This window comes from Streptomyces sp. NPDC026301 (genome assembly GCF_055567935.1).
In genome coordinates, this window is the sequence record NZ_JBVHPN010000007.1 from 336,343 (window position 1) to 394,013 (window position 57,671).

Genomic DNA, 57,671 nt, shown 5'->3' on the forward strand with positions numbered 1-57,671 from the left:
CCGAGGCCGGGCAAGGGGGGAGGCGAAGCTCTGAGGGAGGAGTTCGGCGGGGACCGTCAGGCCAGTTCGGCGGTCAGCTCGTCCGCTTCCCGGTCGGTCCGCTCGGCCAGCGTGTCGTTGACCTGGACCACGGCCTTGAGCAGCGGCATGTCCAGGCTCAGCGACGCGGCGAGGCCGAGGAATCCCTGAGTGTCCTTGGGCAGGCACACCCCGCCGTACGGCGCTCCCCCGCGGATGCCGTAGAGCGGGTTGTACGAGCCCTCGGCGGACCGGGCCACGGTCTGCGCGATGGGATCGAGGTCCAGCCCGAGGGTCTGGCTCACCAGCCACATCTCGTTCCAGAAGCTGATCTTCGTGGCGTTGTAGATGTTGTGGGCGCACTTGACCAGCTCGGCCGCCGCCGGGTTGGAGAAGGTGCGCAGCTCCCCGCCGAACGGCGCCAGCAGCGCGGTCAGCCGCTCCACCGTCCGGTTGCTGCGGGAGGCGATCACCGTCATCCACGGGTGCCGGAAGTCCTCCAACGCCGTGGCGGCGCGCAGGAATTCGGGGTTGCCGGCCAGCGAGAAGCCCTCGCCGACCGACTTGCCCGAGTGCTTCTCCAGCAGGGTCTGGACGAGACCCTCGGTGGTGCCCGGCGGCACGGTGGAGCGGACGACCACGACGTGGTGGCCGGTGGCTTCGGCCAGGGCCGCGCCCACCGACGCGGTACCGTCCTCGAAGGCGGTCAGGTCGTAGCGGTGCCCGACGTTGGGCGTGGGCAGCGTGAGGAAAATGAAGGCGTCCGGTTCATTTCGCAGATCGAGCACGTCACGCGCGTCCAGATCCTGCGAGCGCAGGTATTCGAGCCGCTGGTGCGAGATGTCGATGAAGGTCACCTCGTGGCCGGCGTGTAAAAAGCCCTTACCGGTGGCCGTCCCGACGACGCCGGAACCCACGATGAAAATACGTGCCATGGTGCTGTCCTCCTGGTGGATGTGCGTCCTGGACGCGACGCGAAAGTGGTAGCGAAAAGGGTGCGGCCCGGAGGGAACCGATCCGATGTCACGGCCGTCGGAGCAATGGCGCGCGGGGCGGGCCCGCGCGTTCCGGTGAGCTCGGACGGGACAGTGCTGCCGGGTGCGTCAGGCCCCCCTGCCTGATCAGCATGTATGCATCCTCCGCCGGACGGCGCCTGTACGACTGCGTGACGATGTGAGCGCTGAGTCGCACTCTGCACTCATCGGGACGGACAGTACAGAAGCCGACTTACTGATAGGGCAGGAAATTGCCGTGAATCCTGAATTCCGTATGCCCGGCTCCGGTACGGGCCGGAAGGCATCGATATCCTGCAGAAAAGCGCTGATCGGAGCGGGAAACCGGCAGGCCGGAACTCCGGCCGGTGAGCCGGGCGTACGCCGTGGCCTCGATGCGGGCACCGGGGCATGACAAGCGTTTTCGTGGACTGCGTGCCCAAGCCATCGAATTCAGCAGGTTGTCCGAATCGTCGAGAGCGGCGGGACCGGTAATCAGACGCGCGGAAATGCGTATTCCGCGACGCAGTTCGGAGCGCCCGTCACGCCCGTCCCTGCCGCCCCCTCGGCAGCGCGCGACGGAGCAGGGCCGCGCCGCGCTGACCTGGGCGGCGGGGCCGCGCGGCGGGTCCAGCGCGGTGCGTGGCGGCGCGTTGCACTCCGCTGGCCGGAACCGTCACGGCGGGCCGTCCTTCAGAACGCCGCCTGGGCCGCGGCCTTCTCGCGCGCCGCCGCGGCCCGCGCCGGATCGCCGAGCTGCTCCTCCAGCCGGGCCTGCGCCGACCAGTTGTACGGGCAGACGGGGCGCAGCTGAATGCGCTCGCTCAGCAGCGTGCGCGCCAGCTCCGTACGGCCCGCGCGCAGCGCCGCCTCGACCAGCGTGCGCTGCACGGCGTCGCGCTGCGCGTGACTGCCGCCGAAGCGGTGCAGCCGGTGCCGCACCGGCAGCAGCAGGTCGGCGGCGCGGCCGTACTCCTGCCGCCCGTACGCGATCAGCGCCCGGCACACCGGCAGCCCGATGTCGGCGGTCATCGCGCGGTTGGCGACGGCCGGCGCGGCCCCGGCCAGCCACCGCTGCCGGTCCGCCACCAGCCGCTCGGCCAGGCCGATGCGGCCGGCACCCACGTACGCCATGACCGCGTGCGCGTCGTTGAAGGCGTAGTGCGCGCCGTCGTCGCGGCGCTCCCACGCGTCGGCGAGCCGCGCCCACCGCGCGCTCTGCTCCTCGCCCGCCAGGTACAGCCGCCACAACAGGGCGGCGGCGTCCAGCAGTTCCATGGCGACGCCCGCCGACTCCTCGTGGTGCAGCGCCGCGTCGTAGATCTCCAGTACCCGTGCCGCGTCGCCCAACTCCAGTGCGTACAGGGCGTAGTGCCACCAGTTGTGCACGGTGAGCAGGGTGCCGTCCGCCCAGTGGTCGGTGCGGGCGTCGAGGAAGCGCATCCCGTCCGTGCTGCGGCCCCGCATCTCGTAGCTGTGCACGACGCCGTGGATCGCCCACACGTCGCCCGGATGGCGCGCGAGCGCTTCGAGGCCCGCCTCCTCCGCGCGCTCGTAGTGGCCCGACTCCTCCAGGCCGAACGCGTACATGCCCAGCAGCGGGCCGCGGTGCGGGTCGTCCGCCTCCCAGGCGCCCAGCGCCCCGCCGACGCGGTCGCGCAGGCGCTGGGCGTCCCCGGTGAGGAAGTCGTGCTGGTGCCCGGCGAAGAGCGCCAGCACATCGCGTGGATGGGCGACGGTGAGGTCACCGAGCAGGCGGCCGGCGCGGTGCAGGTCCCCGTCCAGCCAGGCGCCGGCGGCGGCGAGATGCATCCGCTCCCGGGGCGTGAGGGGGTCCTCGTCCAGACCGGAGCGGAAGCGGAGGAAGGTCTCCCGGGCCGCGGCCGCGTCCTTCTCCTCCGTACCCAGCACGCCGAGGTACGCGGCCAGCACCTGCGCCATCACCGACCGCGGTGCCGCCGCCAGCGCTGACCGGGTCGCCCCGACCACCTCGGGCCGGAAGAACACCAGGTGGTCCAGGGCCCGTTCGTAGTGGACGAGCGCATCGGCGCCGGTGTGGCTCATCCGGTGCCCGTGCCGGTCCGCTGTCATAGGTCCCTCCTGCGTAGCCGGTCCGCCTGCCCTCAGCGATGGTGGACGACCGGCGGCCGCCGGGAGCGGAATCCGGTCCCCGGGGGCCACCACCCGTACCAGGCCAACGACCACCGCCCCTGCTCGGACACGATCCGGACACCGGCCGTCCGCCGCCGGTCCGCGCGCGGACGCCGCGGCCGCGCCGCCACCAGCACGCGCACGGCTGCCGCGGCCGCCCGCCGGCCGGGCCGTTCCCGGGCCGGTCCGAGGCGATTCGGTCAGCGGGGCCGGGGCCGGAAAGCGGGGGCCCGGCCCGCCGCGCGGCACCTGCCTGTGCCCACGCGGCCCAACCGCCGCGGCAGTCACCGGACATCCCGGGAGGTGCATGGGCCCGCATCGCCGCGGAAGCGGCCGGAACCGGGCACCGGGGCCCGCCGGTCCCGTCACCCCGAGCGCGGGCGGAACCCGTGCGGGCGGTGCCGCCCGGCCACCTCTTTGCCGGACCGGCAAGAAAGCTCGCACCCGCCGCGCGGCCGTCCGATGATCACGGAGAGCGGGAACCGCTGATCACGGAAAGCGGGACCGCGCCCGCCACCGCCTCAGGAGGAGACATGCCGCAGCCCACTCCCGTACCGACACCGCAGCACCGCCTGGTCCGCACGCCCGGCGGCCGTATCCATCTCGTGGAGCAGGGCACCGGCCCCCTGGTCCTCTTCGTCCACGGCTTCCCGGAGTCCTGGTACTCCTGGCGCCACCAGCTCCCGGCGCTCGCCGCGGCCGGCTTCCGCGCGGTGGCCGTCGACGTCCGCGGATACGGCCGCTCCTCCGCGCCCGCCGCGGTCGACGCGTACCGGATGCTGGACCACGTCGAGGACACCGCCGCCGTCATCGAGGCCCTCGGCGCCGGGAGCGCGGTCGTCGTGGGCCACGACTGGGGCTCGCCCATCGCCGCCCACACCGCGCTGCTCCGGCCGGACCTCGTCACGGCCGTCGGGCTGCTGAGCGTGCCGTACGCGCCTCGGGGCGGGCCCCGGCCGACCGAGGCGTTCGCGGCGCTCGGCGGCGACGAGGAGTTCTACGTCGGCTACTTCCAGGAGCCCGGCCGGGCGGAGGCCGAGATCGAACCGGACGTCCGCGGCTGGCTGGCCGGGTTCTACGCCGGGCTCTCGGCCGACACGATGCCGCGGGGCGGCGAGGGCAGCCTCTTCTTCGTGCCCCAAGGCGGCCGGCTCCGCGACCGTTTCCCCGTCGGCGTCCTGCCGTCCTGGCTCACCGAGGCCGATCTCGATGTGTACGCGGGGGAGTTCGAGCGGACCGGCATGACCGGCGCGCTCAACCGCTATCGCAACGTCGACCGGGACTGGGCGGACCTCGCCTCCTGGGACGGCGCTCCGGTCACCCAGCCCTCGCTCTTCCTCGGCGGCACCCTCGACGCCTCCACCACGTGGATGCGCGAGGCCATCGAGGCGTACCCCACCACCCTTCCCGGCCTGGTCTCCTGCCATCTCCTGGAGGGCTGCGGCCACTGGATCCAGCAGGAGCGCGCCGACGAGGTGAACCGACTCCTCATCGACTGGCTCCGTTCCACCGAAGTCGGAGTCGGCTAAATCACACACCCGTGTGCGGCCGCGGACCGAGGGATTCAGCAACGGGACGCGCCCGCCGTCCCTCGCGGCACTCGCGACGGCGGGCGGTGGGGCGCACTCCGGTGTTGACAGCGGAGGGCGCGCGCGGGCGCGTGCTCATTCAGTGCGCGCCCGCCCCTCCGGGACGTGGCGTGTGAGGCCGCTCGGTTCCGTTGTTCTCTCCTGCTACCTGCACAAACACCTGTGGGTGAACCGCTTCACGCCGAGTTCGGCCACCGGATGGTTCCCGGGTCCGGGCGTGCTTAACCTGCTGTCACCACCTATGCGCGTCTCGAGGGGGAGCCGTGCTCATGACGTCGATGCAGGGTTACGACAGGCTGGTTGGTAGGGGGGAAGTGTCCGGGTCGGGGGGCCCGGGCGCTCACGGGGAACGGGGGGAATTCCAGGATCACTCGCCGTACGACAGGCCGGCTCCGGCCGTGCGCGCCGCGGGGGCGTGCACGGTGACCGTGCTGCCGCGCCGTGTCTCGTCGCGCCGGGTGACCGCTTTCGCGCCCTTCGGGCGGGCCGCGGAGAGCCGCCGCACGCGCCGGTTCGACCCGGCGCGCAGCAGACGACTCACGATGTGCGGATACCTTGACCGGGCCGCCCTGAAGGCCGGCTTCACCGGCCGGGCCGTCGACCCGGACACAGCGCAGGGCCTGGACACCGTGCCGGGCCGCGGTCACCGCACCGAGGATCCCCGCCCCACAGAGGATCCGGGCCACGCCGAGGACGACGGCGAGAGCGATCAGCACGACCGCACCGGAACCCGAGCAGCGCACGCCTTCGCGGCGGGCGCCGGTCGTCCGCCCCTTCTCTCCGTGCCTCGCGGCCATTTCCTCTCCTGTCCGGGGAGCCGGCCGCCGAGGGCGTCGATGATTCCGCCGTACTGGCGGCAGAGCTGTCCGGGCCCAGCGCCCCGCCCCGATTCCGGCTCGCCGCGTACGGATTCGCACCAGTCCCCCCACCGCACAGGCGAATGCATTGAATTCGCGCACCGCTGACGACATTGACTTACAAGGAGCTCACGTGGTGGGAAAACCTGTCGAGATTTCGACAGCGGATCTGGTTGAATCTTCAACAATTAATCATGGGAATACCGCGCCGGAGGCGACCGGCACCGAGCGCATCCTCGCCGAGGTGCTGGCCGGCCTGGTGAGCGCCGAGCGGGTGCCGGTCGACAGCCACTTCTTCGACGACCTCGGCGCGAACTCCCTGGTCATGGCGCAGTTCTGCGCGCGGGTCAGGAAGCGCGGCGACCTGCCGTCGGTCTCCATGAAGGACATCTACCGCCACCCGACCATCCGCAGCCTGGCCACGGCCCTGCCGGCCGTCCCGCCCACCGCCACCGAAGAGCGGGCGCCGGCGGTCCCCGAGGACCCGGCCCCGGCCGGCAGCACGCCGCGGTACGTACTGTGCGGCACGCTCCAGCTGCTGATCTTCCTCGGCTACTCCTACCTCGCCGGACTGGTCACCGTCCGCGGCTACACCTGGGTCTCCGCCGGCTCGGGACTGGCCGACATCTACTTGCGGTCGGCCCTTTTCGGCAGCGCCGGATTCCTCGGCCTGTGCCTTTTCCCGGTGGCGGCCAAATGGATTCTCGTCGGCCGCTGGAAGACCTGCGAATTCCCCGTCTGGAGCCTGGGCTATCTGCGTTTCTGGACCGTCAAAGTACTGCTGCACGCCAACCCGATGAGCCTCTTCGTGGGCAACCCGCTGTTCGTGCTGTACCTGCGGGCCCTCGGCGCGCGCATCGGGAAGAACGTCACGATCCTCTCGCACTCCGTGCCCGTCTGCACCGACCTGCTGACCATCGGCGCCGGCACGGTGATCCGCAAGGAGGCGTTCTTCCTCTGCTACCGCGCGCACGCCGGACGCATCCAGACCGGCCCCGTCACCCTCGGCCGCGACGTGTACATCGGCGAGCGGACCGTCCTGGACATCAAGACCTCGATGGGCGACGGTGCCCAGCTCGGCCATGCCTCCGCGCTGCAGAGCGGCGAGGCGGTGCCGGCCGGGCAGCACTGGCACGGCTCGCCCGCGCAGCGGACCGAGCTGGACTACGTACGGGTCGCGCCGGCGGACTGCGGCACGCTGCGCCGCTTCGGTTACGGCTTCCTCACCCTGGTCCAGGTCTGCTTGATCTACACGCCGCTGGCCGTCGGCGCCATGTACATGCTGCTGACGGAGGTCCCCGCGCTGGGCAAGTGGCTGGGGCCGGGCACGGAGGGCCTCACCTCGGCGGAGCTGTACCTCGACGCGCTGGTCATCTCCGTCGTGGTGTTCTTCGGCTTCACCTTCCTGGGCATGATCTGGCTCTTCACCGTCCCGCGCCTGCTGAGCCTGCTGGTCCGGCCGGACCGGACCTATCCGCTGTACGGCTTCCACTACTCGGTGCACCGGGCCGTCGCCCGGATGACCAACGTCAAGTTCTTCAAGTGGCTCTTCGGAGACAGCTCCTACATCGTCCCCTACCTGCGCTGCCTCGGATACGACCTGTCCCGCGTCGAGCAGACCGGGTCGAACTTCGGCGCCGGCATCGCGCACGAGACACCGTTCCTGGCGAAGGTCGGCAGCGGCACCATGGTCGCGGACGGGCTGTCGGTCATCAACGCCGACTTCTCCAGCACGTCCTTCCGCGTCTCCCGGGCGGAGATCGGCGCCCACAACTTCCTCGGCAACTTCATCGCCTACCCCTCCGGCGGCAGGACCGGAGAGAACTGCCTGCTGGCGACGAAGGTGATGGTCCCGCTCGACGGCGAGATCCGCGAAGGGGTGGGCCTGCTCGGCTCGCCGAGCTTCGAGATCCCGCGCACCGTCGAGCGCGACACCCGCTTCGACCACTTCCGTACCGGCGACGAGTTCCGCCGGCGCCTCGGGATGAAGAACCGGCACAACATCACCACGATGGGCATCTTCCTGCTGCTGCGCTGGGTGCACGTCTTCGTCCTCACCGTGTTCGCCGTCGCGGCCGTCGAACTGTACGGCGTGGCCGAGCAGTTGCTGATCGCGGCGTACATGGCGCTCAGCATCGCTTTCACCACCGTCTACTTCGGCCTGCTGGAGCGGGCCATCCTGCGCTTCCGCCCGCTGCTGCCGCAGCTGTGCTCCATCTACGAGCCGTACTTCTGGTGGCACGAGCGCCTGTGGAAGGTGCCCGACACCCACTTCAACGTGTTCAACGGCACCCCGTTCAAGAACCTGCTCTGGCGGCTGATGGGCGTGCGGCTGGGCCGGCGGGTCTTCGACGACGGCTGCTACATAACGGAACGCACCCTCACCAGCATCGGCGACGACGCCACGCTCAACACGGGGAGCAAGATCCAGTGCCACTCGCAGGAGGACGGCACCTTCAAATCCGACCACATCACGATCGGCGCCGGCTGCACGCTGGGCATCGGCGCACTGGTCCACTACGGCGTGACGATGGGCGACGGCGCGGTGCTGGCCGCCGACTCCTTCCTGATGAAGGGCGAGGAGATCCCGCAGCACGCACGATGGGCGGGAAACCCGGCCGCCGAGACGCACCGGGCGCCCCACCGGACCGCATGAGGCAGCGACCACCGCACCCGCCGGACGACGCGCACCGCGGTGCGCCGACGCGGGCTGGCGAGGAATCGACGACAACGACCGCACCGCTTCGGACAGCGGCGCGCCGCACCGCGACAACGGTGCGTGGAGGGGGAAGATCCCATGGCAATGCCGGCTGAGAGCGGTCGGGAATTCTGGCGGGGTGTACTCGTGGGAGGCGGCGTCACCGCGCTCCCGCGGTGGACCCGGCATCCGGTGCCGGGCGTCGCCGAGCAGGTGGCGAGCGTCCCGGCCGAGGTGGTCACGGCGGTACGCCGGCTGGCGGAGGAGCTGGCGGTGCCGTTCGACTCCCTCCTGCTGGCCGCGCACGCCAAGGTGCTCGCGGCGCTGGCGGGCGAGCGGGACGTGGTGACCGGGCATGTCGCCGTACGGGACGGCCGGCCGCTGCCCTGCCCGCTGACGACCGGTGCCGGCACCTGGCGGGCGCTGGTGCACGACGTGGACCGCGCCGTCTCCGAGCTGCTGACGCACCGTGAGTTCCCGGTCGACGCCCTCCGGCGCGAACTGGGCGTGACCGGGCCCGAGTACGAGACGGTGTGGGACCCGACCGGCGGTGCGGGCGAGCCGACCGGGGACACCGTGTTGTGGGTGGGCGTCACGGCACGCGGCGGCGAGGAACTGGTACTGCGGCTGCGGTACCGCACCGAGGCGCTGGACGCGGCGTGCGTGGACCGGATCGCCGGCTACCACCGCCGCGCGCTGGCGCTGCTGGCCGCCGGGCCCGACGCCGACCACACGCGGCAGAGCCTGCTGTCCGCCGGTGAACTCCGGTACCAGCTCGATGAGTTGGCCGGGCCGCGGCGCGAGCTGCCCGACGCCCGCTTCCACGAGCTGTTCGAGCGTCGGGTACGCGCCCACCCGGACGCCGTCGCCGCCGTACAGGGCACGCGGCAGTGGACGTACCGGGAGCTCAACGCCCGCGCCAACCGGCTGGGGCGTGCCCTGCTGGCCAGGGGCCTGCGCCGGGAAGGCGTCGTCGCCGTGGTGACCGAACGCAACCTGGACTGGATGGCCGCCGTGCTGGCGGTCTTCAAGGCCGGCGGCGTCTACCTGCCCGTCGAGCCGCACTTCCCGGCCGACCGCATCGCCACCACGCTCTCTCGCGCGCAGTGCGGCCTCGTGCTGACCGAACCCGGCAGCACCGCCACCCTGGACGAGGCGCTGACCGCCGTGCCCGGTGCCCGCAAGCTCCTCATCGGCACCGCGTACGAGGAAGGGCACACCGAGGACGACCTCGGGATTCTCATCGAGCCCGACCAGCTCGCGTACATCTACTTCACCTCCGGCTCCACCGGCGAGCCCAAGGGCGCGATGTGCGAGCACGCCGGGATGCTCAACCACCTCTACGCCAAGATCGAGGACCTGGGCATCGCCGAGGGGCAGGTGGTCGCCCAGACCGCGCCCCAGTGCTTCGACATCTCGCTGTGGCAGCTGGTCTCCGCCCTGCTGGTCGGCGGCCGGACGCTGCTGGTCGGACAGGACGAGGTGCTGGACGTCCAGCGGTTCGTCGACACGGTCGCCGCGGGCCGGGCCGGCGTGGTCCAGGTCGTCCCGTCCTACCTCGAAGTCGTCCTGTCCGCGCTGGAGGCCGCCCCGCGCGAACTGTCCGACCTGCACTGCGTGTCCGTCACCGGCGAGGCCCTGAAGATGGAGCTGGCCCAGCGGTTCTTCACGGTCCTGCCGGGCCTGAAGCTGGTCAATGCCTACGGCCTCACCGAGACCTCGGACGACACCAACCACGAGGTGATGGTCCGCGCGCCCGAGGGCGACCGGGTGCCGCTCGGCCCCGCCGTGCGCAATGTGCGCGTCCACGTCGTCGACGACCACCTCGCCCCGGTACCGCTCGGCGCCCCCGGCGAGATCGTCTTCTCCGGTGTCTGCGTCGGTCGCGGCTACGTCAACGACCCGGAGCGGACCCGGCAGGCGTTCCTGCCCGACCCGCACCACCCCGGCGCCCGGCTGTACCGCAGCGGCGACCGGGGCCGGTGGCAGGCGGCGGGCAAGCTGGAGTTCCTCGGCCGCCGGGACACCCAGGTCAAGATCCGCGGCTTCCGCATCGAGATCGGCGAGATCGAGAACGCGCTGCTGCGGATGGCCGGCGTACGGGACGGCGCCGTGGTGGTCGCCGAGCGCGCCGACCGCAGCAAGCACCTGATCGCCTTCTACTCCGGGCGCGAACTGGAGGTCACGGCGCTGCGCAAGGGGCTGGGGGAGTCGCTGCCCGGCTACATGGTGCCCGCCGCCTTCCACCATCTGGACAGCCTGCCGCTGACCGCCAACAGCAAGATCGACCGCAAGGCGCTGACCACGCTGGCCGGCCGGCTGGGGATGGCCGAGGAGGACTACCACGCGCCGCGCACCGCCACCGAACGGCGGCTGGCCGCCGCCTGGTCCACCGTGCTCGGCATCCCGCAGGAACGCATCGGCCGGCGCGACCACTTCTTCGACCGCGGCGGCACCTCCCTGTCGGCGGTGAAGCTCGCCGTCACCCTGAAGCGCGCCGTCTCCCTCAAGGACGTCACCCGCCACCCGGTCCTCGCCGACCTGGCCGACGTGGTCGACGGCCGCTCCGTACGCCGCGAAGGACTGCTGCACGCCCTCGCGGAGCCGAGCGGCGGCACCGCCGGGGCGCTGGTGTGCTTCCCGTACGCAGGCGGCAACGCGGTCAACTTCCAGCCGCTGGCCCGCGCCCTGCGCGGGACCGGGCGCGCGGTCTACGCCGTGGAGCTGCCCGGGCACGACCTCGCGGCGCACAGCGAGCCGTTCGCGCCCCTGGAGGAGGTGGCCGAGCAGGCCGTCACCGAGATCGTCCGGCGCGGCCTGGACAACGTACTGCTGTGGGGCCACTCCTCGGGCACCGCCTTCGCGGCCGAGACGGCCCGGCGCCTGGAACGGCGCGGTGTGACCGTCCAGCGCCTCTTCCTCGCCGCGCAGCTGCCCGGCGACGCCGCCGCCCGGCGCGCCGCCATGACCGTGCTCGCCGGCCGCGACAACGCGCGGATCGCCGCGCAGCTCTCGGCGGAGGGCGGCTACACCGAACTGGAGGAGCTGGACGCCCAGCGCGCCGAGCACGTCGGCGCGGCCTACCGCCACGACTGCCTCGCCGCCCACCGATACTTCGCCGGCCTGCTGCAGGACCCGCCGGCGGAGAAGCTGTCCGCACCGGTCACCGTGGTCGTCGCCGCCGACGACCCGGCCACGGCCGACGCCGGCCTCCGACACCACGACTGGCAGCTGCTCGCCGAGGACGTGGAACTGCACGAACTGGCCGACGGCGGCCACTACTTCCTGCGCACCCGCCCGGACCGGGCGGCACAGGCCGTACAGGCCGCCGCTTTGTTGGCTTCTTCTTGATAACAACGAAAGGAAGAACAGAAATGTCGTCATACCCGGCGTCCCTGCTCGACGTGGAACGCCAGCCAGGCAGGCCCCCGATGCTGCGGGCCGAGACCAGCGGTGACGCGCCGCGCTGGGTCGCCGAGCACCGGGACGCCCTGCGCGCCGCCGTTGCCGAACACGGCGCACTGCTCGTCCGCGGCCTGGGCTTACGGGACCCGGCCGGTACCGGGGCCGTCTTCCGGCGGCTGGCCACCGGCCTGCTGAGCGAGCAGGAGGCGTTCGCGCCCCGGCGGACCTATCCCGAGGAGGGGGTCTACTCCTCCACCAAATGGCCGCCGAACCAGCAGATGTGCATGCACCACGAGCTGAGTTACACCCTCACCTTCCCCGGCCTGATGATGTTCGCCTGCCTGACCGCGCCGGCCGAGGGCGGGGCCACCGCGGTGGCCGACGCGCCCACCGTGCTCGACGCGCTGCCCACCGAACTGGTGCGGCGCTTCGAGCGGGAGGGCTGGCTGCTCACCCGCAGTTACAACGACGAGATCGGCGCGTCCTGGGAGGAGGCGTTCGGCACCGAGGACCGCGGCGCGGTCGAACGGTACTGCCGCGCGAACGCGATCGCCTTCGCATGGCAGGACGGCGGCGGCCTGCGCACCAGCCAGCGCCGCAGCGCCGTGGTACGCCACCCGGTCACCGGCCGGCGCTGCTGGTTCAACCAGATCGCCTTCCTGAACGAATGGACCATGGCGCCCGAGGTGCGCGAGTACCTGGTCGACGAATACGGCGCCGACGGGCTGCCGTTCAACACGCGCTTCGGCGGCGGTGAGGCAATCGGAGAGGACATCGTGCAATTGCTCAACAAGGTCTACGAGGAGCACACGGCCCGCGAGCCCTGGCAGGCCGGCGATCTGCTCCTGGTGGACAACGTCCGTACCGCGCACAGCAGGGAGCCCTTCGAGGGACCGCGCGAAGTGCTGGTGGCGATGGCCGACGGGGTGCGGCTGGCCGACTGCGCGCCCACGATCGAGGTGACGTCCCGGTGACGACCATCCACCCCACCGCCGACGAAGCCACCGGCCGGGAGCCGACGAGGGTGCCGCCGTTCGCGGTGGTCTCCGGCTCCCAGGTCCAGCGCGCCCTGCACGGCCGCGAGCGGGAGCTCGTCGACCTGGTCGAGGACACCTACCGGCTGCACGGCGCCGGCGACACGGTCAACCCGCCCTCGTACTTCCTGCGGTTCCCCGACCGCCCGTCCTCCCGGATCATCGCGCTGCCCGCGTCGGTGGGCGGCCGGGAGCCGGTCGACGGCCTGAAATGGATATCCAGCTTTCCCGAGAACGTCGCGGCCGGCATTCCCCGGGCGTCGGCGGTCCTGATCCTCAACGACCACGACACCGGCTACCCGTTCGCGTGCCTGGAGAGCTCGATCATCTCCGCCACCCGCACGGCCGCCTCGGCGGCGTCGGCGGCCGACTGGCTCAGCCGCGGCCGGCCCAGGCCCGTGCGGGTCGGCTTCTTCGGTACGGGCCTCATCGCCCGCTACATCCACACGTTCCTGGCCGCCACCGGCTGGGCGTTCGAGGAGATCGGCGTGCACGACGTGTCCGCCGACAGCGCCGCGGGCTTCCGCACGTACCTCGAACAGTCCGGTACCAGCGCCCGGATCACCGTCCACGACAGCGCCGAGCAGCTGATCCGCCTGAGCGACCTGGTGATCTTCGCCACCGTCGCGGGCCGGCCGCACGTCAGCGACGTGTCGTGGTTCGCACACCATCCGCTGGTGCTGCACGTCTCGCTGCGCGACCTCGCGCCGCAGATCGTGCTCGCCTCTGCCAACATCGTGGACGACATCGAGCACTGCCTGAAAGCTGACACCTCACCCCACCTGGCCGAACAGCTCTCCGGCAGCAGGGACTTCCTGCACGGGACGCTGGCCGAGGTCATGGCGGGGAAGGCGCGGCCGCCGGCGGACCGCCCGGTGGTCTTCTCGCCGTTCGGGCTTGGGGTCCTGGACCTGGCGGTCGGCAAATACGTCTACGACGAAGTGGTCCGCTCGGGGGAGTTGCACGTCATCGACGGCTTCTTCCACGAGTTGCGCCGGTACGGATGAGCGGCCGGATCCTACGGCCGCACATGGGGGGTCATCAAATGAGGGGGTCATCGTGCCAGTCATATCCGTTCCCCTGGACTTCAATGAGGAAGAGCTCTACGTCGACCTGCGCTCGATCTTCGGGCAGCCACTTTTCCTGAAGTGCGAGGGCTTCAACTTCGCCGGGTCGATCAAGCTGAAGGCGGCGGCGGAGATGGTCGAGGCCGCGGAGCGCGAGGGTGCACTGATGCCGGGGTCGGTCCTGGTGGAGTCCTCGTCCGGGAATCTGGGCGTGGCACTCAGCATGATCGCGGCGAGCAAGGGTTACGGGTTCCTGTGCGTGACCGACCCGCGCTGCAATCTGTCGTCCCGGCGGATGATGGAGGCCCTGGGCAGCCAGGTGCACCTCATCGCCGAACCGGACGCCAACGGCGGCTGGCTGGGCGCGCGAATCGATTACGTGCGCGCCCTGTGCGCCTCCGACGACCGGTACGTCTGGCTGAACCAGTACACCAACCCGGGCAACTGGAAGGCGCACTACCGGACCACCGCACCGGCCATCGCCCGCCAGTTCCCCGACCTGGACGTGCTGTTCGTCGGCGCCGGCACCACCGGCACGCTGATGGGCTGCGCGCGCTACTTCTGGGAGTGGCACCGCAGGGTCCGGGTCATCGCCGTCGACAGCGTCGGATCGGTCACCTTCGGCGGCCCGCCCGGCCGCCGGATGATCCCGGGCCTGGGCACCAGCGTCCGCCCGGCGCTGCTGGACGAGTCCTACGTGGACGAGGTGATCCGGGTGGAGGAGGCGGACACCGTCCGCGCCTGCCACCGCCTGGCCCGCAGCGGATTCCTGTTCGGCGGTTCCACCGGCACGGTGGTCAGCGGCGCGACCGACTGGCTGGCGCGTCATGAGGACCGCGACCTGACAGCGGTGGCCATCGCCCCTGACCTCGGCGAGCGCTACCTCGACACCATCTACCAGTCCAACTGGCTGCAGGACCTCTACGGAGAGGAGATCCTCGACTCCGACGAGCTGACGGCCGGCTCCCGCTCGGCCTGACGCGCACGCCTTCAGGCGCTGCCGCCGCGCCCACCGGTCCCGCTGTGAACAGGGGCCGGTGGGCGCGGCGTTCGCTTGCCTCCGGGGGCGCCCTGCCCGACCGGGCGGCCGTCGCCTTCGGCGCCGTCTCAGTCCAGTACGGGCAGCTGCGCGAGGAAGTCGAGCAGCGCCGCGTTCACCTCGTCGGGGCGCTCCTGCTGGGTCCAGTGGCCGCAGCCGGGCAGCGTGACATTGGCGTGCAATCGCGGCAGCAGCTGGTCCAGGACGGGCAGCAGCCGGTCCATGCCGGGGAAGCCGCGGACCAGATCGCGGTCCCCGGCGACGTACAGCGCGGGTATGTCGATGCCCCGGTCGTGGAAGGGCGCGAGCAGCTCCCAGTTGCGGTCGATGTTGCGGTACCAGTTGAGGCCCCCGGTGAACGCCCGGTCGCCGTGCTCGGCGTAGTCGCGCGCGAAGGCGTCGATGTCGTCGTCGGTGAGCCAGCCGGGCAGCTCCTTCGGCTCCGGCATCGTGTCCAGCACCGAAGCGCCCTCGGGGATCACCCACGGCACCGGCGGGTCCGTGAACGGGCTGTCCCCGGAACCGCCGTACAGCAGCCGACGGAACGTCGACCGCACGTCCCGGGCCAGCTCGGCGTCCGCGACGCCGGGCTCCTGGAAGTACTGCTGATAGAACCCCTCGCCGAGCTGGGCGCGCAGAGCCGGCAGCGGCGCGGCCGTGCCGCGTGGCACCGGCGGCACGCTCAGCCCGGCGACGCCGCGCACCACATCCGGGCGGAGCATGGCGGTCGTCCAGGCGACCGGCGCGCCCCAGTCGTGCCCGACCACGACCGCCTGCTCCTCACCGAGGGCCCGTATCAGCCCGATCACGTCTCCGGTGAGGTGCAGCATGCTGTACGCGGAGATGTCCGCAGGCTGCTCGCTGCGGGCGTAGCCGCGCTGGTCGGGGGCGACGACCCGGTACCCGGCCGCGGCCAGCGGCCCGAACTGGTGCCGCCAGGAGTACCAGGACTCCGGGAAGCCGTGCAGCAGCAGGACCAGTGGTCCCTGCCCCTGCTCGGCGATGTGCAGCCGGACGCCGTTGACTTCGACGAACCGGTGCTCGACGGAAGGGGACTCGACGGAAGGGGGCACCTGTCCTCCTGCGCTCGTGCGTATGTGACCTGCGATCACTCCTGATGAACGGTTCGGGAGACGGTCTTGTTCCGCGTTCCGCCTTTTCGGAGGGGGAAGTTGAGGCGCCGTCATGGGGCCTCGCGCCCTACGGGGAGCGACCGGCCTTACGGTGCGACCGTCAGCCCGCGTCGCGCTCCCGCCCGGCGAGCTCGCCGGCGCCGCGCCAGGGGCGGGCCAGGACGAGCAGACAGCCGCCGGCCGCCACGAGTGAGCCGAGCATGATCAGCGCCATCGGCGCGGAGCTGTCCTCCCCGAACAGACCGACCAGCGGTGACGCGATCGCGCCGAACAGGAACTGGAGGCCGCCCAGCAGCGCGGAGGCCGCACCGGGCGCCGACCGGCCCAGCGTCTGCCCGAGGCTCATGGTGGCGGGGAAGACCAGCCCGATGCCGCACGTGGTCACGAACAGGGACAGCCACGTCCCGGCGAACGTCTCGCCCGCGACCGCGAGCACGACGACCTGCGCCAGCGCGCCGACCAGGGCCAGCGCCACCCCGGCGACCAGCAGGACGTTCAGCCGCACCCGGCGGGCCAGCCGCCCGAAGACCGCTCCGGCGGCCAGCATGCCGATGGCATTGACGGCGAAGATCAGCGAGTACGTCGTGGGGGAGACGCCGTGCAGGTTCTCGAAGACGAAGCTGGAGCCGGCGATGTACGAGAACAGCGCCGCCGCCGTGCAGCCGAGCACGAGCACGTACCCCATGAAGGCCCGCGAGCCCAGCAGCCGGCCCATCGCCCGGAACGTGCCGCGCACCCCGCCGGCGTGCCGCCGCTCCGGAGGCAGCGACTCCGGCACCTTGGCCACCACCGCCAACAGGAGCAGCACGCCGATGACGGTGAGCACGACGAAGACGGCCCGCCACGTGGACACCGACAGGACCGCGCCGCCGAGCACGGGCGCGGCCACCGGCGCGACGCCGAGGATCTGGGAGAGCACGGCGAAGTAGCGCGGGATGTCGGCCCCGTGGAAGCGGTCGGTGAGCACCGCGCGGGCCAGCACCATGCCGGCTGCGCCGGTCGCCCCCTGAAGGAAGCGGGCGGCGGTCAGTACCTCCACACCCGGCGCGACCGTGCACACCAAGGAGAACAGGGCGAAGCCCGCCGCCCCCGCGAGGAGCAGCCGCCGGCGCCCGAGGCTGTCGCTCAGCGGCCCGATGACGAGCTGGCCGACGACGAGCCCGGCCAGGAAGGCGGTCATGGTGAGCTGAATCGCGGAGCTGCCGGCGTGCAACGAGGCACCCATGGCGGGGAAGCCCGGCACGTACATGTCGGTGGCGAGCGGGGCGACGGCGGTGAGCGCACCGAGCACGGCGATCAGCGCGCCGGCACGCTTCGGGGGCGCGGCCGGGGCGGTGCCGGGTGTGTCGGGCGTGGCGGGGGCGCCGGGCGGGGCGTGCGCGGGGTCCGCGGCGGCGGGAGAGCGAGATATCATGGCAAAAAGATAACCGATGGTTCACCAGTTAACGAAACGGTCGACGACCGGCCGACCTGATCTGATCGACGAGCCGCATTCACCATTCACCATTGACCATGCACCGAGACCGAAAGGCGCTGCCGATGCTGCCTCCCCCCTCCCGCGTCCGTGAGCAGTGGGCCGCGCACCATCCCGGTCTGGACACCTCGCCTATGGAGGTGGTGGCGTTGCTCAAGCAGATCACCGCCCTGGTCGACCGCGCGGTCGAACCGCTCTACGAGGGGGCGCCGCTCACCGCGCCCGAGGTCGACCTGCTCATCCCGCTCCGGCACGCGGACGAGCCGGTGATCGCCCGCCGCCTCGCCGAGCGCATGAGCATCTCCCGGGCCGGCGCCAGCAAGGCGCTGGCCAAGCTGGAGAAGCGCGGCTTCATCGCCCGCACGCCGAACCCGGCCGACCGCCGGGCCGCCCTCGTCACCGTCACCCAGGCCGGCAAGGACGCCGTCGACGCCCTCTTTCCCCGCCAGCTCGCCATCGAGGCCGAGCTGCTGGAGGGACTGGGCGAGGACCGGGAGCACGTACTGAACGCCCTCGCCCGCCTCGCCGAAGTACTGCAGCAGGCCTCGGCGTCCTGAGCGGCGCGGGCCGTCCTGAGCGGACCGACCGGACCGTCCTGAGCGGACCGGGAGACGGCCACGTCCGGGCCGTGCGCGCGCTCAGCCCGCCCCGGAGAAGGTCTCCAGGAGGCGGCCCGGCGCGGCCTGCCGCCAGGAGTCCACGACGATGTCCCGCAGCTCGTCCAGGTCCTCCAGCGCGGCCAGCCGCACCCGCACCCAGGCGGAGCTCGCCTCATGCGGCGGCACCCAGAACTTCTCCGGCTCCGCCGCTATCAGCTCCCCCCGCTCCAGAATGGGGCACCGCACGGCGAAGGAGGTCTCGTCGTCGGGGAGCGTGAGGTACATCTTCCCGGCGACCCGGAAGGTGGGCATGCTCCAGGCTTCCTTCTCCACCGTCTCCGGCAGGGAGAGGGCGATCCGGCGTACGTCATCGGAGTCGGGCATGGGATCACCGTAAACCGCACCACTGACATCGGCCCGCCGGACCGACGGGCGGACCGCCCGCCCGGCCGTGACAGCCCTTGCTCAGGCAGCCGTCAGCATCCGTTGAGCACCGACGACAGCGCACTCTTCTCGGCGGAGTCGACGCTCAGCCCGTAGTAGTACTTCACCTGCACCCAGGCCCGCGCGTAGGTGCACTTGTAGGTGGCGCGGGAAGGCCACCAGGTGGCGGGGTCCTGGTCGCCCTTGGACTGGTTGACGTTGTCGGTGACGGCGAGCAGCTGCGGCCGGGTGAGGTCGTTCGCCAGGTTCTGCCGCTTGGCGGTGGTCCACGCGTACGCGCCGGAGTCCCACGCCTCGGCGAGCGGCACGAGGTGGTCGATGTCGACATCCGAGGCGGCCGACCACGTGGCGCCGTCATACGGCGAGTACCAACTGCCGCTGGTAGCGGCGCAGGCGGAGTCGGTGACGACGTTCGTGCCGTCGCGCTTGAGCACCGTCTCACGGGTGTTGCACGCCCCGCTGATGGTGATCCAGTGCGGGAACAGATCCCGGCTGTACCCGTCCCGCGAATGCTCGGCACCGACGCTGAGCGAGGTCAGATACGAACGGGCGGTGGCGGCACTGACCGGAGTGGGCAACTCGGCCTGCGCGGGGACCGTACCGAAGAGGCTCATGGCGGCAGTGGCGGCGGCCACCAGACTCGTGACGATGGCCCCACGGCGAACAGATATGTGCATGACAATCTCCTGGTTCCGAGACGGACGACGGTGTTCCGAGCAGAACAACTGCGGGGGAGTGGCGCGCTCATGGTCCCGCGCCGCCGTCTATGCGGGTAGACGTCGGAGGTGAAATCTGCGTGACTGCACGGCGGCAGCCCGACACAACGCCTTCGCCCCGCTCCTCAACCGCCCACCGAGACCGCCAAATGGAGCTCATCCGCGCCCGGTGACGCCCGCCTGATCAGCTCTTCGACTGCTCGGCAGCGTTGCTGCTGCGGCTCGACTCCAGGCCGCGCCGGAGCTGGTGCAGGCCGCGCCGGGCGTGGCTCTTGACCGTGCCCAGGGGCCAGCCGGTGCGTTCCGCGATCTGCGCCTGGGTGAGGTCGTCGTAGAAGGCCATGCGCAGCACCTGTTGTTGCGGCTCAGGCAGCCGGGCGAGCTCGTGGCTGAGCAGGACCCGGTCGAGTACCTCGTCGGCCCTGCCGGTCACCTCGGGGGCGAGCGGCAGGGCCGAGCCCGCCGCAGCGATCAGCCGAGCCCGGCGCGTGCGCGCCGCCAAGGTATCCGCGATCTTGTGCCGGGCGATTCCGATCAGCCACCCGGTGACCGGCCCGCGGCTCGCCCGGTACCGGTGCCGGTTCCGCCACACGGCGAGGAAGACCAGTTGGGTGACGTCTTCGGCCTCCTGCGAGTCGCCCAGTGCCTTCCGGGCCAGGGCGAGTACCAGCGGCTGCCAGCGGTGGTACGCGATGGCCAGGCACGCCTCACTGCCCGCGGCGAGCCGGCGCACGAGTTCCTCGTCCGTGAGCGATTCCCGCGTCGGGACGCCCGTGGGACGCGGATCGGGCGGGGGCGGCGATGCCGGTCGGAGCGCGGCGGTACGGTCTGCGGACATGGCGGCTGCTCCTCCTGACAGGGCCGGCAGGGCCTGACGGGGCGGAATGGCGGGGTGGAACGGCGGGGCGGAACGGCGGCACCATCCTGAAAATCCTTTGTCCGACTCGGCAACTCGCGTCGTTTGTGCGTCGTATGCTCGGCTCGTGGAGCGCGGACATACAGGGCACGCACACACAGAGCAAGCGCACACGGGGCCAGCGCACACCGGGCACGCGCACCGGCAGCCGGGCGGTGATCCCGGTTCCGCCGATACCGCGATGACGACGGGCGCTCTCGCCCGGCGCCTCGGAGTCGCGCCCACCACCCTGCGGTCCTGGGACCGGCGTTACGGTCTCGGTCCCGCCGTGCGCCCCGAGGGGCAGCACCGGCGCTGGACGCCGCAGGACGTCGCCGTACTGGAGGAGATGTGCCGCCTCACGTCGGCCGGCGTGCCCCCGGCCGAGGCGGCCCGCACCGCCAAGAAGTCGACCGCCGCGACGAGTCGACGAGAAGAGCGCGGTCAGCAACAGCCCGCGCCCGCGCTCCCGGCCTCCTCACGCAGCGCGCTGCGCCCCGGAGACGCGCGTCTGGAGTGCCGGGGCCTCATCCGCGCCGCCACCCGGCTCGACGCCCCGGCGATGGCGCACCGGTTGACGTCCCTCGTCGACGCGCACGGCCTGGTCACCGCCTGGGACGAGGTGATGGTGCCGACCCTGCACGCTGTCGGACGCAAATGGGAAACCACGTCCAGCGACCGCTACGTAGAGGCGGAACACCTGCTGTCCTGGCACGTCTCCAGCGCGCTCCGCCGTGTCACCGCGCCACCGCCGACGGCCGGCACGCCGCTGCTCCTGGCCTGCGTACCGGAAGAGCAGCACACGCTGCCCCTCGAAGCCCTCAACGCCGTGCTCTCCGAACGCGGCCTGGCCACCCGGATGTTCGGTGCGGCAGTACCGATCGACGCGCTCGCCGCGGCCGTACGGCGCACCGGCCCCCCGGCGATCGTCCTCTGGTCCCAGGTACGCGGCACCGCCAGCCCGTCCCTCGCCCGGCAGGTGGCCGCCACCCGGTGGGGCATGAGGGGCGCGCGCCGGCAACCCGCCGTACTGCTCTGCGGCCCCGGCTGGTCAACGGCGGGGCCGCAGCAACCAGGAATGCGCTACCCCCTCACGCTGCGCGACGCCCTCACGCTCCTGACGCAACTGCGCGAGACCGCCGGCGTCCCGTCAGCGAACTAGCGGAGACGGCTCCTCGGCGGGCCTTCGAGACCGTGCCGCCCCCGTCCCGGCCCCCGTCCCCGTCCGCCAATACCAGGAGGGGGGACGGGGACGGCGATGGCCAACGTCAGGTGCCGGCCTTGCGCCCGTAGACGTACACCTCGTCGCCGGTCTTCAGCAGTTTCCAGTAGCTCTTCGCGTCCGCGGGCCGCATGTTGACGCAGCCGTGCGAGCCCGGTGCCGACCACACGCTGCCGTCGATGGCATGGAACGCCTCGCCGCCGTCGAAGAACTGGCTGTACGGCATCGGCACGTCATACAGCGTGGAGACGTGATCCTTGTGGCGCCAGAAGACTTGGTGCAGTCCGGTGCGCGTCTCGTACTTGTTCCGTCCCGTGCGTACCGGCACAGGGCCCTTGACGAGCTTGTGGCCGTCCTGGATCCAGCTGATCTGCCGGGTCAGGTCCACGCACGCGATGCGGCCCTTGTTCACGGGGCAGTTGCCCGCCCGATTGGGGTTCTTCCCCGCGGCTCGCTGCTTCTTCACGACCTTCATCACGTTCCAGGTGACCGGCCCCGCGTATCCGTACTGCGGATAGATGCCGTGCGCACGCTGGAAATCCCGGATCGCGCGGCAGTCGCCGACCGACTGTCTGCCGTCGGCCTGCCGCCCGAGGAATCGTTCGGCCTCTTTCTGGTACGGGCCCTGCAGGCCGCCGCACGAGGAGCCGGAGGCGGCGTGCGCGGGCGCCGCCTGCAGCCCGACCACTAACAGCGGCGACAACAGCCCGGCCGCCGCCGCGTGAACAGCCCCGCGTCTCCCGCGAGATATGCGCGTACTCGTCATGGACCACCGCTTCCGTCTCGACGCCGTCCAGGCGTCCGCCAATGGGTGATTGCGCCGGATGAGGCCATGAACGCCTCATGAGTCCCTCGCGTCATCAGATTAGACGCCTATCAGCCGCCAAAACCGACGATTACCGAACAAGCGGCACCCGGTAGTGGCCCACGCCGGCGGCGCGGTTCGGCCCAGCGACACCGATGGCCTCTCGGAACTAACTTGCTCCGCAGCATACTTGTACAGCAAGATACTCAACGTGGCAGTCAACGAAGGGCTTCGGCAGCAGTGGTTGCGGGGTGTGCTGGACCTGTGCCTGCTCGCCGTGATCGCGCAGCGTCCGACCTACGGCTATGAGATGACGGTACGTCTGGCCGAGCAGGGCCTGGAGGTCGCCAGCGGCTCGATCTACCCGGCCCTGGCCCGGTTGCGCTCGCGGGGCCTGGTGGACGTGACGCGGCGTCCGGGGGCGGGCGGTCCGGTGCGTACCTACTACCACCTCACCGACGTCGGGCAGCGCGAGCTCGCGGAATGGACCGCGCAGTGGGGCGACTTCGCCGCCGGAGTGGCACGCGTACTGCCGTCGTGACGCACAGAGGACCAGGACCGGGACCACAGGATCAGGATCAAGATGAGGGCGAGGGTGGGGACGATGGCGCTTGACACGGTGGGGCAGGCAAGACGGGTGTGGAGACGGCTGGGCGTACTGGAGCAGGCCACGCAGGAGATGGCCGAGGAGCTGAGTGCCGACCTCGCGGCGGCCGCCGCCGATGGGCGTACGGCCGAGGACTACGTCGGCGGTGACGTCGCCGCCCTGGCGCGTACCTGGGCCGCCGAGCGCGGCCTGATCCGCCCTCGCAGGCGGGTCGGGCGCGTCGTCGCCGCCACCGTTCTGGGCGCGCTTCCGGGCGCCTTCATGGCCCTGTTCTTCGTCTTCGCGCCGTCATCGCGCTTCGCCGAGTTCGCCTTCGCGCCCGCCTCTCCCCTGGACAACTGGGCCGTACGGGCCGTCTCCGTCGGCCCGACGGGATCGCAGGTCTGGCTGGGCATGTCCGTGCCCGTCATCCTCGCCCTGTACGTCGTGAGCGCGCTGGCCGCCTACGCCGGCTCCCTGGCCGCGGTCTCCGCCGTCCTGCGCCACGGCGCCGATCCGCACCGCCGCCGGACCGTCAAGGCCATCGCCGTGGCCATCCCGCTCATCGGCATCATCGCCACCCCCGTAGGCATCGCCCTGGCCGCGGCCCTGAACTTCAAGGTGGTCGCCTTCCGCCCCGTCTGCCTGCTGGTCCTGTGCCTGCTCGTACTGGGCGTCGCGCTGGTACGCCTACGCGTGGTCACCCGCACCCCGGACACCACAGCAGCCGCCGCAAGCGCCTGAACGCACCGGCTCGCCTCAGCCGCGTTACAGAACAACCGCGACCGCTCCCACGAGGACGTGTTTACCGCCCACGCGGTCGGGCAGGCAGAAAAACACGTGCTTCGGACTTGTAGGCACGCCCCGTGGGAGAAGTGGCTTCCTGGCGGGCGCGTCTGGCTGGTCGCTGCTCCGCCCACGGACCCGGCAAGAAGAGCGTCGAGGACCAGGGAGAGCCAGGACCATGCTCAGCACGCCCCCCACGACCACCGAGAACGAGCCCCAGGGCGACATTCAGACCGAGATCCAGACCGAGATACAGGCCGAGACACAGAGCGGAATTCAGGGCGAAATTCCGAACGAGGACACGCGGCCCGCGCAGGAGCCGGCGGCGGCCGAGTCCACCGTGGCGCGGCGCGCCACCGCCCGTCGCCGCGGTGACACGGCCCGTACTCGCCCGCCGGGCAAGCCCGTCCGCCGGACCCGCCGGCAGCGCGATACCGCCCCCGCCACACGCCGGCGTGGCCGGCACTCGCACCATGACGCCCCGGACACTGAAGCCGACTTCCGCCGCCTGGCCACCCTGCCCGACGGTCCCGAGCGCGAAGCCCTCTCCCAGCGTCTGGTCTGCGCGTGGATGCCGATGGCCGAGCGCCTCGCGCTGCGCTTCCGCAACCGCGGCGAAACGGTCGAAGACCTGCAGCAGATCGCGGCCCTGGGCCTGGTGAAGGCCGTCAACGGTTACGACCCCGCCCACGGAACCGCCTTCGAGAGCTACGCCATCCCCACCGTCACCGGCGAGATCAAGCGGCATTTCCGCGACAACCTGTGGGGAGTGCACGTACCGCGCCGCGTACAGGAGCTGCGTAACCGTGTGCGCACCGCCCGGCAGGAGCTCACCCGCGGGGTGGACGACCACGGGCCCTCCCACCAGGAGATCGCCGAGCACACCGGGATGACCGAGGAAGAGGTCCGGCTCGGCAGCCAGGCCCTGGAGAGCTTCACCACGCTTTCCCTGGACGCCGAACTGACCGGCGCCGAGGACGGTTACTCCCTCCAGGACACGCTCGGGGAGACGGAGTCCGGCTTCGACCTGGTCATCGACCGCCAGACGGTCAAGCCGGAGCTGGAGGCCCTGCCGGAGCGCGAGCGGCAGATCCTGTACATGCGGTTCTTCCGCGACATGACCCAGAGCCGCATAGCCGAACAGTTCGGCATGTCCCAGATGCACGTCTCCCGCCTCATCACCCGCGCCTGCCGCCGCCTCGCCACACGAGTCGCCGACCCCGCCCCTCAGTGAGAAAGGCGGTGCGGCCCACCGGCCTCCGCTCCCGTCCCGGGCGGAGGCGTTCGGCTCGGCTGTCCGGGCGTTGTCAGTGGTCGCCGCTAGCGTGTTTCCCATGCGCTCCGGAATCGGCGGATGTTCGGTCGTTTCGGCGTCGGCCCGGTCGGCCGGCGATGGTGCGCAGGCGGTCTGCCATCCGGAGGCCCGCCATCGAAGGTGGAGCTGCGAGGAGCCAGGGAAATGCGCATCGTACTGAGTGACTTCATGAGCCTGGACGGCGTCGTTCAGGCCCCCGGCGGGGAGAAGGAGGACACCGAGGGCGGTTTCGCGCACGGCGGGTGGTCCATGCCGTACTTCGACCCGGAGAGCATGGGCCCCGCGATCGGCGAGGCCCTGTCGGCCACGGAGGCGCTGCTGTTCGGGCGGCGTACTTGGCAGGGCATGGCCGCCGCCTGGCCCGATCGGGCGGGGGACCCGTTCGCCGACCGCATGAACGAGATCACCAAGTACGTCGTCTCGGGGACCCTGTCACCGTCGGACCTGTCGTGGCACCACTCGAATCTGGTGCGGCCCGGTGACCTTCTCGATACCGTCGCGAGGCTGCGTGCCGAGCAAGGCGGCGACGTACAGGTCATGGGCAGCCCGACCCTCGCCCGCGCCCTGATCGAGAACGACCTGGTGGACGAGTACCGGCTGATGATCGAGCCGGTGCTGCTCGGCGGCGGCAAGCGGCTCTTCCCGGAGGACGGGCAGGCCCGCCCGCTGGAACTGGTCTCCTGCACAACCGCTGCGACCGGCGTACAAATCTGCGTCTTCCGCCCTGTGGGCCGCCGCTCGGCATAAGACGCAGCTCCGCCTGCCACCCGGCACCGATTGGTCCAGATCCGCCAGTCCATCGACCGCAGGTCTGGACCAATCTGTCTCGGTCCGCAATCATCCCGGTCATGACAAAAAGAGAACACGGCGTGACCGGCAAGGGCTTACGTCTACTTGGAGCCGCCCTGACACTGGCCGGCGTCGCGCAGCTGCCGCTCGCTCCGCCCTCCACCGCCGCCGAGGCGCCCGGCGTGCCCGCGGCGCACACCGCCCCGCAGGCCGATACCGGCACCGACACCTGCGCCGTCAAGTCCAAGCCCGCCGGCAAGGTGCTCCAGGGCTACTGGGAGAACTGGGACGGTGCGGCGAACGGCGTGCACCCCGGACTGGGCTGGATCCCCCTCACCGACTCCCGCATCGGAGCCCACGGTTACAACGTGCTCAACGCGGCGTTCCCCGTCATCCGCTCGGACGGCACCGTCCTGTGGGAGGACGGGATGGACTCGACGGTGAAGGTCGCCACGCCGGCCGAGATGTGCCAGGCCAAGGCGAACGGCGCCACGCTGCTGATGTCCATCGGCGGCGCTGCGGCCGGCATCGACCTCAACTCCACCGCCGTAGCGGACCGGTTCATCGAGACCGTGGTGCCGATCCTGAAGAAGTACAACTTCGACGGCATCGACATCGACATAGAGACGGGCCTCACCGGCAGCGGCAACATCAACCAGCTGTCGGCCTCGCAGGCCAACCTCATCCGCATCATCGATGGCGTGCTCGCCCGTATGCCCTCGAACTTCGGCCTGACCATGGCCCCCGAGACGGCCTATGTCACCGGCGGCAGTGTGACGTACGGCTCGATCTGGGGCGCGTACCTGCCCGTCATCAAGAAGTACGCGGACAACGGCCGCCTGTGGTGGCTGAACATGCAGTACTACAACGGCAGCATGTACGGCTGTGCAGGCGACTCCTACTCGGCCGGCACGGTCGAGGGCTTCACAGCCCAGACGGACTGCCTGAACAAGGGGCTCGTCGTCCAGGGAACCACGATCAGGGTCCCCTACGACAAGCAGGTACCGGGCCTGCCGGCACAACCGGGTGCGGGTGGCGGCTACCTGGCACCCCCGCAGGTGTCACAGGCATGGCGCACCTACAACAACGGCCTGAAGGGCCTGATGACCTGGTCCCTGAACTGGGACGGCTCGAAGAACTGGACCTTCGGCGACAACGTGAAGGCGCTACAGGGGCGTTGAGGCCGTTCGTCGACCGCGTGAACGAGATCACCAAGTACGGCCGACCATCCGCTCAGCTGATGATGATCCCGCCTTCATCCGGATGATTTCCGCTTCGGAAAACACGGCGACATAGCTGTGTACCGGCCCGTAGGCCGCAAGGGCTGGCAGGATGACTTCGCCGGATTTCCGCAGGTATTCGGTACCCGAGCACCTGCGGAAATGCCGACCGGCGGCGAAACGCCACTGCCTACGAGTGCCGAAGGAAAATCAGAGCGATGACAGATGTGGCAAGCCAGGGACCCGCAGCTGACGACGACCGCCCGGTGCTCACCAACCGGCAGGGTCATCCGGTCTACGACAATCAGAATCAGCGGACGGTCGGCGCGCGCGGGCCGGCCACGCTGGAGAACTACCAGTTCCTCGAGAAGATCAGCCACTTCGACCGGGAACGCATTCCCGAGCGAGTGGTCCACGCCCGAGGCGTGACGGCGTACGGGTACTTCGAGGGCTACGGGACCTGGGGCGACGAGCCGATCAGCCGGTACACCAGGGCAAAGCTGTTCCAGGAGCGCGGGAAGCGCACCGATGTGGCCGTGCGTTTCTCGACGGTGATCGGCGGCCGGGACTCGTCCGAGGCGGCCCGTGACCCGCGTGGCTTCGCGGTGAAGTTCTACACCGAGGACGGCAACTGGGACCTGGTCGGCAACAATCTGGGGGTGTTCTTCATCCGGGACGCCATCAAGTTCCCGGACGTCATCCACGCCCTCAAGCCCGACCCCGTATCGCACGAACAGAAGCCGGCCCGGATCTTCGATTTCATGTCGCAGACCCCGGAGTCGATGCACATGCTGGTGAATCTGTTCAGCCCGCGGGGAATTCCTGCCGACTACCGCCACATGCAGGGCTTCGGCGTGAATACGTACAAGTGGGTGAACGAGGAGGGCAAGACCGTCCTCGTGAAATACCACTGGATGCCCAAGCAGGGCGTCCGCAGCATGACCGAGGAAGACGCGGCCAATGTGCAGGCCGGGGAGCTGGGCCACGCGACGAAGGACCTGTACGAATCGGTCCAGCGGGGCGACCACCCCGAGTGGGAACTGCTCGTACAGATGATGGACGACCACGAGCACCCCGAGCTCGATTTCGACCCGCTGGATGACACCAAGACCTGGCCGGAGCAGGAATTTCCGCCCAAGCCGGTCGGCCGAATGGTCCTCGACCGAATGCCGGACAACTACTTCGCCGAGAACGAGCAGATCTCCTTCGGCACCGGCGTACTGGTCGACGGCCTGGACTTCTCCGACGACAAGATGCTCGTCGGGCGGACGTTCTCGTACAGCGACACCCAGCGCTACCGCGTCGGCCCGAACTACCTCCAGCTCCCGGTCAACCGGCCCAAGAACGCCACCGTGCACACCAACCAGCGCGACGGCCTCATGGCGTACGAGCAGGACCAGCACGGGAGCAATCCCGAGGTCAACTACGAGCCGTCGATCACCGGCGGGCTGCACGAGGCCCAGTACCCGACCCACGACGAGCAGGGGCCCGAGGTCCGCGGCCGGCTGACCCGTAAGCGCATCCCGCGGACCAACGACTACATGCAGGCGGGCCAGCGGTACCTCCTGATGGAGGACTGGGAGCGCGACGAGCTCGTCAAGAACTTCATCGACCTGATCTCCCAGTGCGACCGCGCGGTGCAGGAGCGGATGGTCTGGCACTTCCTCCTGGTCGAGAACGACCTCGGACTGAGGGTGGGCAAGGGCCTCGGCATCAGTCCCCAGGACGTGGCCGGCCTGCAACCACTGGCCAGCCAGGACCTTACGGACGAGGACCGCAAGCGGCTGTCGAACCTCGGGAACAACCCGCCGCGGGACGTCGCCGGTCTCACCATGACGCACTGCGTCCCCGATGAGCGGCATACGGTCACGCGCTGAGGCGTACCAGCCCCGCGCCGCCGCCCGACGTCACGACCGACGTCGAGGCTTTCCGCGGTTGGCCCCCTTGGTGCCACCGCCCCCCTTGGTGCCACCGCCCCCCTTGGCGCCGCCGGCCCGCTTCGAGCCGCCGGCGCCCTGGGGGCGGCCGGCACCACTTCGAGGACTCTTGCCGGTCGCCCTCCCGGTCGCCTTGCCGGTCGTCTTGCCGGTCGTCTTGCCGGTCGTCTTGCCGCTCGTGGGCTTCCGCCGCGCGCCCCCCGCCTCGCCGGCGCCCTTGCGCTTCGCGTCGGCGGGGGCCTCGGCCGGAGAGGAGGAGCGCCCCCTCGTGCTATTGACCGTTCGCCCGCGAACGATCCCGATGAAGTCCTCCACCTGGTCGGTGGTCCGCTCCTCCGGCCACGACAGCGCGACCTGCGAAACGGGGGCGTCCGTGACCGGCCGGTAGGTGAGGTCCCGGCGGTGGTGCAGGCGGGCGAGTGACTGCGGCACGATGAGGACACCGATGCCCGCCGCCACCAGCTCGATGGCGTCCGCCGTCGTCGCGGGGCGCTCGAACGCGGGCTGCCCCGGCAGGCTCTCCCAGTCGAGGGTGTCATCGAGGGGATGCAGTACGACCTCGTCGGCGAGATCCTCGACGGAAATCTCGTCCACCGCCGCCACCAGGTGATCCTTCGGGATCACGGCCACCGTGGTCTCGGTGTAGAGGGGGATCGCGCTGAAGTACGTACGGTCGACCGGCAGCCGTACGAAACCCGCGTCCGCGTCGCCGCTCCGCAGGAGGTCGTACGCCTCGGCGGGGGGCACCTGGAGCAGAGTCAGCGGAGTGTCCGGCAGCCGCTCGTTCCAGACCCGCACCCATTTGGCGGGTGTCACTCCTGGTACGTACGCGAGCCGGAACGAAGGGGATGCATCCGAGCCTGTCACCTGGCCAGGTTACCGGGCGTGGTCAAAGGCAGTGCACACGATCGATACCCTTGACACCATGACGTCGCACCAGACCACCCAGACGATGAAGCCTGCCACCGCGGCAAAGAAGCTGGGTGTGTACCTCCCCGCCACCCCCGCCGAGTTCCAGGAGGGTGTTGTTTCGCGCGCCGAGCTGAACGCCTTGCAGGCCGATCCCCCCGCGTGGCTGCAGGACCTGCGGCGCAACGGCCCGCACCCCCGGCCCGTGGTCGCCGCGAAGCTGGGCATCTCCATCTCGGGTCTCGCGCGTGGCGGGATCACCGAGGCGCTCACCACGGAGCAGATCGACGCGCTGAAGCAGGAGCTTCCCGAGTGGCTGCAGAAGGAGCGCGCCACGCAGGCCGAGGTCCGGAAGGAAGCTGTCCGGATCAAGGAGAAGAACGCCGAGCGGGCCGACGAGCCCAAGCAGTAGCCCCGCCCACCGCGCCGACCGCGCGTGAGGTCTGCGTCCCACCGGTCGATGACCGGCGGGACGGCTCACGGTCATGCGAGGGCTTCGGTCATACGGTCTCGGCCTCCGCGCCTTCGGTCATACGGTCTCGGCCTCCGCTCGCAGAGCGACCGGACGCGGAGCGCGCAGTACGGCTGCCGTGCAGGCGGCGACGGCGCACAGGGCCACGGGCAGGAAGAACGTGAGGTTGAGCGGGGCGAGGTGGGTCAGCGGTCCGATGACCGCCGGGCCGGCGAGCATGCCGAGGTAGCCGAGGCCGGCGACGCGGGAGACGTTGACGCCGGCTGCGTCCTGGTCGACGTGGCCCGCGGCGCTGAACAGCTGCGGGATGCAGCCGGAGAGGCCGGCTCCGAATACGGCCCAGCCCGTCAGGGCGAGCGGAATCCAGGGGGAGAGCGCCGCCACCGTCATGCCGAGCGCGGCCAGGGCGGCCCCGTAACGGAGGACGGCCACCGCACCGAACCGGCCCGCCACGCGGTCGGCGAGCAGCCGGCCGACGGTCATGGTGGTGGAGAAGGCACCGTACGCGAGCGCCGCGGTGGCCGGCGGTGCGTCCAGTACGTCCCTGAGGTGCAACACGCTCCAGTCGTTGGCCACGCCTTCGCAGAGCATGAGCATCAGCGCGAGTGCGGCCAGGAGCCAGATGCGCCGGGGAGTCCGATGACGGCGCGCCGCTCCCGTAAGCCCCGAGGAGCTCTCTGCGGTACCGGAAGTCTCCGTCGTATCGGAGGCAGTACGTGCAGTACGTGCAGTACGCGCGGATCGCAGCAGCCCGCCCGCCGCCGGTGCGGCCACGGCGAGGCCGAGGACGGCCACCGCGCCGAGGGTCGCCGCGGGGCTCCAGCCCCAGCTGAGCGTGCGGGCTCCGACCAGCGCCGCGAGGACCCCGCCGATGGAGAACGTGGCGTGGAAGGCGGACATGACGGGGCGTCCGTAGGCCCGCTCGACCAGGACCGCGTGGGCGTTCATGCTCACGTCGAGGCAGCCGTTGCCGAAGCCGAGCAGCAACAGGGACGCGGCGAGTGCCCAGACGTTGGCGGCGAGGCCGGGCAGGACGACGGCCGCGCTGCACAGGGCCGCGCTGAGCGGTACGACGGTACGGGCGCCGATGCGGTCCGTGAGCGGGCCCGCGATCTGCATGCCTGCGAAGGCACCGAGTCCGAGCAGGAGCAGGAGCCAGCCGAGTACCGCGTGACTGATTCCCGCGCGGTGTTCGACGGCGGGGATGTGGACCACCCACATGCCCAGGACGAAGCCGTTCAGAGCGAAGTAGGCAAACGTGGCCACTCGGCCGTGCCGTAGAGATCTCTCCATCCCGCGAACATAGCGAACAGTTCCGGTGTGCGTAAGGTTGAAATACGCACACGATTGCTGTTCTATCCGAGTGTGGCAACGACAGCGAGTACGGATCGGCTGAGGCTGATCACCGAGGCCGTGCGCGAGGCGGGGAGCATCGGCGTCGCGGAGCTGGCCGCCCTGACCGGCGCGTCGGAGATGACCGTCCGCCGCGACCTGGAGGTGCTGGCCGGCCAGGGGGTACTGGAGCGTTACCGGGGAGGCGCGCGCAGTCTGCTGCTGCGCGGCGAGGAACCGCCGTTCGCGCTGCGGGCGCAGGAGGGGACCACCGCCAAGCGGCGCATCGCCGCCGAGGTCGCCGCTCTGATCGCCGACGGGGAGTCCGTCGTCCTGGACAGCGGCACCACCTGCCTGGCGGTGGCCCGTGCGCTGGAGGGCCGTCGGCTGACGGTGATGCCGCTGTCCCTGCACGCGGTGAACGCACTGACCGGGGCGCCGCAGCTGACCCTGCTCGTCCCCGGCGGCCGCCCCAGGCCGGGGGAGTTGGCGCTCACCGGGCCCCTGACGGAGGCGTCGTTGGCGGCCTTGCGTTTCGATACCGCGGTGATCGGCTGTTGCGGGCTGAACGCGGCGAACGGCCTGACCGCGTACGACTTGGACGACGCGGCGGTCAAGCGCGCGGCGATCGCCTCGTCCCGCCGGGTCATCGCGGTGGCGGAGGGCGGCAAACTGGCCCGCACGGCGCTGGCCCTTGTCGCTCCGGTCGCTTCCGTACAGGTCGTCGTCACGGACGAGGACGCCGCGGAGGAGGAGACGGATGCCTTGGCCGCGGCCGGGGTGAGCGTACGGAGGGTGTGAGCCGCTAGGTACGAGAGTCGTGGCCGGGCCCGGGGCCCGCTCTGGATCCGTCCTCCCCGTGGCGGGATTCCTCCGCCGCGAGGGCGGGGATCACGCCGCCGGCGAGTACGGTCCTGCGGCGACCGGCCGGGAGCCGGTGCCGTACCCGGTACTCCTCCTGCCGCGTCACATTCGTGACGACAAGTGGGGACTCGGCGGAGTCGGAGGCATTGGAGGCGTCGGGGGCGAGCGCGGCGTGCAGATTCTCCATCCGCAATTCGTCGTCCTGCTGGATGCGGTCGTAGTCCGCCGGATCCTGGAACTCCAGGGCGAGGACGCCGAAGTTGGCGAGGTTCTGCCAGTGGATGCGGGCGTAGGACTTGGCGATCACGGCGCGCAGGCCGAGGTAACGGGGCGTCAGCGCGGCGTGTTCGCGGGAGGAGCCCTGTCCGTAGTTGTCACCGGCCACGACCACATGCCCGCCACCCTGCTCGTCTCCTTGTGCGCTGTCCCGGTGGGCTGCCGCCCGCTGCGGATACTCCGGGTCGATGCGGGTGAAGGTGAAGTCGGCGAGGCGTGGGATGTCGGACCGGAAGGGCAGGGCCTTCGCGCCGGCGGGGGAGATCTCGTCGGTGGAGACGTCGTTGCCGACCTTGAGCAGTACCGGTGTCCGCAAGGTGTCGGGCAGCGGGTCGAGGTCGGGCAGCGCGGAAATGCCCGGCCCGCGCTCCAGCTCGACCGCAGCGGCCTCGTTCTCGGACAGAGGCGGTTCCAGCATCGCGGTGTTGACCGGTCCGCGGCGCAGAGTCGGCAGGTCGGTGGGGTGGTCGGTGGCGGTGTCGGCCGCCCAGTCGCGGGGGTCGGTGATCACTCCGGTCAGTGCGGAGGCGGTGGCTGTCTCCGGTGAGCACAGCCAGATCCTGTCGTCCTCGGTACCGGAGCGTCCGGGGAAGTTGCGGGGGAAGGTGCGCAGGGAGTTCCGGCCGGCTGCGGGGGCCTGGCCCATGCCGATGCATCCCAGGCAGCCGGCCTGGTGGATGCGGGCGCCGGCGGCGATCAGATCCAGTACGGCGCCGGAGCGGGTGAGCTCCTGCAGCGTTTCGCGGGAGGTGGGATTGACATCGAAGCTGACTCCGGGGGCGGTCTGCCGCCCCTTGGCCATGGCCGCGGCAACGGCGAAGTCCCGCAGGCCGGGGTTGGCCGAGGAGCCGATGACGGCCTGATGGGCGGGCCGGCCGGCGGCTTCTCGTACGGGCACGACATTGCCCGGAGAGGTGGGGCGGGCGATCAGCGGTTCGAGCGCGCTCAGGTCGATCTCGTCCGTCCGGTCGTAGCGGGCATCCGGCTCGGCGGCCAGCGGCCGGTAGGCGTCCTCCCGGCCCTCGCTGCGCAGGAAGTCCCGTACCGCCTCGTCGGAGGGGAAGACGGTCGCGGTCGCGCCCAGCTCCGCTCCCATGTTGGCGATCACATGGCGGTCCATCGCGCTCAGACAGGCCAGGCCGGGCCCGTGGTACTCGATCACCTGATTCACCGCGCCTTTGACGCCATGGCGCCGCAGCATCTCGAGGATCACGTCCTTGGCGCTCACCCACTGCGGCAGGGTGCCGGTCAGCCGTACGCCCCAGATCTCCGGCATGGTGAGACGCAACGGCCGGCCGGCCATGGCGAGCGCGACCTCCAGCCCGCCGGTACCGATGGCCAGCATGCCCAGCGCGCCCGCGGCACAGGTATGCGAATCGGACCCGGCCAGCGACTTGCCCGGAATCCCGAAACGCTGCATGTGGACGGGGTGGGAGACACCGTTGCCGGGCTTGGAGTACCAGACCCCGAAGCGGCGGGCGGCCGAGCGGAGGAAGGCGTGGTCCTCGGCGTTGCGCCCGTCGGCCTGCAGGATGTTGTGATCCACGTACTGCACGCTCACCTCGGTACGGACCCGGTCCAGGCCGATGGCCTCCAGCTCCTGCATCACCAGGGTGCCGGTGGCGTCCTGGGTGAGGGTCTGGTCGATGCGCAGCCCGATCTCGCTGCCCGGCTCCAGCACGCCGTCCACGAGGTGGTCCGCGATGAGCCGGTGCGCGAGAGTGCCGTCCGTCCTCGCCCGCGAGCTTGCCGCCATGCCCGCCTCCTGCACTGCGCCGGTGGGGTGTACCGCGGCCACGGGTACCCCGGTGCGGGGCAGGTGATTCTCGCTGCCACGTCAACCGGTGCACCGCCAGTGGGTTTCGGCTACTGCGCCCGCCGCGTTTCCCCAGGTCAGCGCGGTGCTCTCCCGGATCGACGCGGCCGGGCGCGCAAGCTGTGGCCCGTGGCCAGTGCTCGCCCCAGGCCGGGAGGGGCTCCCGGGCCTCTATGGTCGCTGTGTCGGTACTGGCTGAAGTGCGGGCCAGCGGGCGAGCATGCGTTGGCGCATAGTGGTGCTGAGGCTGCTCAGGCCGCTGAGAGAGGGGTGGTCGGCCGTCATCCGGCTCACGACCCCGAGCCGATGGACGAGCCGTTGCCGGGCGGTCGCGGTGCCCCACTTCCAGTCCCGATGCGGAATCCGGGCCAGATGATCGGTGCTTTCGCGGTGTGCCCGCTGAACCAGCGCGTCGCCGCGGAGCAGCCAGCCGGCGCACGCGTCGGCGAGCGCATCTCGCGCTTCGTCCCCCTCGTGCGCTTCGGATCCGGTCACGGTGCGCCACTCCTCGCGGTATGCGCGCTCCGCCCGTTCCAGCAGCGGCTCCGACGCCGAAGTGACACACCAGCAGGTCGGAAAGCCGATGCGCAGATAGGCCAGCTCCATCAAGCCGCTGCCCAGCGACGCCTGCTCGAAGTCGATGAATCTGACCCCCGTGGCGGTGTGGAGGTCATTACCAGGACACGGATCCCCGTGGAGAAGGGCATGCCCAGGTGCCTGATCGAGCCGGCTCACGAGATCATTGAGTTCTTCGGACACGCCGGATACGCCGGAGACGTCTGTCACGTCAGACACGCCAGATGTGACAGGAACGTCCAAAGACCTGGCCAGCTGCAGGAAAGACTCGATATCGGTCTGGTTCGGGCCCTGCCACCGGGGAAGTACGCCAACGTCCTCCGGGCGCGCGGTGGCATGCAGCCGCGCCAACGCGGCCGCGTAGCCGACGATCCAGTCGTCGGCCGGGCGTTGGTGATCCAGATGCTCCAGCACCAGGACCCGCTCGCCGGGATCGGTGGCGAGCAACGCGGGCACCACGGGAATCTCCGCTCGGGCGGCGAGCCGCAGGGCGGCCACCTCGCGGGCGTATCGCTCGTCGGCGTCAGGACCGTCGACGATCTGCTTCACCACCGCCGTTGCCGCTGGCAATTCGACGCGCCACACGCGCGAGCGGGGGCTGCTGCTGAGCTTGCGAGAGCGCCTGGGCGACCCCAACTCGGCCCGCAACTCGTCCCCGTACGGCAGTCGTGACCACATGCGCCCATCCTTCCACTCCGTCGGATTGCTCACTCGGGGTCGAGCGCCCCGTCCCACAGCTTGCGTTCGTCCGACCGCGGGTCCGGGACCGTCTCGTTGACCGGCTTGTTGTCCCGGTGGAAGGTCATGACGGGACGCTCGGCGGTGTTGTAGTGGCTCCATTGCGCGAGCTCGCCCGTGCGCATGAACTCGATCCAGGCGGAGTGCATCGCCTCGGCCAGGTCCTGGGGCGGGTCGGTGAGCAGTTCGTCGACGCCGGGGGCTTCGAGGGTCTGCCACACGAAGGGAATCTCCGCCACGTGACAGGCACCCAGGGCGGCGCTCCCGGTGCGGGCCTTGGGCGTGCGCCAGCCGAATTCGTAGACGTATGTCGCGGCGCCGCCGCCGGCGCCTGCCCGGGCCTCGGCGACACGATAGGAGGGGATCCGGAAGAGCCGATCGGTCATCACCGCGGCGAACACCTCCGCGGGGCTCTCCCGGGGGTAGGCCCGCGTGGCGCGGGATGCGTACTGGTCGTACAGGTCGCCGCTGTCCGGCACTCCGTACACAGCGAGGCGTTCCTTCCATGCCTGCGGCGTGGTGTCCGACGGCGCGGACAGTGCGAAGTAGCGATGCTCCTCGGTGTTGGTGCCGATGAGCAGCGGAATGTCCCCGCCGGCGCCGTCGAAGGCAATGGCGTCGATCGGCCGCCGCGTGAGGAGCTCGCCGTCGATGACCGGCATGAGGGACATGCCGCAGGAGTCGATGGTGCTCCGGCCGTACTTGTGCGGATCTGCGCTCTGGACGATGCGTTCGTGGACGGTGGTCTGCGCGGTAACGATGTCGCTGGGGGCGACCTGGGAAAGTGCCTCGTAGTTCGCGGTGACGCCGAGTTCCTTGGCGATTTCCTTGATCACGAGTTCGGCGTCGTCGGTCGACTGCGTGGCGTGTGCGCTGCCGCTCTGCACGATGGCCTTGTGGCACAGGCCCCGGTCGGTCGACAAGAGGGTGAGGATGCTCATGGCGCCGGCGGACTCACCGACCAGCGTGACGTTGCCGGGATCTCCGCCGAACTGGGCGATGTTCTCCCGTACCCACTCCAGAGCGAAGATCAGGTCCAGCAGTCCCCGGTTCGCCGGGGCGGGGGCGTCCGCGATGTAGCCGAACCCCTCGACGCCGAGCCGGTAGTTGACGCTCACGCAGACCACGCCATCCCTGGCGAACCCGGCACCGTCGTATGCGGTACCGGCCGAGGAGCCCCGGAGGAAGGCGCCACCGTGGATCCACACCATGACCGGCAGAAACACGGGGACATTGGCCGGCGCCCACACGTTGAGGTTGAGCCAGCCCTCCTCGCTGTCCACCGGTTCCCGGCCGCCGAGCAGGGCATCGTACGGCCCGCCCACGGGCCGCGGCGCCCTCGGCCCGAATTCGTGGGCCGGGCGTACACCCTCCCAGGGCTCCGGGGGAACCGGCGGCGCGAATCGGTTGGCACCCGTAGGCGCCGCGGCGTAAGGAATGCCGAGAAACCGGGCGATGTCCCCCTCGATCAGCCCGGAGACCTCGCCGTAGGTGGTCTGCACAGTGGTCGTGCCGGTGCCTGCCACGTGTTGTCCTTCCGTCCGCAGTCGGTTGAGGAGCTCACGCAGCATCTTGCCCAACGTGCGCGCCGCGGCACCCGCGGTGGGAGAGGGACGTGCGGTGGGTGGTGTGCCGACGCACCGTCAGGCCGGACCACCCTCCGCGGTCGGACACCGGCTCTCAGATCCCCGGCGCGAGTTCCGGCCCCATGTAGCGCTCCAGGAAGGCCCGCGCGTAGGCCGGGTCGTCGCGCAACCGGAAGAGCCGGGCCCGGCGCAGCCGTTCGACGTATGCCGCGTCCGGGGCGCCGGGGGGCGGGCCGTGCTGGAGGTGGAGCATGAAGTGGCTGAACTCCTGCACCTGCCACACATCGGCCAGGCGCCGCCGCGAGTAGGCGGCCAGTACCTCGTCGACCTCTCCGGCGGCACCCTCGGAGAAGTGCTCGCCCAGGGCGGTCGCGAGATCGGCCGCGTCGGCCATGGCCAGGTTCATTCCCTTGCCGCCGGAGGGCGGCACGATGTGCGCGGCGTCACCCACCAGCGCCACTCGCCCCAGATGCATGGGCTCCACGACCCGGGTCCGCATCTCCACGAGAGACCGGTCGAACACCGGCCCCCGCGGCAGCGTCCCCGGCGACAGCGCCAGCCGGCCCTCCAGCTCCCGCCAGAGGCGTTCCTCGGGCCAGTCCTCCAGGCTCTCGTCCTCCGTCACCTCCAGATACAGGCGCGTCACCTCCGGCGAGCGCAGCATCTGCCCCGCGAATCCGTTGGGGTGCTGGCCGTAGACGGTGTGCGGCGCGAAGGGCGGAGTCTTCGCCAGGACACCGAGGAGCCGAACGCCGTGCCGCACGTCGTACTCGGTGAAGGCGTCGGCGGGCAGGGCGGCGCGCACGGGGCCGTGCTGGCCGGCTGCCTCCACCACCACCTCGGCGCGCACCGCCGTGCCGTCCGCGCACCGCACCACCGGCAGCCCCCGCTCGGTGCCCAGACCGACGACGGGGCGGCCCAGCAGCGCGGCTGCGCCCGCCGAGACGTATCCGTCCAGCAGGTCGGCCACCACCTCCTGCTGCGGGTAGACGAAGCTCGGGGCGTCGCCGCACAGGTCCGCGTAGTCCAGTCGCACGATCTCGCCCTCACACCGGAACTCGCACGCGGTGTGCGGCAGGCCCTCGGCGCGCAGCCGCTTGGAGAGTCCGAGCCGGTCCAGGAGCTGTACGGTGCGGCGTTCCAGGAAGCCGGCACGGGCCCTGGCCGCCAGCTGGTCGCGGTCGAACTTGTCGATCACCACGCAGGCGACGCCCCGCTCGTGCAGCAGCGTCGCCAGGGTCAGTCCGGCGGGCCCGGCGCCGACGATGGCCACCTGGGTTTCGATGGTCCCCACCACAGTGCTCCTTCGTTCGTGCTGAGCAAAAGGGTAGGGAGCCGCCGCAGAGACAAGCACAGCGGGGTAAACCTCCCCGCCGCACGGGACGCCGTACTGCGTCCCGTCACGAGGACCGGGCGCCCGCGCGCCCTATTGTGCCGCGGTGTGGTCCATCCCGGCCATGAGTGCCTGGTGGCTGCAGCGGACGTGTTCGCGCATCACCCGTTCGGCGCCGTCGCCGTCCTTGGCGAGGATCAGGCTGAGTACGCGGTGGTGTTCGTTGTCGGACTCGTTCAGGCGGCCCGGCTGGGACAGCGACGTGCGCACCAGGCGTGCGTAGGCCAGCTGGTTCATCAAGGTGCGGTAGTGCGCCTCCAGCTTGCTGTTGTCGGCGCCGCTGACGAGCAGGTCGTGGAATTCGTGTACGAGTGAGGCGTACCGCTCTGTGTCGCCGGACCGGACGGCTTCGTCGGCCGCCCGCATGTTGGCCTCCAGGAGTTCCACCTCGGGGACGTTGCCGCGGAAGGCCAGCAACCGCGCGGCGGCGCCCTCCAGCAGTTCCTTCATCTGGAACAGCTCGGTCAGCTCCCGCCGGGACGGCACCGCGACGAAGGTCCCGACCCGCGGGCGGATCTCCACCAGTCCCTCGATCTGCAGCTGCTTGAGGGCCTCGCGGATGGGGGTGCGGCTGACGCCGAAGGTCTCGGAGAGCGCCATCTCCGAGAGGCTGGAGCGCGGCGGCAGCTCACCGCTGATGATCATCCGCCGCAGCTCTTCGGCGACCCGGGACTGCATGCTCGTCTGCTGCAGCCGTTTCCCTGTCTTCCCCGTGGGTTCTTGCATGGCACCAGATGCTAGGTTCCCCGAACGGAGACCGTCAATTTCGCCTGACGTGCTGCCGTGGGCGTTAGACGGCCTGCCATGGGTGCTTACTGCCATGCAAGAGTCCTCGGGTTCCGGGGCGGGACGTGGCTCATGACCGGAGGACGAACGGATCGCCCACCGGCTCCTCGCTGGTGTTGATCCACACGCTCTTCAGCCGGGTGTACTCCCGGATCACCTCCGTGCCGTGTTCGATGCCCGCGCCGCTGCCCTTGAAGCCGGACCGGGGCGACATCGGCGACATCGACCGGTAGGTGTTGGCCCAGACCGTGCCTGCCTCCAGGCGCGCTGCCATGCGATGGGTACGGTTCAGGTCACGCGTCCAGACACCCGCCGCCAGGCCGTACGCCGAATCGTTGGCGAGGGCCACCGCCTCGTCCTCGGAGCCGAAGGGCATGACGGTGGCGACCGGACCGAAGATCTCCTCCTGGCAGATCCGCATCGTGTTGTCGGTGCCGGTGAAGACGGTGGGGGAGTAGAAGTAACCGCCCAGCCCCGTCTGCGGCCGCGTCCCGCCGCAGACCACCTTGCCGCCCTCGGCCTGTCCCAGTTCCACGTAACTCTCCACCTTCGCCAGCTGATCGGCGAGGGCGAGCGGCCCCAGCTCGGTGGTGTCCTCCAACGGGTCGCCGATCCGGATCGTCGCGGCCCGCGCGGTCACCCGCTCCAGGATCTCGTCGTACACCTCGCGGTGCACGAGCACCCGGCTGCCCGCCACACACGTCTGCCCCGCGGCCGCGAAGATCCCCGCGATGACGCCCATGGCGGCCGAGTCGAGATCGGCGTCCGGGAAGACGATGTTCGGCGACTTCCCGCCGAGCTCCAAAGTGCAGCGTACGAGACGGTCGGCGCAGGTCCGGGCGATGCGGCGGCCGGTCTCCGTGGAGCCGGTGAAGCTCACCTTGGCCACGTCGGGGTGCTCGGTCAGCGGTGCGCCCGCCGTGGCGCCGAAGCCGGTGACGACGTTGACGACGCCGGGCGGGAAGCCGGCCTGCTCGAAGAGGGGAGCGAGGGCGAGCAGTGAAGCGGAGGTGTGCTCGGAGGGCTTGACGACCACGGTGTTCCCGGCGGCGAGCGCCGGCGCGAGCTTGGTGGCGGTCAGTAGCAGGGGGGAGTTCCAGGGGGTGATCGCGCCGACCACGCCGACGGGCTCGCGCAGTGTGTAGTTGAGCAGCTCGCGGCTCGCACCCGGGATCACCTCCCCATGGATCTTGTCGGCGAGGCCCGCGTAATAGTGGAAGTACTCGGGAATTCCGGCGAGTTGGGCGCGCATCTCGCGCAGCAGCTTGCCGTTGTCCAACGTCTCGGTCCTGGCCAGCTCCTCGGCGTGCTCGCCGATCAGATCGCCCAGGTTGCGCAGCAGCCGACCGCGCCGGGTCTGGCTCAGGTCCCGCCAGCGCGGGTCCTCGAAGGCGGTACGCGCGGCGGCGACGGCGCGGTCGACATCGGCGGCGGTGCCGTTCGCGGCCTCGTACCAGGGCTCGGCGGTGGCCGGGTTCAGGCTGCGGAAGTACTCGCCGGAGGCGGGCGCACTCCACTCGCCTGCGATGTAGTGGTCGTGGCGCGGCAGTCGCGCGGGTGCGGTCATCAGCGGAAACACTCCTGTCCGGTGTGCGTGAGGATCGCCGAGGAGAGGTCGTCGGGACGCTCCAGCGGCAGCAGGTGGCGGGCGTCGGGTACGACCGTGCCGCGGGCGCCCGGGATGCGTGCGGCCAGCCGCCGGGTCATCTCGGGGGTGGAACCCGGGTCCTCGGAACCTGTGAGGGCGAGGGTCGGTGCGGTGATCCGGGGGAGCAGGGGCCACAGCCCGGTGTCGGCGGTCGCGAAGACGTCGTAGCAGGCGAGGTAGGAGGTGCGGTCGGTGTGCAGCAGTGTGTTGTGTACTTGTTCGGCGAGTTCCGGCTCGCGCGCTCGCCAGGCGGGGGAGAACCACCGGTCGACCGCTGCCCGGGCCGACGCGCCGAAGTCCTCGGCGGCCCGCCGCCTGCGCCGGGCCACCGCCGCGCGCTCGGCCTCGGACCGCGCGGCGACGGAGCTGACCAGGGTGAGCGAGGACACCAACTCGGGGCGGGAGACGTCGAGTTGCTGTGCCACCAGCGCGCCCAGGGAGAAGCCGACCAGATGCGCGGGTCCGTTCAGCAACGCGGCCACGTCCCCGGCCAGCTCGTCGAGTGTGACCCCGGCCGCCGCTGCCGGGGAGGCGCCGTGCCCGCGCAGGTCGGCCGCCAGGACGCGGTGGCGCGCGGCCAGTGCCGGTACGCAACGCTGCCACATGCCACGGTCGAGCCCGACACCGTGCAGCAGTACGAGGTCGGGTCCGCTGCCGTGCACCTCATGGCTCAGTGTCACCGGACCCGTGGTGCCCACCGTGCTCACTGCTCCGTCGTCAGCGGCGCCAGCCGGGCCTGCGGGCGGCCCTGGGAGGCGGCCGCGAGGCCGATGACGATCTCGTCGGCGCGCGGTCCGTCCGGGACCCGTACCTCGATGGTCTGGTGGTGCGAGCGGATGGTGGCGTCCGTGACGTGCTTGAGCGGGATGTCGAAGACCGTGCCCGCCGCCGCCCGCTTCTCCACGGCCGGCAGCAGTGTTGTCGCACTCGCCGCCTTGCGGAAGTGGTCGCCGAACTTGAGCGTGTGGATCAGCGCCGAGCCGTGTTCGACCTCCCCGTCCAGGCCCACGATGGCGGCCTTCCCGTACGCCTCGACCGGTGCGCCGAGCGCCTCGACCACCCGCGGGGCCAGCAACTCGCCCAGCTTCGGGGCGACTTCGTCGATCCCCGGCAGGAGGTCCTGGACGAAGCCCTGTCCGGCCCACGGGTTCTCGATGACCGCGAGTACCACGGCGGTGCGGGCGGGCGGGTCGACCGCGCGGCCGCCCTCGGTGTGGATGTTCTCGGTGAAGGTGACGATCTTTCGGATGTTCACTGTGCTGTCTCCAGGTTCGGGTTCAGGTTCGGATTCACGTTCAGGTCGGCGAGGCGGACGGCGGGGTCGGTGACGCGGTCCCCGATCCGTGCGTTGGGACGGGGGCCGGACGCGCCGGCCGCGACGACGACGATCTCGTCCGGGCGGGGCGCGTCGGGAATGCGGATGTGGCACGTCTGGTAGTGGGACCGGGTGGCGGCCGCCGTCTTGTGCCACACCGGCACGGTGAGGGGCTCACCGGCCGCGAGCCGGTCGTCGCTGAAGACGATGATCGAGGTGCCCTCGGCCAGCTCCCGGAAGACATTGCCGAAGAACGGGGTGTGGATCAGCGCACCGCCGTGCTCGATCTCTCCGTCCAGACCGACGATCGCGGCCTTGCCGAAGGACTCCAGGCGGTCGGTGCCACCCAGCGCCTCGGCCACCCGGTCGGTCAGCAGTCGCGCCAGCCCCGGGGCGATCTCCTCGACCTCCGGCTGGAGATCGGCGACGAAGCCGCGCCCGGCCCAGGGGTTGCGGATCACCGCGGCGGCCGCGGCCCGGCGCACCGGCACGGCGACCGGCCGGCCGAGTTCCAGCAGTACCTCGTCGACGACGGTGACCACCTTGCGTACGCCCATGTCCTTGGGTACGTCCACGTCCTTGCCTACGTCCATGTCGTCCTTGCGTACGTCCATGTCACGCACCGGTGACGTCGGCGCCGGCGGTGAACTGCGGCATGACCTTGTCGGCGAACAGTTCCAGGCTGCGCATGGCCTTGTGGTGCGGCAGGCCGGGGTGGGTGGTCCACAGCAGCAGATGCTCCAGGCCGACCTCGTCCCGCAGCTCGGCGATCTTCTCGGCGACGTGCTCGGGGGTGCCGACGAGCAGGTTGCGCTGCTGGAGGAAGTCGAACGACAGCTCGTGCGCGTCGGTCAGCTCCTCGCCGGCTTCCATCATGTTGCCGAGGCCGCGCCAGTGCGTGATCCACCGGTAGGTGTTCATCAGGGCCTCTTCGAAGTCGGCCCGGGCCTGCTCCATGGTGTCGGCGACATAGACGTCCCGGACCAGCCCGATGCCCTCGCCCAGCGCGTACTCGCGGCCCGTGGCCTCGCTCGCCGTGTCCCGGTACAGCGTGAAGCGCTCCTTGAGCGCGGAGACCGGCGGCAGCCAGAACATCCCCTGCACGCCCTCGGCCGCGGCGGCCTTGATCGAGCGGGGACTGTCGATCACCTGCCAGAGCGGCGGGTGGGGGCGCTGCAGGGGAGAGGGCGTGACCTGCATCTTCGTGATGACCCCGGCCTCGGTGTAGTCCGGGGTGGCGGGGGAGAGCGGGTGGTTCCACCGCACGCCCGGCGCCGGGAACTCGTGGAACCGTCCCTTGTGGGCGAAGAACTCGCCGCTCCATGCCTTACGCAGGATTTCCACGGTCTCGTCGTACAGCGCCCGGTTCTGCTCCTGGTCACGCGGGTCGGCCAGCGTGTTGAGGTTCAGTGCCTCGCGACCGTACAGACCGCGGCCGAGGCCGACCTCGACGCGGCCGCCGGAGAGCTGGTCGAGCATGGCGATGTCCTCGGCGAGCCGTAGCGGATGCCAGAAGGTGGCGATGCTCGCGGCCTGGCCGATGCGGATGCGGTCGGTGCGCGCTGCGATGTCGGCGCCCATGAGCACCGGGTTCGGGGTGATCTCGAACCCTTCGTGCCCGAAGTGGTGCTCGGTGTACCAGGTCGACCAGAAGCCCGCCTGTTCCGCGGCGATCGCGAACTCCCTGGCTTCGTCCATGACCTGGGCGTACTCGCCGAGTCGGCCGGGTGCTCCGAGGTTGTGGAATATCGAGAACCTCATCCGAGAACCTTTCTGCTCATGCTGTGCCATGGCAGGGAGGCTAGGAGTGCGATTCCCGCACCGTCAAGAGGTGATCGCCGGAAAACTTGGTCTGACCTGCGCAGGTCGCCGGACTGGCGCCACTCTCCAGCCCTTTCGTACGCAAGTGTTGACATCGCCTGAGGGTCTCCTTAGCGTCCTCTGCCATACAACAGCCATGCAGCAGTCGAACGAGGAGACCGCCATGACGCACATGGGGACGCAGGCACAGGCACAGACTCGGGCGACGACACGGACGGCCGACCGTGTGTCCCGAGTCCGCTCCGCCTGGCAGGCCGCCTGGGATCAGGGCCGGGTCGGAGCGCTGGACGACCTGCTCAGCCCTTCGTACGTCCGCCGCCGCGGGCCGGCCGGCACCGTGCAGGACCGCGAGGGGTTCAAGGACTCCATCCGCGCGGTCCGCGTGGCCTTCCCCGACCTGCGAACGGAGATCGAGGAGATCGTCGAGGACGGTGACCGGCTGGCGATCCGCTGGCGCAGCACCGGCAGCCACACCGGCGCCTTCCTCGGCGTACCGCCCACCGGCAAGCGGGTCGAGGTGTCCGGCGCGACCTTCGCCAGTTTCGACGGGAGTGCGGTGGACGAGGAGTGGGTGACCTTCGACTCCCGTCAGCTGCTGGAGGCGCTCGGGATCATCACCACCACCCACGAAGCCGCCGTGGACCCCGACCTCGTCAAGGGCGTGCACCGCAAATTCATCACCGGTGTGACCGTCGTGACCACCGACGACGACGGCACCCCCAAGGGCCTGGCCGTCAACGCCTTCGCCAGCATCTCGTTGGATCCGCCGATGGTGCTGGTTTGCGTGCAGCGCAGCTCCGCCACCCACCCCGCCCTGCACCGCGCGAGCCACCTGGGCATCAACATCCTCGCCGCCGACCAGCTCGAGGTCGCCAAGGTCTTCGCCGCGAAGGGGGACGACAAGTTCGCCGCCCTGTCCTGGGCCGCGGGCGACTTCGGCGCACCCCTGATCGAGGGATCCTGCGCCCAGCTGGAGGTGGAGATCGGCGAGCGGATCGAGGCCGGCAGCCACACCGTCTTCACCGGACGGGTCGTCTCCGCCGTTTACCACGACGTCGCCCCGCTGGTCTACAGTGGCGGCGGGTTCTTCGACATCTCGCAGACGGCACCTTTGCCCTGGTGAAACTTTCGGACCCGCATCCCTCCCCCCTCTGAAGAACCCCTCTTCTCCGTTTTCAGGAGCACGTCATGACCCACGACGCCTCGGCGCCGGTGTACGGCAGCGCGGTCGCGAAAGTCGAACCCTTCGGGGTGGACCACATTCCCGAGAACGAGCGGCACGGCAAGGCCAGTTCACAGTTCTTCGTGTGGTTCGCCGCGGGGCTCAACTTCCCCATCATCCTGCTCGGCTTCAGCGCCGCCGGCTTCGGACTGAGCTTCGGTGCGTCGGTCCTCGCGATCGTGGCCGGCGCCGCGGTCGGTTCCGTACTGATGGCCGTGATGTCCCGGATGGGAGTGCGGCTGGGCGTGCCGCAGCAGATCCAGGCGCGCGGTCCGCTCGGCTTCTTCGGGAACTTCCTGCCCGTTGCGTACATCAACGTCTTCGCCGGGGTCGGCTGGGCGGCGGTCACCGTCATCCTCGGCGGCAAGGCGTTCGCGGAACTGACCCACCTGCCGTTCTGGGTCTGCGCGCTGCTGCTGACCGCGGTCGAGGTGGTGGTGGCCATCTACGGCTACAACATGATCAACTTCCTGCAGCGGATGCTGACCTATGTCCTCGCCCCGCTGTTCCTGCTGATCACGGTCGTGGCCCTGGTGCGCGGCGCCGGCACCTTCGATGCCAACGCGCACGCCTCCGGCTACACCGGCGCCACCGGCGGCTGGATCACCTTCGGTGCCGGATTCCTCTCCTTCCTGGTCGCCTGGGCGCCCTTCGCCTCGGACTACTCGCGCTACCTGCCGGACACCCCGCACGTCGTGCGGCGTACGACCCTGTACACCGGTCTCGGCAACTTCGTCACCATCTGCTGGCTCGGCATCCTGGGCGCCCTGGTCGGCGGCAGCGCGACCAGCTCGGACGCCATCACCGCGGTGCACCAGCTGGCGGGGCCGTTCGCCGTTCCCGCGCTGATCGCGATCACACTCTCCGCGCTCGCGCAGAACTTCCTCAATGTCTACGGCGGTGCGATCTCCGTCCAGACCCTCAAGATCCCCGTCAGCCGGACCCAGGCAGTTGTCATCATCTGTGCGCTGGCCTATGTGATCAGCCTGTGGGGCGAGGCGGGGACCGAGGAGAAGTTCGCGGTCTTCCTCAACCTGACCGCGTACTTCATCGCGCCCTTCGCCACTGTGCTGCTGCTCGACTACTACCTGGGCGGCCGGAGCGACCCCCGCCGGATCGCCGAACTGTACGACAAGGGCCGGGTGCTCAACTGGGGCGTCATCGCCTGGGCGGGCGGCGTGCTGGCCTCGGTGCCGTTCTGGCGCTCCAGCCTCTACACGGGCCCGTTCGCGGCGGCCTACCCGCACGCGGGCGACCTGAGCATGTTCGTCGCGGCCGCCGCGGCCACGGTGCTGTACTTGCTGACGTACCGTCAAAAGCCCCTGTGGACACACGCCGGCACGCCGGCGTCCGAGGAGACGCGCACGGGGGACACCGCGGCAGTCACCGGATCCTGAGAAGAGCGGGAGCGGGCGGCGCTCACCGCTCGTGATCGGTCACCGGCCGGAACCGTGCGTGCAGCCGCCGGGTGTGGTCCACGTGCCGGGGCGGCCCGGTCAGTACCACCGTGGCGGTGAGACGGGGGTCGGTGCTGGACGCGGCCAGACGGAGTTCCAGCGCGCCCGGCTCGACGCGGCGGCGGCCGTCGCGGCCGGTGAACGAGGTGACGTCGGCCGGGACCGTCACCTGGAGGCGGCGCGACTCGCCGGCCGCGAGTGGGACGCGGGTGTAGCCGATGAGGCGCTGGACCGGCTGCACGACCGAGGCGACGGGGTCGTGGAGATAGAGCTGCACTGTTTCGATGCCGTCGCGGTGGCCGGTGTTGCGCACGGAGAAGGCGAGGGTGAATTCGCCGTCCGTGCCGGTCTCATCGGTGTCCACGTCGAGGTCGTGCCAGGTGAAGTCGGTGTACGACAGGCCGTGGCCGAAGCCGAAGGCCGGGGTGGGGTCGATGTTCGACACGTCGCTGGCCCTGGCCAACGGGGCCGCCAGGTATGTCGAGGGCTGGGCGCCCGGGTTCCGCGGCACGCTGACGGGCAGCCGCCCCGAGGGGTTCGTCCGGCCGCTGAGCACTCCGGCCAGGGCCGTGGTGCCCGCCGTACCGGGGAAGAATGACTGCACGAGCGCCGCGGCCTCGTCGGCGGCGCGGCCCAGGGCGTACGGCCGACCGGCCAGCAGCACCGCCACCACCGGCGTGCCGGTGTCGAGCAGCGCGTCGAGCAGCTGCTGCTGGACACCGGGCAGGGCCAGCGAGTCGGCGTCACACCCCTCGCCGCTGGTGCCCCGGCCGAAGAGCCCGGCGCGGTCGCCCAGCGCCGCGACGACGACATCGGCGTCCCCCGCCGCCCGTACGGCCTCGGCGAACCCGGAGATGTCCGCGCTGTCGATCCCGGCGCCCCGCGCCACGGTGAACTCCGTATCGGGGAATTCCCGCTCCAGGGCCTCCCGCAGCGTCGGCAGGCCGATCCCGGCCGGGACTTCGGGGTGCCGTACTCCGACGTGGACGGGGAAGGAGTAGCAGCCCAGGACGGCGGTCGGCTCCTCGGCGTTGGGGCCGACGAGCGCGATCCTGCGGGGCCGTGCCAGGGGCAGGGTGCCGTCGTTGCTCAGCAGCACGACCGCCCGCTCGGCGACCTCGCGGGCCAGCTCGCGGTTGGCCGCGGTGTCCAGGCCGACCGTGCCGCGCAGCGCTTCGGTGTCTTCCCGGTCGGCCGCCGCCAGGGCCGACGGCACCGGGTTCCAGTCCGCGTCCAGCAGTCCGAGCTGGGCCTTCTGGGTCAGTACGCGGCGCAGTGCGCGGTCGACGAGGGCTTCGGGGACGCGCCCGGCGGCGATCTCTTCCCGCAGGGGCTCGCCGAACGTCTTGACCGTGGGCAGTTCCACGTCGACTCCCGCGCCGAGGGCCGCTGCCGCCGCCTCCCCCCAACTGCCCGCCACCGCGTGCAGGGTGCGCAGGAACGCGATGCCGAAGTAGTCGGCGACGACCGTCCCCTCGAAGCCCCAGGTGTCCCGCAGCAATCCGGTCAGCAGTTCTTCGTCGGCCGCTGCGGGCACGCCGTCGGTGTCGGTGTAGGCATGCATCACCGACCGGGCCCCGCCCTCCCGCACGGCCATCTCGAACGGCGGGAGCAGCACGTCGGCGCGCTCCCGCACGCCCGCGGAGACGGGGGCGAGGTTGCGTCCCGCGCGGGAGGCGGAGTAACCGGCGAAGTGCTTCAGGGTGGCGACGATCCCGGCGGACTCCAGCCCTTGGACGTACGCGGTGCCGACCGTGCCGACCAGGTAGGGGTCCTCGCCGATGGTCTCCTCCACCCGCCCCCAGCGGGCGTCCCGTACCACGTCCAGTACGGGGGCGAGGCCCTGGTGCACGCCGACGGACCGCATGTCCCGGCCGATCGCCGCGGCCATCCGGCGGATCAGGGCGGGGTCGAAGGTCGCTCCCCAGGACAGCGGTACGGGGTAGGCGGTGGCGCCCCAGGCGGCGAAGCCGGCGAGGCATTCCTCGTGGGCCAGCGCCGGGATGCCGAAGCGGTTCGCCGAGACGATCCGCTGCTGGGTGCGCATCAGGGAGAGCGCACCGAGCGCGGGGTCCACGGGGACCGTGCCGAACGGGCGGGTCAGCTGGCCCAGGCCGGCCGGCAGGAGGGTGTCGAGGTCGACCGGCTCCTCCATTTCGTGCTGGTGGGGCGCGACTTCGCCGCCCTCGTCGGAGGCGCCGACCCACACGCCGAAGAGCTGGGCGACCTTCTCCTCGACGGTCATGGCGGCCATCAGGGCGGAGACGCGGGTGTCGATGTCGTGGGCGGGGTCGTTCCAGACGGGAAGGACGGGGGTTGTCTCTGCGGCCACGTTGGCGGTCACTTTCCTCCGACGCCCATCAGGCCCTGGACCAGGGCACGACGGGCGAACAGGTAGACGATCAGGACGGGCACCATCGACAGGACCACGGCGGCCAGCAGCCCCGGGATGTCGATGCCGTGCTCGGTGCGGAAGTTGTACAGCCCCAGGGTGATGACCTTGGAGGCGTCGGACTGGGTCAGTACCAGGGGGAACAGAAAGCCGTTCCACGCCTGGAGCGCGGAGAACACCACGACGGTGGAGAGTCCGCCCTTGGACAGGGGGAGGACGAGCTGGAAGAACATCCGCCGCGGCGAGGCGCCGTCCATCGCCATGGCCTCGAACAGCTCGCGGGAGATGTCGCGCATGGCGCCGCTCAGGATCAGTGCGGAGATCGGCAGACAGAAGGCGGCGGTGGGCAGGACGACGCCGATGAGGTTGTCGTAGAGGCCGGCCTGGCTGATGAGGTAGAACATCGGGACGATCACCGCCTGGGCCGGAATGGCCAAGCCCAGCAGGAAGAGCCGGAAGACGCCCGAGGTGATCCTGGAGTGGCTGCGCACGATGGCGTACGCCAGAGGTGGCACGAGCAGCAGCACCAGGGCGACCACGCTGACGGTGACGATCACCGTGTTGAGGAAGTACCGCCCGAAGCCGCCGGCGAGCGCGCGCGTGTAGTTGTCGAAGGTGATGTCGTCGGGGAAGGCCAGCGGGCCGCCCGCCGCATAGTCGGACCGGGATCGCAGCGTCGCCGTGAGCATCACGTACAGCGGCAGGCCGACGAGGCAGAGCCACCCGAGCGAGCCGGCGCCCGCGAGGTAGTGGGGACGTCGCTTCATCACAGACCTTCCATGGCGCTGCGCATCTTGTCGTAGCCGGACACGCGCACCACGACGAGCGAGATGACCGTCGCCGCCACGACCAGGACGAGGGCGACGGCCGCACCGGCGCCGAAGTCGAAGTACTTGAAGGCCTTTTGGTACATGTAGTACGCGCTGATGGTGGTGTCCGTGCCCGGGCCGCCCTGGGTGAGGATCAGGACCGTCTCGAACGTGGTGAGCCCGCCGACGACCATGAGGATCATCGAGGTGATGACCGAGTTGCGCAGCTGCGGCAGGGTGATGTGGAAGAACTGCCGGTACCGTCCGGCGCCGTCGATCTCCGCGGCCTGGTAGAGCACGCGCGGAATCGCCCGCGCGGCGCCTTGGTAGAGCAGGGTGTGGAAGGGCGTGAACTGCCAGGTGCTGACGAAGGCCAGCACCCCGATGGCGGTGGCCTGCCCGCCGAAGAGGTTGCCGTCGCCGAACAGCCACGCGGCCTGGGACGGAACGCCGAAGTTCGGGTCGAGCAGCGCCCGCCACAGTACGGAGACCGCGGTGGAGGAGAGCAGCAGCGGGACGAAGTAGATCGCGGACAGCACCGCGCGGTTGCGCTGCCGGCCGGCGGCCCACACGCCGAGCACGATGCTCAGCGGGGTCTGGATCGCTACGCCGAGCACGGTGACCAGGAGGCTCAGCCAGATGCTCTTGATCATGACCGGGTCCGCGAAGACCCTGCTCCAGTTGTCCATGCCGACGAACTCGGGCGCTCCGATGCCGCTCCAGCTCATGAAGGACAGGACGGCAACCATGATCAGCGGGGCGATCGCGAAGACGGCGAAGAACACCGTGGCGGGCAGCGCCCAGGCGAACCCGGGACGGCCGACGTCGGCGAGCTGCCCGCCCTGCTGCCGGCTCCGGCCGGCCGCGGCGGATGCGGTGGCGCTCGTCATCTGAGTGGTCATGTCGGACTCAGGCGGTGGGGAGGGCCTGCATGGCCTTGATGAAGCCGTCGGCATCGGTCTGCCCGTTGACGAACTGCTGGACGGCCTGGCGGATGGGCGTGTTGGCGGCGGGCGGATACGCCTGGTCCCACGACAGCTGGAACGAGGGAGCCTTCTTGACCAGGTCGAACTGGTACTTCGAGTACTCCGGGTCGGCCGAGGTGTCCAGGAACTTCTCGGTGTTCGTTGTGGTCGGCAGGTTGCCGATGGACAGCTGCTTCTTCACGAACTCGTCGGAGTACATGAGCTTGAGGAACTCGGCCACGGCCTCGGGGTGCTGCGTCTTCTTCAGCACCGAGTAGAAGTTGTTGGTGTTGCCGACGAGGTTGGCCTGGTCGCCCTTGCCGCCCTCGACCTTGGGGAAGATGCCGTAGCCGAGGTCCTTTTCGGCGAACTCCTTGTCCGCGTCCTGCTGCGTGGCGTACTCCCACGAGCCCATCAGCTCGAAGGCGGCCTTGTCTCTGGCCAGGAGGGCGGGCGAGCCGCCGTCGGTGAACTTCACCGAGTCGTAGTTCGTACCGAACGCACCGGCGTCGACCAGTTCTTTCAGCATGCCGAGGGCCTTCTTGCTGTCCGCGCTCGCCCAGGCGCTCTTGTCGCCGTCCAGCGCCTTCTGGAAGAGCCCGGGCCCGGCGACGCGGTCGTAGAGGTACTCGAACCACATCAGGGTCGGCCACTGGTCGCCGCCGCCGAGGGCGATCGGTGTGATGCCCTTCTTCTTGAGTGCCTTGACCGCGCCGAGCAGGTCGTCCCAGGTCTTCGGCGGCCGCACGCCGGCGTCGGCCAGCACCTTCTTGTTGTGGAAGAGCAGGACCGGCTGTGTGCCGCGCATCGGGATGCCGTAGGACTTGCCGTCGATGACGGCGGTGTCGAAGACGGACGGCAGGAACTTCGACTTGAGCCCCGGATCGTCCTTGATGAAGTCGTCCAGCGGCATGAGCAGGTCCGCCCCGACGAAGGGCTGCACGCTGCCGCCGCCCCAGTTGAAGAAGACGTCCGGGGCCTTCGGGGTGTTGATGATCGTCTGGAGCTTCTGCTGGTAGTCGGCGCCCGGGACGGTGTCCAGGACGGCCTTCACCTTCGATGTCCTGTTGAAGGTGGCGACGATCTGCTTCTCGACCTTGTTGGTGGCGTCTCCGTAGACGAGGACGTGGATCTTCCCGTCGGAGGCCGCCGCACCGTCGCCGCTCCCGCAGGCCGACAGGGTCAGCGCCAGGGCCAGCACCGTGCCTCCGGCGAGTATGCGGGGCATCCGCGCACGTATCTTCATCGTCTGCCTTTCGAAAGTTTCGGCTGAAGTGCCGAAATTCGCTGCAGTTCCGGACCGTAAGGGAGGCTTCGGTGAGCGGTCAACGGCCGTGCAGTCGCGCGACCGAACCGTTACCACGCAGCCGCGCGCTACCGCGTGTTCTATCCTGCGCACATGCGTGATGACGACGAGGTGGAAGGCCGGGTGACCCTGGCCGAGGTGGCAACGCAGGCCGGCGTCTCCCTTTCGACAGTTTCGAAAGTTCTCAACGGCCGCTCCGATGTCTCCCGGCCCACCCGGAGCAAGGTCGAGAGCCTGCTGGAGACCCACGGCTACCGCCGCCGCGCCCAGGCCGCGCCTCAGGCACCGTTGATCGAGCTGGTCTTTCCCGAACTGGAGAGCATCTGGGCGATGGAGCTCATCCGCGGCGTCGAGAACGTCGCGAAGGAGAACGGTGCCAGCGTCGTCCTCACCGAGAGCGGCACCCGCCACGCCCCCGCCCCCGACTGGGTGGACGGCGTGCTGCGCCGCCGCCCGCTCGGCGTGGTCCTGGTCTTCTCCACGCTGCCGGACCGGGTGAAGAAGCAGCTCAGGTCGCGCGCCATCCCGTTCGTCATCATCGACCCGGCCGGCGACCCCGAGCCGGACGTCCCCTCCGTCGGCTCGGCCAACTGGGCCGGGGGGATGGCCGCGACGCGCCACCTCATCGAGTGCGGGCACCGACGCATCGCCATCATCACCGGGCCCGAGGACATGATGTGTTCCCTGGCCCGGCTCGACGGCTTCCGCTCCGCCATGGCCATGGCGGGCCTGGAAGTCGATCCGCGCCACGTCCGGCACGGCGACTTCCACGTCCAGGGCGGCTTCGCCCACGCCACCGAACTGCTCGACGGGCCCGACCGGCCCACCGCCGTCTTCGCCGGCAGCGACCTGCAGGCGCTCGGCGTACTGGAGGCAGCACGCCTCAAAGGCCTGAGCGTGCCGGCAGACCTGTCGGTGGTGGGCTACGACGACGTCCCACTCGCCCAGTGGGTCAGCCCCGCCCTGACAACGGTCCACCAGCCGCTGCGGCAAATGGCCGAAGAGGCAGCCCAGATGCTGCTGCGCCCCCGGGACCCGGCCAAGGACGACCTGCGCATGGAACTGGCCACCCGCCTGGTAACACGCCAAAGCACGGCCCCACCGGCGACCGACCTACGACGGGCACACGGCCGCGGATGAGGGGCTCGGCCGGCGGTGAGGCGCTTGGCCGACGGTCGTATGGCCGCTGCCGGTCCGGGTCTTGCCTGCGGGGAGGGCAGGCTGATGTCCTGGTGGTGCGGTGGTGGGTCGAGGTCTTGGGGGCGGTCGAGCTGCAGTGCTTGGCCTTCGGCGTCATCGTGCTGTCCGCAGGCCGTCTGGTGCTTGCGGTCGTGTGCCGTGGTCGTGTCCGACTACGTCACCTCCGGCGGCACCGCGAAGGTGAGCCTCGTCTACGGGGACCTGAAGACCAACACCACCTACACCTTCCGCACCTCCGCCTAGGATGGCAGCCTGTACGAGACCGAGTGGTCGGCATGGGCAAAGTTCCACACCCGCGGCCGTCAGCTGAGCATCACGCTGCCGGAACCGGACAAGAATGCTCCCGCGGTGGACCTGGAGAAGTACCAGAACCCCGAGGCCGGGCGGCGCAACACCCCGACGGCGGCCAGCAGCGCCAGAAGCGCCGATGGCACACCGAACGAGACCTGCACCGAGCAAGGCGACACCACCGTGTGCTTCAAGGTCGGCGACCCCAAGGACCTGACTGCCGCCCAGAAGGACAGGATCGAGAAAAGGCTGAGGGCGGGCACGGACCTCGTCGACTGGTGCGACGACCTCGGCGTCTCGGTCGGCAAAGACTGGCTCAAGCGCACCGAAGCTTGCATGAAGTGGGCCACACCCATCCAGTTCGGATACAAGTTCAAGAACGCGAACGGGACCATCGACGAGGCGCGAGCCACCTTCGCCTCGTCCATCCAGATCAAGCTGGACCCCACGTCCAAGACATTCAAGCAGCAGATGGCCCTCGTCCCGGCCGATCCCTTCATCACCACAATCAGCGGGGCCGGCTTCGGCGGCAAGTCGTTCACCATGAAGCCGACGTTCAAGTGCTCCCCGCAGTGCAGCACCTCGGCTCCGGCATGGGACGGATCACCGTCCTGGGCAACTGCCGGCCAGGACCTGCACGCCGCCTACGCGACATTCACCCACGAGTGGACGGGCGAGGCCGCCACCCCGGTTGCCGGCCTGCAGCTTGACTGGTCCTACAGCGGCGATGTCAACGGTGCCCCCGGGGTCACCGTGCCGCAATCGCTGGGCAACTCCACGCCCGACTTCGATGTCCGCTGCGACGTGCAGGCCTCCACCACGCCGGGCTGCGTCTTCGACGCGTACAAGCCGACCTGGGTGATGAACTTCAAGAAGGCGCCGGCTGCCGTGGCCCACGCCTGGCTGATCCAGACCAAGCTGCCCAACCATCCCGGCTCCAAGTCCGCGGACAAGCCGACCCAGTACCTGCCCGCATCGGTGCGAGACTCCAACCTCAACCGGAAGCGGATCTGCCCCGACCAGTGGGCGAAAACCTACGGCAACCCGGACACGACCCCGATCGACACCAGCGACACCCCAAGCTGCGACGAGTTCGCCTACGCCGCCTCCTACAACTCCGGCGGCATGCCAGCCTCACTGGGCGGACTGAACGAGGTCGACACCGGCAACGACTGCCTGCAGACCTACGCCACCCGCTACAGCACCGGTGTGTGGAAGCTGTATGACGACACCCGCTTCCCCGCGCCGACGTACAAGGAGGTCTGCGGACGCTCCTCGATGTCGAACTACCAGAACACCCAGTCGATGCAGCCCTTCTCCGGCACGTTCTCCTCGCCGTCGAAGTACCGCCTGCTCGATAAGGACGAATATTGGGTGGCGTTTCCCGAGTTCGCGCACTGCTCCACCGCGGACAAGCTGACCTGTACGGTGCCCAAGCCGTGACCGCACCATAAGGGGCACGGCCACAGCGTGACCGGGACAGGAAAGTATTCCTGTCCCGGTCATGCGCCTCGATCCGAGAGGAGCACGACACGTGAGTGACGGCATTGTGTGGCTGGCCGAGGAGTGGCTGCGCCCAGACAGCCCTGTACTGTTCGTCACCTTCGCCCGTGGCATCACCCCGCCCGATCTCGCGGTGCGCCTGGGTGCCGACGCGAGGGCGATCCTTGAGCCGATGACCGCGGCCGAGACGCGCGCCATGACGTACAACGACCGGGTCTCGGCACGTGTGGCGCGCTTGGGTGAGTGTGCAGGCTGGTCGTTCGCGGTGGAGCAGGGCTGGCCGTCCAAAGCCTGGTGGGCCCGGCCCGAGGTCTCCGCCGGCGGCGTGGAGGTGTTGCATCTGACGGCCAAGCCGGATGACCCGCCGAGGGAGTGCTGGTACTACCGCGATGGTGCCACCGTTGGCCGCTTCGACTTCGGTGAGCGCCCCGAGGGCGGATTGGAGTTTTTGGTACCGGCGCTTGAAGAGGCCGGAGCTGTTGATGATCCGTTCCTGCCTGACTTCCCGGAGGACTACGACGAGACGCCTCCGACGCTGACGGCGCTGGAGAACCACTTCCACCTGTCTCTGCCGCGTGAGCTCATCCTCACCGGCAGCCTTCCCGCGGCGGTGACAGCGAAAGTGCCACCGGAAAACCTCGGGGACTGACTGTGAGTGGGCGCGTTGGTGGCATTGGGTGGGTGTCAGCAGGACGGGATGCTGGGTGCCTGGTCATGGGGATAGTTGCGGCCAGGTCCGCTGTCATGAGGTGACCAAGCGGCTGCTGTTTTCCAACCAGTGTGGGGTAGGTCGGCTGTCGTGGAGGTGGCTGTTCCTACCGTTTGAAGGACAACCGCAGCAACGCCCGCGAGACTCGGACTCGGCAGTGGACTGGCGAAGGAGCTCCGATGAGGACGCCTGACGGGCTGGATGAGTTTCGTTGGCGGTGGATGCTTCTTCGCCGTCCGAGGACCGAGTGGTTCTTTCTGCTGCGCGCCGCGACGCGGCCTGCTGGTTTCCAGGATATTCGCGTCTACGGCCGCGACGGGATATCCGATGCGCGGCTCGTGTGGAAGGTCTGTCATCAGTGCGAGCGGGGCGTCATTTCGAAAATCTCGCTCTCCCCGGAAGTGCAGCGGCAAGGTCTCGGCACACGCCTCGTCGACAGGGCACTCCTGGACGGTCCCGGCTATCGCTGGACGACCAGCAGCCAGTCCCCGGATGGTCGGGCGTTCTTCCGGGCGATGACGGCACGCACCGGCGCCGAGTTCGCGGCAGGAGCGCGAACATGCGAGCACATTTTGGAGAGTCGGCCCGGACGCCACAAGCCAATACTGGACCGACGCCTCCACCGGGCACGTCGCTGACTGCCAGCGCCCCACCTCTGACTGGGGAAGAGGCGCTGGGACGCCTTCTTGTCGCAGATGCCGTTTGACCGGTCGGACGTGAGGCTCGCTGAGCCGGAACGGTAGTTGCCACCACTGCTGGCATGCAGGTGCCTTCGTAGGTGGGCCAGGGCCAGTACAGGGCGATGTCAGCGGGGCGGGGTGCTGACAGCAGTCCACGGGCCGGGTCGTGGAACTGGTTGCTGTCGTGGGGTGACCGGGTGGCTGTCACGGTGTGGTTAGTAGCAGGTCGCGGTCCAACTGTGTTGGGTTTGCCTGTTTCTGTACAGGTGGGTGGCCGGGGCGGGTGGGGTTGGCCGTGTGACGGTTTTACAGGCCCCGGTGGGGGAGGCGGTGCCGGGTCCGGCTGTTTTGGCGGTGGCCGGGCGGGTGGAGCGGGCCGTGGTGGTGCGGCGGCTGCTGGCGGTGGACCGGGGTGAGGGCGGTCTGTCGTCGTTGCACGTGCGGATCGCGGCCGGTTTGGCGGGGGTGACGGAGCGGACGGTGTGGCGGTGGCTGGCCGAGGGACGCGAGGGGCGGGTGGAGGCGCGGCCGCGGCAGGGCGGGTTCGTGGTGGGCGACGCCTTGTGGGAGGTGCTCACCCAGGCCGGCGGGAACGTCGCCGAGCTGCGCCGAAGGATGCTCCAGGCGCAGGACGAGGGCGTGCTGGAACACTGGGGGGCGGAGTTTGTGCCGTCCTTGGCGACGCTGCACCGTGCGATCAAGGACGAGCTGCGTGCGGGCCGGGTGCTTCAGGTCGCCCGCGCGGCGTCGGGCCGGGTGGAGCCGAGCCTGTATGACCGGGCACTGGCCGAACTCGGCTTCGCAGATGGTGCGAACGGTCCGCCGGTCGTGGACGGC

General features: G+C 70.3%; 48 protein-coding genes (1 of these 48 running past the window's edge). 23 read left to right on the top strand and 25 right to left on the bottom strand.

Annotated features, from left to right (window positions below; genetic code table 11):
* Positions 1-56: 56 nt before the first annotated feature.
* Both ACZ4MH_RS15035 and ACZ4MH_RS15040 read right to left on the bottom strand, forming a co-directional pair.
* Positions 57-953 (bottom strand): 2-dehydropantoate 2-reductase N-terminal domain-containing protein, encoded by an 897-nt coding sequence (locus tag ACZ4MH_RS15035; RefSeq protein WP_351594268.1) that lies wholly within the window; start codon positions 951-953, stop codon positions 57-59.
* Positions 954-1,703: 750 nt separating this feature from the next.
* The gene (locus ACZ4MH_RS15040; RefSeq protein ID WP_351594265.1) at positions 1,704-3,101 is read right to left on the bottom strand and encodes a tetratricopeptide repeat protein; all 1,398 of its coding nucleotides are present in this window, start codon (positions 3,099-3,101) and stop codon (positions 1,704-1,706) included.
* A gap of 593 nt (positions 3,102-3,694) precedes the next feature.
* On the opposite strand from ACZ4MH_RS15040, the gene ACZ4MH_RS15045 reads away from it, so the two are divergent.
* Positions 3,695-4,690: an alpha/beta fold hydrolase gene (locus ACZ4MH_RS15045; protein ID WP_351592143.1), complete on the top strand. Its 996-nt coding sequence runs from the start codon at positions 3,695-3,697 to the stop codon at positions 4,688-4,690.
* Positions 4,691-5,117: 427 nt separating this feature from the next.
* Here ACZ4MH_RS15045 and ACZ4MH_RS15050 read toward each other — a convergent pair whose 3' ends face one another.
* Positions 5,118-5,291, bottom strand: coding sequence for a hypothetical protein (locus ACZ4MH_RS15050; protein WP_351592146.1), 174 nt, complete (start codon positions 5,289-5,291; stop codon positions 5,118-5,120).
* A gap of 449 nt (positions 5,292-5,740) precedes the next feature.
* On the opposite strand from ACZ4MH_RS15050, the gene ACZ4MH_RS15055 reads away from it, so the two are divergent.
* The 5 genes from ACZ4MH_RS15055 (at position 5,741) to sbnA (ending at position 14,790) form a co-directional block, all read left to right on the top strand.
* Entirely contained in the window at positions 5,741-8,263 is a 2,523-nt protein-coding gene (locus ACZ4MH_RS15055) for a Pls/PosA family non-ribosomal peptide synthetase (protein ID WP_467754520.1), read from the top strand.
* Positions 8,264-8,404: 141 nt separating this feature from the next.
* On the top strand, positions 8,405-11,656 hold the full coding sequence (locus ACZ4MH_RS15060) for a non-ribosomal peptide synthetase (RefSeq protein WP_351592149.1): 3,252 nt from the start codon (positions 8,405-8,407) through the stop codon (positions 11,654-11,656).
* 23 nt (positions 11,657-11,679) lie between these two features.
* A complete protein-coding gene (locus tag ACZ4MH_RS15065; protein ID WP_351592152.1) occupies positions 11,680-12,684 on the top strand; it encodes a TauD/TfdA family dioxygenase in 1,005 nt (334 codons plus the stop codon).
* Positions 12,681-13,751 carry a 2,3-diaminopropionate biosynthesis protein SbnB gene (gene sbnB / locus ACZ4MH_RS15070; RefSeq protein ID WP_351592155.1) on the top strand — a complete coding sequence of 357 codons (1,071 nt, stop codon included), beginning with the start codon at positions 12,681-12,683 and terminating at the stop codon, positions 13,749-13,751. The genes ACZ4MH_RS15065 and sbnB overlap by 4 nt, the downstream gene beginning before the upstream one ends.
* A 52-nt stretch (positions 13,752-13,803) precedes the next feature.
* On the top strand, positions 13,804-14,790 hold the full coding sequence (gene sbnA / locus ACZ4MH_RS15075) for a 2,3-diaminopropionate biosynthesis protein SbnA (protein ID WP_351592158.1): 987 nt from the start codon (positions 13,804-13,806) through the stop codon (positions 14,788-14,790).
* 128 nt (positions 14,791-14,918) lie between these two features.
* On the opposite strand, the gene ACZ4MH_RS15080 is transcribed toward sbnA, so the two are convergent.
* Both ACZ4MH_RS15080 and ACZ4MH_RS15085 read right to left on the bottom strand, forming a co-directional pair.
* The gene (locus ACZ4MH_RS15080; RefSeq protein ID WP_351592161.1) at positions 14,919-15,923 is read right to left on the bottom strand and encodes an alpha/beta fold hydrolase; all 1,005 of its coding nucleotides are present in this window, start codon (positions 15,921-15,923) and stop codon (positions 14,919-14,921) included.
* A 160-nt stretch (positions 15,924-16,083) separates the two neighbouring features.
* Positions 16,084-17,397, bottom strand: coding sequence for a multidrug effflux MFS transporter (locus ACZ4MH_RS15085; protein ID WP_351592164.1), 1,314 nt, complete (start codon positions 17,395-17,397; stop codon positions 16,084-16,086).
* A gap of 98 nt (positions 17,398-17,495) precedes the next feature.
* Between ACZ4MH_RS15085 and ACZ4MH_RS15090 the strand changes: the two genes are divergently transcribed.
* Complete coding sequence (locus ACZ4MH_RS15090) at positions 17,496-18,014, top strand: MarR family winged helix-turn-helix transcriptional regulator (RefSeq protein ID WP_351592167.1); 519 nt, start codon at positions 17,496-17,498, stop codon at positions 18,012-18,014.
* A gap of 81 nt (positions 18,015-18,095) precedes the next feature.
* Here ACZ4MH_RS15090 and ACZ4MH_RS15095 read toward each other — a convergent pair whose 3' ends face one another.
* From ACZ4MH_RS15095 to ACZ4MH_RS15105, 3 genes are all read right to left on the bottom strand, one after another.
* A complete protein-coding gene (locus ACZ4MH_RS15095) occupies positions 18,096-18,440 on the bottom strand; it encodes an MmcQ/YjbR family DNA-binding protein (RefSeq protein ID WP_351592170.1) in 345 nt (114 codons plus the stop codon).
* A gap of 92 nt (positions 18,441-18,532) precedes the next feature.
* A complete protein-coding gene (locus tag ACZ4MH_RS15100) occupies positions 18,533-19,114 on the bottom strand; it encodes an HNH endonuclease family protein (protein ID WP_351592263.1) in 582 nt (193 codons plus the stop codon).
* Between the two features lie 286 nt (positions 19,115-19,400).
* Positions 19,401-20,054 (bottom strand): RNA polymerase sigma factor, encoded by a 654-nt coding sequence (locus tag ACZ4MH_RS15105; RefSeq protein ID WP_351592174.1) that lies wholly within the window; start codon positions 20,052-20,054, stop codon positions 19,401-19,403.
* 259 nt (positions 20,055-20,313) lie between these two features.
* Here ACZ4MH_RS15105 and ACZ4MH_RS15110 point away from each other — a divergent pair, with 259 nt between their 5' ends.
* Positions 20,314-21,273 carry a MerR family transcriptional regulator gene (locus ACZ4MH_RS15110; protein ID WP_351592177.1) on the top strand — a complete coding sequence of 320 codons (960 nt, stop codon included), beginning with the start codon at positions 20,314-20,316 and terminating at the stop codon, positions 21,271-21,273.
* 106 nt (positions 21,274-21,379) lie between these two features.
* Here the strand turns inward: ACZ4MH_RS15110 and ACZ4MH_RS15115 are convergent, their stop codons facing one another.
* Positions 21,380-22,099: a L,D-transpeptidase family protein gene (locus ACZ4MH_RS15115; RefSeq protein WP_351592180.1), complete on the bottom strand. Its 720-nt coding sequence runs from the start codon at positions 22,097-22,099 to the stop codon at positions 21,380-21,382.
* 250 nt (positions 22,100-22,349) lie between these two features.
* Here ACZ4MH_RS15115 and ACZ4MH_RS15120 point away from each other — a divergent pair, with 250 nt between their 5' ends.
* The 6 genes from ACZ4MH_RS15120 to ACZ4MH_RS15145 all read left to right on the top strand — a co-directional run bounded on the left by ACZ4MH_RS15120 (position 22,350) and on the right by ACZ4MH_RS15145 (position 28,711).
* Positions 22,350-22,679 (top strand): PadR family transcriptional regulator, encoded by a 330-nt coding sequence (locus ACZ4MH_RS15120; RefSeq protein WP_351592183.1) that lies wholly within the window; start codon positions 22,350-22,352, stop codon positions 22,677-22,679.
* A gap of 63 nt (positions 22,680-22,742) precedes the next feature.
* A complete protein-coding gene (locus ACZ4MH_RS15125) occupies positions 22,743-23,468 on the top strand; it encodes a hypothetical protein (protein WP_351592185.1) in 726 nt (241 codons plus the stop codon).
* A 382-nt stretch (positions 23,469-23,850) separates the two neighbouring features.
* On the top strand, positions 23,851-24,744 hold the full coding sequence (locus tag ACZ4MH_RS15130) for a SigB/SigF/SigG family RNA polymerase sigma factor (protein WP_467754526.1): 894 nt from the start codon (positions 23,851-23,853) through the stop codon (positions 24,742-24,744).
* 225 nt (positions 24,745-24,969) lie between these two features.
* Complete coding sequence (locus ACZ4MH_RS15135) at positions 24,970-25,572, top strand: dihydrofolate reductase family protein (protein WP_351592189.1); 603 nt, start codon at positions 24,970-24,972, stop codon at positions 25,570-25,572.
* A gap of 101 nt (positions 25,573-25,673) precedes the next feature.
* Positions 25,674-26,795: a chitinase gene (locus ACZ4MH_RS15140; protein ID WP_467754521.1), complete on the top strand. Its 1,122-nt coding sequence runs from the start codon at positions 25,674-25,676 to the stop codon at positions 26,793-26,795.
* Positions 26,796-27,052: 257 nt separating this feature from the next.
* Positions 27,053-28,711, top strand: a complete 1,659-nt coding sequence (locus ACZ4MH_RS15145; protein ID WP_351592191.1) for a catalase — start codon at positions 27,053-27,055, stop codon at positions 28,709-28,711.
* Between the two features lie 30 nt (positions 28,712-28,741).
* Here the strand turns inward: ACZ4MH_RS15145 and ACZ4MH_RS15150 are convergent, their stop codons facing one another.
* Positions 28,742-29,638 (bottom strand): LysR family transcriptional regulator substrate-binding protein, encoded by an 897-nt coding sequence (locus ACZ4MH_RS15150; RefSeq protein WP_351592193.1) that lies wholly within the window; start codon positions 29,636-29,638, stop codon positions 28,742-28,744.
* Positions 29,639-29,696: 58 nt separating this feature from the next.
* On the opposite strand from ACZ4MH_RS15150, the gene ACZ4MH_RS15155 reads away from it, so the two are divergent.
* Complete coding sequence (locus tag ACZ4MH_RS15155) at positions 29,697-30,092, top strand: DUF5997 family protein (protein ID WP_351592196.1); 396 nt, start codon at positions 29,697-29,699, stop codon at positions 30,090-30,092.
* A 117-nt stretch (positions 30,093-30,209) separates the two neighbouring features.
* Here ACZ4MH_RS15155 and ACZ4MH_RS15160 read toward each other — a convergent pair whose 3' ends face one another.
* The gene (locus tag ACZ4MH_RS15160) at positions 30,210-31,445 is read right to left on the bottom strand and encodes an MFS transporter (protein ID WP_351592199.1); all 1,236 of its coding nucleotides are present in this window, start codon (positions 31,443-31,445) and stop codon (positions 30,210-30,212) included.
* Between the two features lie 72 nt (positions 31,446-31,517).
* On the opposite strand from ACZ4MH_RS15160, the gene ACZ4MH_RS15165 reads away from it, so the two are divergent.
* On the top strand, positions 31,518-32,285 hold the full coding sequence (locus tag ACZ4MH_RS15165; protein WP_351592202.1) for a DeoR/GlpR family DNA-binding transcription regulator: 768 nt from the start codon (positions 31,518-31,520) through the stop codon (positions 32,283-32,285).
* Between the two features lie 4 nt (positions 32,286-32,289).
* Here the strand turns inward: ACZ4MH_RS15165 and ACZ4MH_RS15170 are convergent, their stop codons facing one another.
* From ACZ4MH_RS15170 to ACZ4MH_RS15215, 10 genes are all read right to left on the bottom strand, one after another.
* Positions 32,290-34,380 (bottom strand): aconitate hydratase, encoded by a 2,091-nt coding sequence (locus ACZ4MH_RS15170; protein WP_351592205.1) that lies wholly within the window; start codon positions 34,378-34,380, stop codon positions 32,290-32,292.
* Between the two features lie 231 nt (positions 34,381-34,611).
* Positions 34,612-35,694, bottom strand: a complete 1,083-nt coding sequence (locus tag ACZ4MH_RS15175) for a phosphotransferase (RefSeq protein ID WP_351592208.1) — start codon at positions 35,692-35,694, stop codon at positions 34,612-34,614.
* A gap of 29 nt (positions 35,695-35,723) precedes the next feature.
* Positions 35,724-37,280: a carboxylesterase/lipase family protein gene (locus ACZ4MH_RS15180; RefSeq protein WP_351592211.1), complete on the bottom strand. Its 1,557-nt coding sequence runs from the start codon at positions 37,278-37,280 to the stop codon at positions 35,724-35,726.
* Positions 37,281-37,434: 154 nt separating this feature from the next.
* Positions 37,435-38,634: a 4-hydroxybenzoate 3-monooxygenase gene (locus ACZ4MH_RS15185; protein WP_351592214.1), complete on the bottom strand. Its 1,200-nt coding sequence runs from the start codon at positions 38,632-38,634 to the stop codon at positions 37,435-37,437.
* Between the two features lie 132 nt (positions 38,635-38,766).
* Positions 38,767-39,459 (bottom strand): GntR family transcriptional regulator, encoded by a 693-nt coding sequence (locus ACZ4MH_RS15190; protein ID WP_351592217.1) that lies wholly within the window; start codon positions 39,457-39,459, stop codon positions 38,767-38,769.
* A 130-nt stretch (positions 39,460-39,589) separates the two neighbouring features.
* Positions 39,590-41,086, bottom strand: a complete 1,497-nt coding sequence (locus ACZ4MH_RS15195; protein WP_351592220.1) for an aldehyde dehydrogenase — start codon at positions 41,084-41,086, stop codon at positions 39,590-39,592.
* On the bottom strand, positions 41,086-41,847 hold the full coding sequence (locus ACZ4MH_RS15200) for an alpha/beta fold hydrolase (RefSeq protein WP_351592223.1): 762 nt from the start codon (positions 41,845-41,847) through the stop codon (positions 41,086-41,088). Before ACZ4MH_RS15200 ends, ACZ4MH_RS15195 begins: the two co-directional genes overlap by 1 nt.
* A gap of 23 nt (positions 41,848-41,870) precedes the next feature.
* Entirely contained in the window at positions 41,871-42,422 is a 552-nt protein-coding gene (locus ACZ4MH_RS15205) for an amino acid synthesis family protein (RefSeq protein WP_351592226.1), read from the bottom strand.
* Complete coding sequence (locus ACZ4MH_RS15210; RefSeq protein WP_351592229.1) at positions 42,419-43,096, bottom strand: amino acid synthesis family protein; 678 nt, start codon at positions 43,094-43,096, stop codon at positions 42,419-42,421. Before ACZ4MH_RS15210 ends, ACZ4MH_RS15205 begins: the two co-directional genes overlap by 4 nt.
* 1 nt (position 43,097) lies before the next feature.
* Positions 43,098-44,243, bottom strand: a complete 1,146-nt coding sequence (locus ACZ4MH_RS15215; protein ID WP_351592232.1) for an LLM class flavin-dependent oxidoreductase — start codon at positions 44,241-44,243, stop codon at positions 43,098-43,100.
* A 196-nt stretch (positions 44,244-44,439) separates the two neighbouring features.
* Between ACZ4MH_RS15215 and ACZ4MH_RS15220 the strand changes: the two genes are divergently transcribed.
* Both ACZ4MH_RS15220 and ACZ4MH_RS15225 read left to right on the top strand, forming a co-directional pair.
* Positions 44,440-45,426: a flavin reductase gene (locus ACZ4MH_RS15220; protein ID WP_351592235.1), complete on the top strand. Its 987-nt coding sequence runs from the start codon at positions 44,440-44,442 to the stop codon at positions 45,424-45,426.
* Between the two features lie 65 nt (positions 45,427-45,491).
* On the top strand, positions 45,492-46,922 hold the full coding sequence (locus ACZ4MH_RS15225; protein ID WP_351592238.1) for a purine-cytosine permease family protein: 1,431 nt from the start codon (positions 45,492-45,494) through the stop codon (positions 46,920-46,922).
* A 22-nt stretch (positions 46,923-46,944) separates the two neighbouring features.
* Here ACZ4MH_RS15225 and ACZ4MH_RS15230 read toward each other — a convergent pair whose 3' ends face one another.
* The 4 genes from ACZ4MH_RS15230 to ACZ4MH_RS15245 are packed head-to-tail and all read right to left on the bottom strand — an operon-like array spanning position 46,945 to position 52,394.
* Positions 46,945-49,326, bottom strand: coding sequence for a beta-xylosidase/alpha-l-arabinosidase (locus tag ACZ4MH_RS15230; protein ID WP_351592240.1), 2,382 nt, complete (start codon positions 49,324-49,326; stop codon positions 46,945-46,947).
* On the bottom strand, positions 49,323-50,141 hold the full coding sequence (locus tag ACZ4MH_RS15235) for a carbohydrate ABC transporter permease (RefSeq protein WP_351592243.1): 819 nt from the start codon (positions 50,139-50,141) through the stop codon (positions 49,323-49,325). Before ACZ4MH_RS15235 ends, ACZ4MH_RS15230 begins: the two co-directional genes overlap by 4 nt.
* Positions 50,141-51,085, bottom strand: a complete 945-nt coding sequence (locus ACZ4MH_RS15240) for a carbohydrate ABC transporter permease (RefSeq protein WP_351592245.1) — start codon at positions 51,083-51,085, stop codon at positions 50,141-50,143. Before ACZ4MH_RS15240 ends, ACZ4MH_RS15235 begins: the two co-directional genes overlap by 1 nt.
* Positions 51,086-51,092: 7 nt before the next feature.
* Positions 51,093-52,394, bottom strand: coding sequence for an ABC transporter substrate-binding protein (locus ACZ4MH_RS15245; RefSeq protein WP_351592248.1), 1,302 nt, complete (start codon positions 52,392-52,394; stop codon positions 51,093-51,095).
* A gap of 153 nt (positions 52,395-52,547) precedes the next feature.
* Between ACZ4MH_RS15245 and ACZ4MH_RS15250 the strand changes: the two genes are divergently transcribed.
* From ACZ4MH_RS15250 to ACZ4MH_RS15270, 5 genes are all read left to right on the top strand, one after another.
* Complete coding sequence (locus ACZ4MH_RS15250) at positions 52,548-53,594, top strand: LacI family DNA-binding transcriptional regulator (RefSeq protein WP_351592251.1); 1,047 nt, start codon at positions 52,548-52,550, stop codon at positions 53,592-53,594.
* Positions 53,595-54,002: 408 nt separating this feature from the next.
* A complete protein-coding gene (locus ACZ4MH_RS15255) occupies positions 54,003-55,385 on the top strand; it encodes a hypothetical protein (protein WP_351592254.1) in 1,383 nt (460 codons plus the stop codon).
* Between the two features lie 91 nt (positions 55,386-55,476).
* Positions 55,477-56,094, top strand: coding sequence for a hypothetical protein (locus ACZ4MH_RS15260; protein ID WP_351592257.1), 618 nt, complete (start codon positions 55,477-55,479; stop codon positions 56,092-56,094).
* Positions 56,095-56,333: 239 nt separating this feature from the next.
* Positions 56,334-56,792 carry an N-acetyltransferase gene (locus ACZ4MH_RS15265; protein ID WP_351587328.1) on the top strand — a complete coding sequence of 153 codons (459 nt, stop codon included), beginning with the start codon at positions 56,334-56,336 and terminating at the stop codon, positions 56,790-56,792.
* Positions 56,793-57,131: 339 nt separating this feature from the next.
* Positions 57,132-57,671, top strand: the start of a protein-coding gene (locus ACZ4MH_RS15270; RefSeq protein WP_351587326.1) for an ATP-binding protein. Its footprint extends 807 nt past the window's final position; only the first 540 of its 1,347 coding nucleotides appear in the window; the start codon lies at positions 57,132-57,134; the stop codon falls past the right edge of the window.

Coding starts and splice junctions, on each gene's coding strand:
- ACZ4MH_RS15170 (WP_351592205.1), bottom strand. CDS start 34,380: ATGGCGGCAAGCTCGCGGGCGAGGACGGACGGCACTCTCGCGCACCGG.
- ACZ4MH_RS15105 (WP_351592174.1), bottom strand. CDS start 20,054: ATGTCCGCAGACCGTACCGCCGCGCTCCGACCGGCATCGCCGCCCCCG.
- ACZ4MH_RS15210 (WP_351592229.1), bottom strand. CDS start 43,096: ATGGACGTACGCAAGGACGACATGGACGTAGGCAAGGACGTGGACGTA.
- ACZ4MH_RS15035 (WP_351594268.1), bottom strand. CDS start 953: ATGGCACGTATTTTCATCGTGGGTTCCGGCGTCGTCGGGACGGCCACC.
- ACZ4MH_RS15125 (WP_351592185.1), top strand. CDS start 22,743: ATGGCGCTTGACACGGTGGGGCAGGCAAGACGGGTGTGGAGACGGCTG.
- ACZ4MH_RS15100 (WP_351592263.1), bottom strand. CDS start 19,114: ATGAGCCTCTTCGGTACGGTCCCCGCGCAGGCCGAGTTGCCCACTCCG.
- ACZ4MH_RS15245 (WP_351592248.1), bottom strand. CDS start 52,394: ATGAAGATACGTGCGCGGATGCCCCGCATACTCGCCGGAGGCACGGTG.
- ACZ4MH_RS15090 (WP_351592167.1), top strand. CDS start 17,496: ATGCACCGAGACCGAAAGGCGCTGCCGATGCTGCCTCCCCCCTCCCGC.
- ACZ4MH_RS15140 (WP_467754521.1), top strand. CDS start 25,674: ATGACAAAAAGAGAACACGGCGTGACCGGCAAGGGCTTACGTCTACTT.
- ACZ4MH_RS15160 (WP_351592199.1), bottom strand. CDS start 31,445: ATGGAGAGATCTCTACGGCACGGCCGAGTGGCCACGTTTGCCTACTTC.
- ACZ4MH_RS15115 (WP_351592180.1), bottom strand. CDS start 22,099: ATGACGAGTACGCGCATATCTCGCGGGAGACGCGGGGCTGTTCACGCG.
- ACZ4MH_RS15065 (WP_351592152.1), top strand. CDS start 11,680: ATGTCGTCATACCCGGCGTCCCTGCTCGACGTGGAACGCCAGCCAGGC.
- ACZ4MH_RS15110 (WP_351592177.1), top strand. CDS start 20,314: ATGACGACGGGCGCTCTCGCCCGGCGCCTCGGAGTCGCGCCCACCACC.
- ACZ4MH_RS15250 (WP_351592251.1), top strand. CDS start 52,548: ATGCGTGATGACGACGAGGTGGAAGGCCGGGTGACCCTGGCCGAGGTG.
- ACZ4MH_RS15195 (WP_351592220.1), bottom strand. CDS start 41,086: ATGACCGCACCCGCGCGACTGCCGCGCCACGACCACTACATCGCAGGC.
- ACZ4MH_RS15175 (WP_351592208.1), bottom strand. CDS start 35,694: ATGTGGTCACGACTGCCGTACGGGGACGAGTTGCGGGCCGAGTTGGGG.
- ACZ4MH_RS15235 (WP_351592243.1), bottom strand. CDS start 50,141: ATGAAGCGACGTCCCCACTACCTCGCGGGCGCCGGCTCGCTCGGGTGG.
- ACZ4MH_RS15135 (WP_351592189.1), top strand. CDS start 24,970: ATGCGCATCGTACTGAGTGACTTCATGAGCCTGGACGGCGTCGTTCAG.
- ACZ4MH_RS15145 (WP_351592191.1), top strand. CDS start 27,053: ATGACAGATGTGGCAAGCCAGGGACCCGCAGCTGACGACGACCGCCCG.
- ACZ4MH_RS15155 (WP_351592196.1), top strand. CDS start 29,697: ATGACGTCGCACCAGACCACCCAGACGATGAAGCCTGCCACCGCGGCA.
- ACZ4MH_RS15095 (WP_351592170.1), bottom strand. CDS start 18,440: ATGCCCGACTCCGATGACGTACGCCGGATCGCCCTCTCCCTGCCGGAG.
- ACZ4MH_RS15240 (WP_351592245.1), bottom strand. CDS start 51,085: ATGACCACTCAGATGACGAGCGCCACCGCATCCGCCGCGGCCGGCCGG.
- ACZ4MH_RS15190 (WP_351592217.1), bottom strand. CDS start 39,459: ATGCAAGAACCCACGGGGAAGACAGGGAAACGGCTGCAGCAGACGAGC.
- ACZ4MH_RS15220 (WP_351592235.1), top strand. CDS start 44,440: ATGCAGCAGTCGAACGAGGAGACCGCCATGACGCACATGGGGACGCAG.
- ACZ4MH_RS15215 (WP_351592232.1), bottom strand. CDS start 44,243: ATGAGGTTCTCGATATTCCACAACCTCGGAGCACCCGGCCGACTCGGC.
- ACZ4MH_RS15225 (WP_351592238.1), top strand. CDS start 45,492: ATGACCCACGACGCCTCGGCGCCGGTGTACGGCAGCGCGGTCGCGAAA.
- ACZ4MH_RS15045 (WP_351592143.1), top strand. CDS start 3,695: ATGCCGCAGCCCACTCCCGTACCGACACCGCAGCACCGCCTGGTCCGC.
- ACZ4MH_RS15085 (WP_351592164.1), bottom strand. CDS start 17,397: ATGATATCTCGCTCTCCCGCCGCCGCGGACCCCGCGCACGCCCCGCCC.
- ACZ4MH_RS15265 (WP_351587328.1), top strand. CDS start 56,334: ATGAGGACGCCTGACGGGCTGGATGAGTTTCGTTGGCGGTGGATGCTT.
- ACZ4MH_RS15040 (WP_351594265.1), bottom strand. CDS start 3,101: ATGACAGCGGACCGGCACGGGCACCGGATGAGCCACACCGGCGCCGAT.
- ACZ4MH_RS15060 (WP_351592149.1), top strand. CDS start 8,405: ATGGCAATGCCGGCTGAGAGCGGTCGGGAATTCTGGCGGGGTGTACTC.